Below are 57,671 nucleotides of genomic sequence, written 5' to 3'. Positions count from 1 at the left end.
TGTAAATCGCGTCGAGGCGTTCTTCCAGATATTGCAGGCGCGCCGGATCGGCATCGAAGTTGTCGAGGAAGCGATTGAGTTCGCCCACGGCTTCTTCGACCTGGATCTGCGCGCTGGTCAGCAGGCTGCTGGCTTCGCCCAGTGCGCCCACCGAGTTGTTCACGCTCGACAGACGGTTGAGGCTGGCGGTCAGTGCATTCAGTACGTTGCCGGAATCGCTTTCGCTGCATTGTTCGACCACTTGTCGGCAAATGCCGAGCAGGGTTTCGGCATTGGTCAGGTTTTTGTGTTCCTGCTCCAGCTGTTCCAGCTCGTGTTCGCCGAGGCCGAGGTTTTCCAGTTCTTCGAGCTGGTAGCTGAGCAGTTGGTGGCGCGCGCGTTGTTCGTCGCCGGAGTTGGAGAGACGCTCCAGCTCCTGGCGAGTCTGGCGCCAGCGCTGCGCAGCCAGTTGAACTTGGCGGGCCAGATCGGTGGCACCGGCGTATTCATCAAGCAGGCGGCGATGGGTATCGGTTTTCAGCAGGGACTGGTGTTCGTGCTGGCTGTGGATATCGATCAGCAGTTCGCCGAGAGCCTTGAGATCGCCGAGCGGGCAGGGCGTGCCATTGATATAGCCACGCGAACGGCCTTCGGCGGTGATCACCCGGCGCAGGATGCACGGGCCGTCGTTTTCCAGGTCGCGCTCGGCCAGCCAGGCATGGGCTTCGGGAATGTCGACCAGATCGAAGGTGGCCAGAATGTCGGCCTTGTCGGCGCCTGGGCGAACCACGCCGCTGTCGGCGCGATCGCCCAGGGTCAGGCCCAGGGCGTCGAGCATGATCGACTTGCCGGCGCCGGTTTCCCCTGTGATCACGCTCATCCCGCGATCGAGTTCGAGATCGAGATGTTCAACGATGGCGTAGTTGTGTACGGACAGGTGCACCAGCATAAAGGCCGCTCCCAGGCTTTAGGTCTGGTTATTTATACAGTGTTTTGTTTCAGGCTGACAATGCCCTTGCTTAGCTCGATTTGCTTGATCCGATCAGATGCTTAGTCCGAGCGGGAATGACAATGCAGCACTTTTTTGTAGGGTTAATCATTGCAGGCCCTTGAAGCCTGATTTTGCGGCCCCATATATCGGGGCAGAAGCGCGAGTACAGCTCGCGGACGTAATTGAAAGGAGAATTCTATGGCTGACGAACAGACAGTAGATACGCAAAATCCAGAAGCCAATCAGGCGCCCGAAACTTCGGGTGACGACCTGGCGACCCGTGTACAAGTGCTCGAAGAGCAGTTGGCCGCCGCGCAGGATCAGTCGCTGCGCGTAGCTGCCGATCTGCAGAACGTCCGCCGTCGTGCCGAGCAGGATGTCGAGAAGGCGCACAAGTTTGCGCTGGAAAAATTCGCCGGTGACCTGCTGCCGATCGTCGACAGCCTGGAGCGCGGCCTCGAGCTGTCGAGCCCGGACGACGAAAGCATCCGTCCGATGCGCGAAGGCATCGAGCTGACCCTGAAAATGTTCCACGACACCCTCAAGCGTTATCAGCTTGAAGCGATCGATCCGCATGGCGAACCGTTCAACGCTGTTCACCATCAGGCGATGGCCATGCAGGAAAGCGCCGACGTAGAACCGAACAGCGTTCTGAAGGTGTTCCAGAAGGGCTACCAGCTCAATGGTCGCCTGTTGCGTCCGGCCATGGTTGTGGTCAGCAAGGCGCCGGCGCCAATTTCGCCTTCGATTGACGAGAAGGCTTGAAATTAGCTGCAAGGCCCCCATTTAGAAGTCAAGCGTTTAAGTATTACCGCAGTTAGCCACCACTGCTGCGGCAACAAAATCCAAAGTTTCGGGAGAGTGAACATGGGCAAAATTATCGGTATCGACCTGGGGACTACCAACTCCTGCGTCTCCGTGCTGGAAAACGGCGTAGCCAAAGTTATCGAAAACGCCGAAGGCGCGCGTACCACGCCGTCGATCATCGCTTACGCCAACGATGGTGAAATCCTCGTTGGTCAGTCGGCCAAGCGTCAGGCAGTGACCAACCCGCACAACACCCTGTACGCGGTGAAGCGTCTGATCGGTCGCAAGTTCGACGAAGAAGTCGTACAGAAAGACATCAAGATGGTCCCGTACAAAATCGCCAAGGCTGACAACGGCGATGCCTGGGTTGAAGTGAACGGCCAGAAAATGGCGCCGCCACAAATCTCGGCTGAAATCCTGAAGAAGATGAAGAAGACCGCCGAAGACTACCTCGGCGAGCCAGTGACCGAAGCGGTGATCACCGTTCCGGCCTACTTCAACGACAGCCAGCGTCAGGCGACCAAAGACGCCGGCCGCATCGCCGGTCTGGACGTTAAACGTATCATCAACGAACCAACCGCAGCTGCTCTGGCTTACGGTATGGACAAGGCCAAGGGCGATCACACCGTGATCGTTTACGACCTGGGTGGCGGTACTTTCGACGTGTCCGTGATCGAGATCGCTGAAGTTGACGGCGAGCACCAGTTCGAAGTGTTGGCCACCAACGGTGACACCTTCCTCGGCGGTGAGGACTTCGACATTCGTCTGATCGACTACCTCGTTGACGAATTCAAGAAAGAAAGCGGCATGAACCTCAAAGGTGACCCGCTGGCCATGCAGCGCCTGAAAGAAGCCGCTGAGAAAGCCAAGATCGAGCTGTCGTCCGCTCAGTCGACCGACGTCAACCTGCCGTACATCACTGCAGACGCCACCGGTCCTAAGCACCTGAACGTGAAGATTTCGCGTGCCAAGCTCGAAGCACTGGTTGAAGACCTGGTTCAGCGCACCATCGAGCCTTGCCGTATCGCCATGAAAGACGCCGGTATCGATGTTGGCGCGATCAACGACGTGATTCTGGTCGGCGGTCAGACCCGTATGCCGCTGGTACAGAAGCTGGTGACCGATTTCTTCGGTAAAGAAGCACGTAAAGACGTGAACCCAGACGAAGCGGTTGCCATGGGTGCTGCGATTCAGGGCGCCGTTCTGGCCGGTGACGTGAAAGACGTTCTGCTGCTCGACGTCAGCCCGCTGACCCTGGGTATCGAAACCATGGGTGGCGTGATGACCGCGCTGATCGAGAAAAACACCACGATTCCTACCAAGAAATCGCAAGTGTTCTCGACTGCCGACGACAACCAGGGCGCCGTGACCATTCACGTCCTGCAAGGTGAGCGTAAGCAAGCTGCACAGAACAAATCGCTGGGCAAGTTCGACCTGGCCGACATTCCACCAGCTCCACGTGGCGTGCCGCAGATCGAAGTGACCTTCGACATCGACGCTAACGGCATCCTGCACGTTGGCGCGAAAGACAAGGCGACCGGCAAAGAGCAGAAGATCACCATCAAGGCCAACTCCGGTCTGTCGGATGAAGAAATTCAGAAGATGGTTCGCGATGCCGAGCTGAACGCCGAGGAAGACCGCAAGTTCGCTGAGCTGGCTGAATCCCGTAACAAGGGTGACGCACTGGTTCACTCGACTCGCAAAATGGTTACCGAAGCGGGCGACAAGGTCAGCGCTGAAGAGAAGACCGCGATCGAAGCCGCTGTGGTTGCACTGGAAGCCGCTGTGAAAGGCGACGACAAGGCTGCCATCGAAGCGAAGATCGAAGAGCTGTCGAAAGTCTCGGCTCCGGTTGCTCAGAAGATGTACGCCGAACAGGCTCAGCCTGCTGAAGGCGCGGCGCCGCACGACGAGAAAGCTGAAAAGGCTGACGATGTCGTTGATGCCGAGTTCGAAGAAGTCAAAGACCACAAGTAAGTTGTTGGTCGCCCGGTTGACTGCCTTGCGGCGGTGACTGGTAGGATGTCGCCGCGCGGGAGCTTGCTCCCGCGTTGGCGTATCTGGAATACACGAATTTTTACAGCATGCGACAAGGTTCGCTTGCTGCTGGTATGGCCGGGAATGCTCCTGCTTTTCGCGCTGCAAGTACCAAACGAAGCAAAGACCAGGATCGTTGAATTGACGTGAGTTGGGTCCGGGCCTGTATTGGGGCTCAACGAGTTTGGCCATCCTCAGGAGGGGTTTGCCGGACGTCCTCAAGAGTGCAAAAGAATTATGGCAAAGCGTGACTATTACGAAGTATTGGGTGTCGAGCGTGGTTCAAGCGATGCAGACCTGAAGAAGGCCTATCGTCGTCTGGCGATGAAGCATCACCCGGACCGTAATCCCGATGACAAAGCGTCGGAAGAACTGTTCAAAGAGGCCAACGAGGCCTACGAAGTATTGTCCGATTCGAGCAAGCGCGCGGCGTACGACCAGTACGGTCATGCCGGTGTCGACCCAAGCATGGGTGGCGGTGGCGCCGGCTTCGGTGGGCAGAACTTCTCGGACATCTTTGGCGATGTCTTCAGTGACTTCTTCGGTGGCGGTCGTGGCGGTTCCCGTGGCGGCGCCCAGCGTGGCAGCGATCTGCGCTACACCCTGGAGCTGAACCTGGAAGAAGCGGTGCGCGGCACTACCGTGAATATCCGCGTTCCGACACTGGTCAATTGCAAGCCATGCGATGGTTCCGGCGCGAAGAAAGGCTCGTCGCCATCGACCTGCCCGACCTGCGGCGGCATCGGTCAGGTGCGCATGCAGCAGGGCTTCTTCTCGGTGCAGCAGACCTGCCCGCGTTGCCATGGCCAGGGCAAGATCATTTCCGATCCGTGCGATTCCTGCCACGGCGATGGTCGCGTCGAAGAGTACAAGACCCTGTCGGTGAAAGTGCCGGCTGGCGTCGATACCGGCGACCGCATTCGTCTGTCCGGCGAAGGCGAAGCGGGTACTCAAGGTGGCCCGACTGGCGACTTGTACGTGGTGATCAACGTACGCGAGCACGACATCTTCCAGCGCGATGGCAAACACCTGTTCTGCGAAGTGCCGATCAGCTTCGTTGATGCGGCGCTCGGTGGTGAACTGGAAATCCCGACCCTCGACGGTCGCGTCAAACTGAAAATCCCTGAAGGTACCCAGACCGGCAAGCAGTTCCGCGTACGCGGCAAAGGCGTGGCGCCAGTGCGTGGCGGTGGTGCGGGCGATCTGATGTGCCGTGTAGCGGTCGAGACGCCAGTCAATCTGAATCGTCGTCAGCGCGAATTGCTCGAAGAGTTCCGCAGCTCGCTGGCGGACGACAACAGTCACTCGCCGAAAACCACCGGTTGGTTCGATGGTGTGAAGCGCTTCTTCGGCGATCTGTAAGGAGTTGGCATGCGACGTATAGCTGTGATGGGCGCCGCCGGGCGCATGGGCAAGATTCTGGTCGAGGCCGTGCAACAGCGCGCGCCACTGACCGGCCTGACCGCGGCGATCGTTCGTCCCGGCAGTACGCTGATCGGAGTGGACGCCGGTGAGCTGGCTTCGCTGGGTCGCATCGGTGTGCCGTTGTCCGGCAATCTCGAATCGGTGGCTGAAGAGTTCGATGTGCTGATCGACTTTACCTTGCCGGAAGTCATGCTGAAAAACCTCGCGTTCTGTCGCAAGGCTGGCAAGGCCATGGTCATCGGCACCACTGGGCTCGACGCTGCGCAGAAGCAATTGCTGGCCGAGGCGGGCAAGGATATTCCGATCGTGTTCGCGGCCAACTTCAGTGTCGGGGTCAACCTGTCGCTGAAGCTGCTCGAAATGACCGCTCGGGTGCTGGGCGATGATGCGGACATCGAGATCATCGAGGCGCATCACCGGCACAAGATCGATGCGCCTTCGGGCACTGCCCTGCGCATGGGTGAGGTGATTGCCGATGCGCTGGATCGTGATCTGCACAAGGTCGCGGTCTATGGTCGTGAAGGCCATACCGGTGCACGCGAGCGGGAAACCATCGGTTTCGCTACCGTGCGTGGTGGTGATGTGGTCGGCGATCACACCGTGCTGTTCGCTTGCGAAGGCGAGCGCCTGGAGATCACGCACAAGGCTTCCAGTCGCATGACATTCGCCAAGGGTGCGGTGCGTGCGGCGTTGTGGCTGGATGGTCGCGAGCCGGGTCTGTACGACATGCAGGACGTGCTCGACCTGCATTGATTGACTGCTTTACCCAGCGCAAACGCCCGGTTTGCGCTGGTTTTTCTACACCGCGCGACGGCCTGTCGCATTCTCCGGCCTTTTAGGCTCTTTAGCGGTGGACCAAAAAAGCCTTTTTCTGTAAGCTACAGCTTTAGTGTGTCCACTAAAAGCGCGCAGAATAATTCAGTGAAGAAGCGGGGTGACGTGTCCATACGTCACTCCGCTTTTTTACAACCTGCGATTGCCCTTTCATGCGTTATTTACGGGAGGTCTTCTTGACTAAGCCAGCCATACTCGCCCTTGCTGATGGCAGCATTTTTCGCGGCGAAGCCATTGGAGCCGACGGTCAAACCGTTGGTGAGGTGGTGTTCAACACCGCAATGACCGGCTATCAGGAAATCCTTACCGATCCTTCCTACGCCCAGCAGATCGTTACCCTGACTTACCCGCACATCGGCAACACCGGCACCACGCCGGAAGACGCCGAGTCTGACCGCGTATGGTCCGCTGGCCTGGTGATCCGTGACCTGCCGCTGGTAGCGAGCAACTGGCGTAACACGATGTCCCTGTCCGACTACCTGAAAGCCAACAACGTTGTGGCAATCGCTGGTATCGATACTCGTCGCCTGACCCGCATCCTGCGTGAAAAAGGCGCACAGAACGGCTGCATCATGGCCGGCGACAACATCTCCGAAGAAGCTGCAATTGCCGCCGCGCAAGGCTTCCCGGGCCTGAAGGGCATGGATCTGGCGAAAGTCGTCAGCACCAAGGAAAAGTACGAATGGCGCTCCACTGTCTGGGACTTGAAGACCGACAGCCACGCGACCATCGAAGCCTCCGAGCTGCCATACCACGTGGTTGCCTACGACTACGGCGTCAAACTGAACATCCTGCGCATGCTGGTCGAGCGCGGTTGCCGCGTGACCGTGGTGCCGGCGCAAACCCCGGCGGCCGACGTACTGGCACTCAAGCCGGACGGCGTGTTCCTGTCCAACGGCCCTGGTGACCCGGAGCCTTGCGACTACGCGATCAAGGCGATCAAGGAAGTGCTGGAAACCGAAATTCCGGTCTTCGGCATCTGCCTTGGTCACCAGTTGCTGGCTCTGGCCTCCGGCGCCAAGACCCTGAAAATGGGCCATGGCCACCACGGTGCCAACCACCCGGTGCAGGATCTGGACACTGGCGTCGTGATGATCACCAGCCAGAACCACGGTTTCGCGGTTGACGAAGCGACCCTGCCGGCCAACGTGCGTGCGATCCACAAATCGCTGTTCGACGGCACCCTGCAAGGTATCGAGCGCACCGACAAGAGCGCGTTCAGCTTCCAGGGCCACCCTGAAGCGAGCCCGGGCCCGAACGATGTGGCACCCCTGTTCGACCGCTTCATCAACGAGATGGCCAAGCGACGCTAAGCGTTCGCCTTGAGACTGTAGCGAGAAGCCCTCGAGGGCGGCCCCGACACCGGTGGCGCCCCTCAGGGCTTCAGAAAACGATCAAGACGGCTTGCCGACTGACCTGCGGATTTGAGTGACAAACCCATGCCAAAACGTACAGACATTAAAAGCATCCTGATTCTCGGCGCTGGCCCGATCGTTATCGGCCAGGCCTGCGAATTCGACTACTCCGGCGCCCAGGCCTGCAAGGCCCTGCGCGAGGAGGGTTACCGCGTCATCCTGGTGAACTCCAACCCGGCCACCATCATGACCGACCCGGACATGGCTGACGCCACGTACATCGAGCCGATCAAGTGGCAGACCGTGGCCAAGATCATCGAAAAAGAGCGTCCGGATGCGGTGCTGCCAACCATGGGCGGCCAGACTGCACTGAACTGCGCCCTGGATCTGGAGCGCGAAGGCGTTCTGGAGAAATTCGGCGTGGAGATGATCGGCGCCAACGCCGACACCATCGACAAGGCTGAAGACCGTTCGCGTTTCGACAAGGCCATGAAGTCGATCGGCCTGGAATGCCCGCGTTCCGGTATCGCCCACAGCATGGAAGAGGCCAACGCCGTCCTCGAGCGTCTGGGGTTCCCGTGCATCATCCGTCCGTCCTTCACCATGGGCGGCACCGGTGGCGGTATCGCGTACAACCGTGAAGAGTTCGAAGAAATCTGCGCCCGCGGTCTGGACCTGTCGCCGACCAAAGAGTTGCTGATCGACGAATCGCTGATCGGCTGGAAAGAATACGAAATGGAAGTTGTCCGCGACAAAAAGGACAACTGCATCATCGTCTGCTCGATCGAAAACTTCGATCCGATGGGCGTGCACACCGGTGACTCGATCACCGTGGCTCCGGCACAGACCCTGACCGACAAGGAATACCAGATCCTGCGTAACGCCTCGCTGGCGGTACTGCGTGAGATCGGCGTCGAGACCGGCGGTTCCAACGTGCAGTTCGGCATCTGCCCGGACACCGGCCGCATGGTCGTGATCGAGATGAACCCGCGTGTATCGCGTTCCTCGGCACTGGCTTCGAAAGCCACCGGTTTCCCGATCGCCAAAGTCGCGGCCAAACTGGCGGTGGGCTACACCCTCGACGAACTGTCGAACGACATCACCGGCGGCAAGACCCCGGCGTCCTTCGAGCCGTCGATCGACTACGTCGTGACCAAGCTGCCACGTTTCGCTTTCGAGAAATTCGCCAACGCTGACGCACGCCTGACCACTCAAATGAAGTCGGTCGGTGAAGTCATGGCCATCGGCCGTACCTTCCAGGAATCCCTGCAGAAAGCCCTGCGCGGTCTGGAAGTCGGTGTCTGCGGTCTGGACGAGAAGCTCGACCTGAGCAATCCGGAAAGCATGAGCATCCTCAAGCGCGAGCTGACCGTGCCGGGCGCCGAGCGTATCTGGTACGTGGCGGACGCCTTCCGCGCCGGCATGACCGTCGAAGACATCTTCGGCATGAACATGATCGACCCGTGGTTCCTGGTGCAGATCGAAGATCTGATCAAGGACGAAGAGAAGGTCAAGACCCTCGGTCTGTCCGCCATCGACCGCGACCTGATGTTCAAACTCAAGCGCAAAGGCTTCTCCGATCAGCGTCTGGCAAAACTGCTGGGTGTGACCGAGAAGAATCTGCGTACTCACCGTCAAAAACTGGAAGTGTTCCCGGTCTACAAGCGCGTTGACACCTGCGCCGCCGAGTTCGCCACCGACACCGCTTACCTCTACTCGACTTACGAGGAAGAGTGCGAAGCCGCGCCGTCCGGTCGCGACAAGATCATGATTCTGGGTGGCGGTCCGAACCGTATCGGCCAGGGCATCGAGTTCGACTACTGCTGCGTACACGCGGCCCTCGCACTGCGCGAAGACGGCTACGAAACCATCATGGTCAACTGCAACCCGGAAACCGTTTCCACCGACTACGACACTTCCGACCGTCTGTATTTCGAGCCGGTAACCCTGGAAGACGTGCTGGAAATCTGCCGCGTCGAGAAGCCGAAAGGCGTGATCGTCCAGTACGGCGGCCAGACGCCGCTGAAACTGGCGCGTGCTCTGGAGGCCGCTGGCGTGCCGATCATCGGCACCAGCCCTGACGCCATCGACCGTGCCGAAGACCGTGAGCGCTTCCAGCAAATGGTCGAGCGCCTGAACCTGCGTCAGCCGCCAAACGCCACCGTGCGCAGCGAAGACGAAGCTGTTCGTGCTGCCGCGAAAATCGGTTATCCGCTGGTGGTGCGCCCGTCCTACGTACTGGGCGGCCGCGCGATGGAAATCGTTTACAAGGAAGACGAACTCAAGCGCTACCTGCGTGATGCGGTGCAAGTCTCCAACGACAGCCCGGTGCTGCTCGACCACTTCCTCAACTGCGCCATCGAGATGGACGTGGATGCGGTCTGCGACGGCAAAGACGTGGTGATCGGCGCGATCATGCAGCACATCGAACAGGCGGGCGTTCACTCCGGTGACTCCGCGTGCTCGCTGCCGCCTTACTCGCTGCCGGCGCACATTCAGGACGAGATGCGCGAACAGGTCAAGAAAATGGCCCTGGAACTGGGCGTTGTCGGCCTGATGAACGTGCAACTGGCGCTGCAGGGCGAAGACATCTACGTCATCGAAGTCAACCCGCGCGCTTCGCGTACCGTACCGTTCGTGTCCAAGTGCATCGGTGTTTCCCTGGCAATGATCGCTGCTCGCGTCATGGCCGGTAAGACCCTGAAGGAAATCGGCTTCACCAAGGAAATCATCCCGAACTTCTACAGCGTGAAAGAGGCGGTGTTCCCGTTCGCCAAATTCCCTGGCGTTGACCCGATCCTCGGCCCAGAGATGAAGTCCACTGGTGAAGTGATGGGCGTCGGCGACACCTTCGGTGAAGCATTCGCCAAGGCCCAGATGGGCGCGAGCGAAGTGCTGCCGACCGGCGGTACCGCGTTCATCAGCGTGCGTGACGATGACAAGCCGCTGGTTGCAGGCGTGGCCCGTGATCTGATCAACTTGGGCTTCGAAGTGGTCGCCACTGCCGGTACTGCCAAGCTGATCGAAGCCGCAGGCCTGAAAGTGCGCCGTGTGAACAAGGTGACCGAGGGTCGTCCGCACGTGGTCGACATGATCAAGAATGACGAAGTCACCCTGATCATCAACACCACCGAAGGCCGTCAGTCGATCGCTGATTCCTACTCCATTCGTCGTAATGCCCTGCAGCACAAGATCTACTGCACCACCACCATTGCTGCGGGCGAGGCTATCTGTGAAGCGCTGAAGTTCGGTCCCGAGAAGACCGTGCGCCGCTTGCAGGATTTACACGCAGGATTGAAGGCATGATCAAATACCCAATGACCGTCCAGGGCGCGAAAGCCCTGGAAGAAGAACACGCTCATCTGACCAAGGTCGTTCGTCCGAAACTCAGCCAGGACATCGGTACGGCTCGCGAGTTGGGTGACCTGAAGGAAAACGCTGAATACCATGCCGCCCGCGAACAGCAAGGCATGGTCGAGGCGCGGATCCGTGACATTGAAGGCCGGATCCAGAATCAGGTCATCATCGATGTCACGACCATTCCGCACACCGGCAAAGTGATCTTCGGTACTACCGTCGAGATCGCCAACGTCGAGACGGATGAGAGCGTCACTTACCACATCGTCGGTGAGGATGAGGCTGACTTCAAACTCGGCAAGATTTCGGTAGGCTCGCCTCTGGCCCGCGCCTTGATCGGCAAGGAAGAGGGCGATGTGGTCGCAGTGAAAACGCCAAGCGGCGTTATCGAGTACGAGATTGTCGAAGTCCGTCACATCTGAAGGCAGGCGCCCGCTACGTGCGGGCGCCATGCTTTGGCAGCTGACCCAGATGTTGTGGGTCGGCGGCTTCTGGCTGATTCATCTCGGTTTGCGAGCGGTGTTGGGCAAGATTGGCCTGGCACCATTGCTGATCGATGAGATTGCCGATGCGTTCGAAGTGCCGGTGGTGAGTTTTGCCGCCGCATGCGTGATCTTTCAGGCTTTGGTGCTGGTACAGGCCGAGGGCCTTGCCAGTCTATGGCGGGACTTTCGTGGACAGGTGTTGCTGATGGCGTTGTATGCGTGTGCGATGTTTGTCGCCGTGCGTGTCGGCTGGCCGCAAGCGCAGCGCTGGCAGGAGTTCAGTTTTCTGGTGTTGGGCTTTTCCGGTCTGGTGCTGGTGTTGCAACCGGTTCCGGGATGGAGTGGGAGGGTGCGCGAAGCACACCCTTGACCCTTGTCATCACTTGAAGCGATGAACGTTCGACAGCTGCTTGTTGACGCTGAAGTTCTTGCGATAAACCAGTGCCATCTTGCCGATGACCTGAACCAGGTCCGCTTTGCCGACCTTGCACAGTTCTGCAATGTGCGCCAGGCGCGACTCGCGGTCGAGGATGTTGAGCTTGATCTTGATCAGCTCATGATCCGCCAATGCGCGTTCGAGTTCGGCTAACACACCTTCAGTCAAACCGTTGTCAGCCACAGTCAAAACTGGTTTCAGATGGTGGCCAATGGATTTGTACTGTTTCTTCTGCTCTGGAGTGAGCGGCATAATCTGACCCTTTCGTCTGGATTCTGTAAAATGGCGGCCATTTTACCCGAGGGTTCGTGGATCCGCCCAATTAATCACGACCCTTATTATCGAGGTGCCCAATGGCGCGTTCCAAGACAAGCCTTGGTTGGCTGAAACGACATGTCAACGATCCTTATGTGAAGCAGGCGCAGAAGGATGGCTACCGCTCGCGTGCGAGTTACAAGCTTCTGGAGATCCAGGAGAAATACAAGCTGATCCGTTCCGGCATGAGCGTTGTCGACCTGGGCGCGGCGCCCGGCGGCTGGTCGCAGGTCACCAGCCGGTTGATCGGCGGTCAGGGCCGTCTGATCGCGTCGGACATCCTGGAAATGGACAGCATCCCGGACGTGACTTTCATCCAGGGTGACTTCACCGAGGACGAAGTGCTCGCGCGGATCCTTGAAGCCGTGGGTAATTCGCAGGTGGACCTTGTGATTTCCGATATGGCCCCCAATATGAGTGGTACGCCTGAAGTAGACATGCCGAAAGCCATGTTCCTTTGTGAGCTGGCGCTTGATCTGGCGGAGCGGATACTCAAGCCGGGCGGTAATTTCGTGATCAAGATTTTTCAGGGCGAAGGTTTCGATGTTTACCTGAAGGATGCTCGCAAGAAATTCGACAAGATCCAGATGATCAAGCCGGATTCGTCCCGTGGCAGCTCCCGCGAGCAATATATGCTGGCTTGGGGCTACCGCGGCGGCAACGAGTAAAACGAGTTTTTTGGCCGGGGTGATAGGTTTTTCGTATTTTGCCCCGCGTGCATAAGCGAATATTGTGTAGAAAGTGTTTCACAAAGGGTTACAGACGGCGCCTGCCAGAGTTGTAGGTAATGTAGTAAGTTAGGCCGGTGAATATCATGCGAAGCGCGCGCCAGTAGCGGAGCTTGCTTCAGAGGGTAGTTAATTGAACGATATGGCAAAGAATCTGATCCTGTGGTTGATCATCGCGGCAGTCCTCGTGACGGTGATGAACAACTTCTCCAGCCCTAACGAGCCGCAGACCCTCAACTATTCCGACTTCATCCAGCAGGTCAAGGATGGCAAGGTCGAGCGCGTAGCCGTTGACGGCTATGTGATTACCGGCAAACGCAACGATGGTGACAGCTTCAAGACCATTCGTCCGGCGATCCAGGACAATGGCCTGATCGGCGATCTGGTCGACAATCACGTTGTGGTTGAAGGCAAGCAGCCTGAACAGCAAAGCATCTGGACTCAACTCCTGGTGGCCAGCTTCCCGATCCTGGTGATCATTGCGGTGTTCATGTTCTTCATGCGCCAGATGCAGGGTGGCGCCGGGGGCAAGGGTGGACCGATGAGCTTCGGCAAGAGCAAGGCGCGCCTGCTCTCCGAAGATCAGGTGAAAACCACCCTGGCTGACGTTGCGGGTTGCGACGAAGCCAAGGAAGAAGTCGGCGAGCTGGTTGAGTTCCTGCGTGATCCGGGCAAGTTCCAGCGCCTGGGCGGTCGTATCCCTCGCGGTGTGCTGATGGTCGGTCCTCCGGGTACCGGTAAGACCTTGCTGGCCAAGGCGATTGCCGGCGAAGCGAAGGTACCGTTCTTCACTATTTCCGGTTCCGACTTCGTTGAAATGTTCGTGGGTGTCGGCGCAAGCCGCGTTCGTGACATGTTCGAGCAGGCCAAGAAGCACGCACCGTGCATCATCTTCATCGACGAAATCGACGCCGTCGGTCGCCACCGTGGCGCCGGCATGGGCGGTGGTCACGACGAGCGCGAGCAGACTCTCAACCAGTTGCTGGTGGAGATGGATGGCTTCGAAATGAATGACGGCATCATCGTGATTGCGGCGACCAACCGTCCTGACGTACTCGACCCTGCGCTGCTGCGTCCGGGCCGTTTCGACCGTCAGGTGGTTGTAGGTTTGCCGGACATCCGTGGTCGCGAGCAGATCCTCAAGGTTCACATGCGCAAAGTGCCAATGGGCGACGACGTTGCTCCGGCCGTTATCGCACGCGGTACCCCGGGCTTCTCCGGTGCGGACCTGGCCAACCTGGTCAACGAGGCTTCGCTGTTCGCTGCACGCAGCGGCAAGCGCATCGTTGAAATGAAAGAATTCGAACTGGCCAAAGACAAGATCATGATGGGCGCCGAGCGCAAGTCGATGGTCATGTCCGAGAAAGAAAAACAGAACACCGCTTATCACGAAGCTGGCCACGCCATTGTTGGTCGCGTCGTGCCTGAGCATGATCCGGTCTACAAGGTCTCGATCATTCCGCGTGGTCGTGCGCTGGGTGTGACCATGTTCCTGCCGGAAGAAGATCGCTACAGTCTGTCCAAGCGTGCGCTGATCAGTCAGATCTGCTCGCTGTACGGCGGCCGTATCGCCGAAGAAATGACTCTAGGTTTCGACGGTGTGACCACCGGCGCTTCCAACGACATCATGCGTGCCAGTCAGATTGCGCGGAACATGGTGACCAAGTGGGGCCTGTCGGAAAAACTCGGTCCGCTGATGTACGCCGAAGAAGAGGGCGAAGTGTTCCTCGGTCGCGGTGGTGGCGGTCAGAATGCCAGCTTCTCCGGTGAGACCGCCAAGCTGATCGACTCCGAAGTGCGTAGCATCATCGATCAGTGCTACGGCACGGCCAAGCAGATCCTCACGGACAACCGTGACAAGCTGGATGCCATGGCCGATGCGCTGATGAAGTACGAAACCATCGATGCCGAGCAGATCGACGACATCATGGCGGGTCGTACGCCTCGCGAACCGCGTGACTGGACAGGTGGCACCGGTACGCCTCCGCCTCCAGTGATCCAGGATGAGCGTCCGGAAACACCGATCGGCGGTCCGGCTGCTGACGTTTAAGGTTTGAAATGACTTCTGCACAGTCCCTGACCCGGTTGCCTTGCGGCAACCGGGTTCTTGATTTGGCCCGGACGCATGTCATGGGCATTCTCAATGTCACTCCCGATTCCTTTTCCGATGGCGGCCGCTACAGTCAGCTCGACGTGGCCTTGCGTCACGCCGAAGCCATGGTGGCTGCTGGCGCGACGCTGATTGATGTCGGCGGTGAGTCGACCAGGCCCGGCGCTCGAGCGGTTTCGCCGCTGGAAGAGCTGGAGCGCGTAGCTCCGATCGTGGAGCTGATCAATCGCGAGCTGGATGTGGTGATCTCGGTTGATACTTCGACACCTGCAGTGATGCGCGAAACTGCGCGGCTCGGTGCCGGGTTGATCAATGACGTGCGCTCGCTGCGCCGTGATGGTGCGCTGGATGCCGCTGCGGCGACCGGGTTGCCGGTATGTCTGATGCACATGCTCGGTGAGCCAGGTGACATGCAGGACAGTCCGCACTATCAGGACGTTACCCGGGAAGTGGGTGAGTTTCTGGCCGAGCGCATGGCTCAATGTGCGGCGGCGGGTATTCCTGCCGAGCGGATCATTCTTGATCCCGGTTTCGGTTTCGCCAAAACCCTGCAGCACAATCTAAGCTTGTTCAAGCATATGGAAGCCCTGCATGCGCTGGGGCGTCCGCTATTGGTCGGTGTCTCACGCAAAAGCATGATTGGCCAGGCGCTGAATCGTCCGGTGGGCGAGCGTCTGCATGGTGGTCTGGCACTCGCGGCACTGGCGTCGGTGAAAGGAGCGCGTATATTGCGCGTCCATGATGTGGCGGAAACGGTAGACGTGGTGCGTATGCTCGCGGCCGTGGAATCAGCCGAATAAGAATGATGGAGCACTTATGAGCAAGAAATACTTTGGTACTGACGGTATTCGTGGTCGTGTCGGTGAATATCCGATCACTCCGGACTTCATGCTCAAGCTCGGCTGGGCGGCTGGCATGGCTTTTCGCAAGATGGGCGCCTGCAAGGTACTGGTCGGCAAGGACACGCGAATTTCCGGCTACATGTTCGAGTCGGCGCTTGAAGCGGGCCTGACTTCGGCAGGTGCCGATGTGATGCTGCTGGGGCCGATGCCGACGCCGGCTATCGCCTACCTGTCGCGTACTTTCCAGGCCGAAGCCGGGATCGTGATCAGCGCTTCGCACAACCCGCATGACGATAACGGTATCAAGTTCTTCTCCGGCAAGGGCACCAAGTTGCCTGATGAGCTGGAGTTGATGATTGAAGAGTTGCTCGATACCCCGATGGCTGTGGTTGAGTCGAGCAAGATCGGCAAGGTGTCGCGCATTAACGACGCGTCGGGTCGTTACATCGAGTTCTGCAAAAGCAGTGTGCCCACCGGCACCAGTTTTTCCGGCCTGAAAATCGTGATCGACTGCGCAAACGGTGCGACCTACAAGGTTGCTCCAAGCGTCTTTCGAGAGCTGGGTGCGGAAGTTGTAGTGCTTTCAGCTCAGCCCAATGGCCTGAACATCAATGACAATTGCGGTTCGACCCATATGGGGTCGTTGCAGGCTGCTGTATTGGCTGAGCACGCTGATCTGGGTATCGCCTTCGATGGCGACGGTGATCGGGTGTTGATGGTCGATCACACTGGCGCCATCGTCGATGGTGACGAGCTGCTGTTCATCATTGCGCGCGATCTGCACGAGCGTGGCAAGTTGCAGGGTGGCGTGGTCGGTACTCTGATGAGCAACCTGGGTCTTGAGCTCGCGTTGGCGGATCTCTCGATTCCGTTCATTCGAGCGAATGTCGGTGATCGCTATGTGATCGCCGAGCTGCTGGAGCGCAACTGGCTGGTAGGTGGTGAGAATTCGGGCCACATCGTCTGCTTCAATCACACCACAACAGGTGATGCGATCATTGCTGCGTTGCAGGTGTTGATGGCATTGAAAGCCCGCAATGAAGGTCTTGCGCAAACGCGTCAGGTCTTGCGCAAGTGCCCTCAGGTGCTGATCAATGTGCGTTTCGGTGGTGGCGAGAGCCCGCTTGAGCATCCGGCTGTCAAGGAAGCCAGTGCGCGGGTAACCCAGGCGATGGCGGGTCGAGGTCGTGTGCTTCTGCGCAAGTCCGGCACAGAGCCGCTGGTGCGTGTGATGGTCGAAGGCGAGGATGAAACTCAGGTTCGCAGCTATGCCGAAGAACTGGCAAAACTGGTAAGTGAAGTTTCTGCCTGATTCGGCTTGCCAGCCATGATTGTGTTGGGTAACATCTGCGCCCACTTTGACCGACGAGGTACAGCATGCGTCGCCCTATGGTAGCTGGTAACTGGAAGATGCACGGTACCCGCGCCAGCGTCGCTGAGCTGATCAACGGCCTTCGTCATCTGGCCTTGCCAAGCGGTGTTGATGTCGCGGTATTCCCGCCTTGCTTGCATATCAATCAAGTGATTGATGGCTTGAAAGGTAAATCGATTTCGGTCGGTGCGCAGAATTCTGCGGTGGAATCCATGCAAGGTGCATTGACCGGTGAAATTGCACCGAGTCAGTTGGTGGATGCAGGTTGTTCCCTGGTGCTTGTCGGGCACTCCGAACGCCGCCAGATAATGGGCGAGCGAGACGGGATGCTGAATCGCAAGTTCGCAGCGGCACAGGCATGTGGCTTGATTCCGGTGTTGTGTGTAGGGGAGACCCTCGAGCAGCGCGAAGCCGGAAAAACTCTTGAGGTTGTCGGGCGTCAGCTGGGCAGCATCATCGAGGAGCTGGGTGTAGGTGCCTTTGCCAATGCAGTTATTGCTTACGAGCCTGTCTGGGCCATTGGTACCGGACTGACTGCAACGCCGCAACAGGCTCAGGATGTGCACAAAGCCATTCGCGAGCAGTTGGCGGCAGAGAATTCTGAAGTCGCACGAGGTGTGCGGCTTCTATACGGCGGCAGCGTGAAGGCGGCCAATGCGGTCGAACTGTTCGGCATGCCGGATATCGATGGGGGGCTCATTGGTGGAGCTTCCCTGAATGCAGATGAGTTCGGTGCGATTTGTCGCGCCGCGGGAAACTGAAAAAATGCTGGAAACAGTCGTAGTCGTTTTTCATCTGCTGGGTGCATTGGGCGTAGTTGCTCTGGTTTTGCTGCAGCAGGGTAAGGGTGCGGACGCTGGCGCGTCTTTCGGAGCAGGTGCTTCAAATACTGTGTTCGGAAGCCAAGGTTCCTCTACCTTTCTTAGTAAGTTTACTGCTATACTTGCCGCCGGTTTCTTCATAACCAGCCTGGGGTTAGGTTACTTTGCTAAAGAGAAAGCTCATCAGCTGACTCAAGCAGGTTTGCCAGATCCAGCAGTGTTGGAAGTACCTAAGCAACAAAAACCGGCTTCTGATGATGTCCCGGTGCTTCAAGAGCAAAAGTCGGCTACTCCAGCGACTGACGTACCTCCAGCTCAAGAGCAGAAGTAAGAAGGGTTTCAAACGTAGTTTTGCCGAGGTGGTGGAATTGGTAGACACGCAACCTTGAGGTGGTTGTGCCCATAGGGTGTAGGGGTTCGAGTCCCCTTCTCGGTACCAATTAGTCAGGAGAGCCCGCTGTTGCGGGCTTTCTTGCAGGTGGAAGGTTACATTGACCCTATAAGGGATCGGTCGTATACTTCCGCCCCAGCTTTGTCGCGGGGTGGAGCAGTCTGGTAGCTCGTCGGGCTCATAACCCGAAGGTCGTCGGTTCAAATCCGGCCCCCGCAACCAGTTTAAGGAGCCCCTTTTCAGGGGCTTTTTGTTAGCTGGATACTTTCTGCGCCGCTGTTCGACGGCGTTTCAAGGATGGGCGTTTCGCCCATTTTTTTATTTTGCAGCGCATGCATTTACATGCACGAGGGGGTTCAGGTGTCGAGCAAGCTAGAAGAGTTGCAGGCCTTGTTGGCCCCGGTGGTCGTGGCCCTAGGCTATGAATGCTGGGGTATCGAGTTTTCGGCTCAAGGTCGTCACTCGATGTTGCGTGTTTATATCGATAAAGAGGGTGGCGTGCTGGTGGACGATTGCGCCATTGTCAGCCGTCAGATCAGCGGTGTCCTGGATGTTGAAGATCCGATCTCCGTTGAATACACCCTCGAAGTTTCCTCGCCTGGCATGGAACGCCCACTGTTCACTCTTGAGCAGTTTGCAAAATTTGCCGGTGAACAAGTGAAGATCAAGCTGCGCTCGCCTTTCGAAGGTCGACGCAACTTTCAGGGCCTTCTGCGCGGTGTAGAAGAACAGGACGTCGTGGTGCAGGTAGAAGACCATGAGTTCCTGTTGCCGATCGATATGATCGACAAGGCCAACATTATTCCCAGTTTTGACTGAGACGCGGATCCCGCGGATCCAATGGCTTGCGAAAGGCGAGGCGTACGATGAGCAAAGAAGTACTGCTGGTTGTTGAGTCGGTATCCAATGAAAAGGGCGTACCGGCAAGCGTGATTTTTGAAGCGCTGGAGCTGGCTCTGGCCACTGCTACCAAAAAGCGTTTTGAAGACGAAGTTGACCTGCGTGTGGAGATCAATCGCCACACCGGTTCCTATGAGACTTTCCGTCGCTGGACAGTCGTCGAAGAGAATGACCTCGACGATCCTGCGATCGAAACCTGGCCAAGCAAGGTTGCCGAAACGCATCCGGGTGCCAAGGTCGGCGACGTCGTCGAAGAAAAGATCGAATCCATCGAGTTCGGCCGCATTGCTGCACAGACTGCCAAGCAAGTCATTGTGCAGAAAGTGCGTGAAGCCGAGCGCGCTCAAGTGGTCGACGCCTATCGCGAGCGCCTGGGAGAAATCATCTCCGGCACCGTGAAGAAAGTCACCCGCGACAACGTGATCGTCGATCTGGGCAACAACGCCGAAGCGTTGCTGGCCCGTGAAGACATCATTTCTCGCGAAACCTTCCGTGTCGGTGTGCGTCTGCGTGCACTGCTCAAGGAAATCCGCACCGAGAACCGCGGCCCGCAGCTGATCCTGTCGCGCACCGCGCCGGAAATGCTGATCGAGTTGTTCCGCATCGAAGTGCCGGAAATCGCTGAAGGCCTGATCGAAGTAATGGCAGCGTCCCGTGATCCGGGTTCGCGTGCCAAGATCGCTGTCCGTTCCAAGGACAAGCGCATCGACCCGCAGGGCGCGTGCATCGGTATGCGCGGTTCGCGCGTCCAGGCCGTGTCGGGCGAGTTGGGTGGCGAGCGTGTCGATATCGTCCTGTGGGACGATAACCCGGCGCAGTTCGTGATCAATGCTATGTCGCCGGCAGAAGTGGCGGCCATTATCGTTGACGAAGATGCCCATGCAATGGACATCGCCGTTGGCGCAGACAATCTGGCTCAGGCCATCGGTCGGGGTGGTCAGAACGTGCGTCTGGCGAGCCAGTTGACTGGCTGGACCCTGAACGTGATGACCGAATCGGACATCCAGGCTAAGCAGCAAGCAGAAACCGGCGACATCCTGCGCAACTTCATCGACGAGCTGGAAGTCGACGAAGAACTGGCTCAGGTGCTGGTAGATGAAGGCTTCACCAGCCTGGAAGAGATTGCCTACGTACCGTTGGAAGAAATGCTCAACATCGACGGCTTTGACGAAGATATCGTCAACGAGCTTCGCGCTCGTGCCAAGGATCGTTTGTTGACCAAAGCCATCGCTACTGAGGAAAAGCTGGCAGACGCCCATCCGGCCGAAGACCTGCTCTCGCTTGAGGGTATGGACAAGGATTTGGCGATGGAACTGGCGGTGCGCGGCGTAATTACCCGCGAAGACCTGGCCGAGCAGTCTATTGACGACCTGCTCGACATCGACGGCATTGACGATGATCGTGCCGGCAAGTTGATCATGGCCGCCCGAGCCCACTGGTTCGAGTAATTAGGCGCGGCCTGAGGAGAGAAGTGCATGACGCAAGTCACGGTGAAACAACTGGCCGATGAGGTCAAAACACCGGTAGAGCGCCTGTTGCAGCAGATGCGTGAGGCAGGTCTGCCGCACACCGCCGCCGAAGAACATGTGACTGACAGTGAGAAGCAATCCCTGCTGACTCACTTGAAGAGCAGTCACAAGGCGAAAGTGGAAGAACCACGCAAGATCACGCTGCAGCGTAAAACCACCAGCACCCTGCGTGTGGCTGGTAGCAAGAGCATCAGCGTAGAAGTTCGCAAGAAGAAAGTTTTCGTACAGCGTAGCCCGGAAGAAATCGAAGCCGAGCGCAAGCGTGAACTGGATGAGCGTCGCGCAGTAGAAAATGCTGCACGTCAGAAGGCTGAAGAAGAAGCCAAGCAGCGCGCTGAAGAAGAAGCGCGTCGCCAGCCTGCTGCTGCGCCGTCCGCGTCTGCCGAAGCTGTTGCTGCACCTGCGCCAGTAGCCGAACCCGTGCGCGAAGCCGCGCCGGTTGCTGCTGCGCCAACTGCCGACACTCGCAAGCGTGACGAACAGCGTCGTCCGGACAAGCCACGTGCCGACGATAACAATCGTCGCGGCGGTGGTGGTGATGGCGAGCGCAAAAACGCTCCGCATCGCGCATCGGTCAAAGAAAAGGCGCCGGCTCCACGTGTGGCGCCACGCACTACCGACGAAGAAAGCGATGGCTTCCGTCGTGGTGGTCGCGGCAAGGCCAAGCTGAAGAAACGCAACGCTCACGGTTTCCAGAACCCTACCGGTCCTGTCGTGCGTGAAGTGAAGATCGGCGAGACCATCACTGTTGGCGATCTCGCCCAGCAGATGTCGGTCAAGGCTGCTGAAATCATCAAGTTCATGTTCAAACTGGGCACTCCAGCGACCATCAACCAGGTACTCGATCAGGAAACTGCTCAACTGGTTGCTGAAGAGCTGGGCCACAAAGTGACCCTGGTCAGCGACACCGCCCTGGAAGATTCCCTGGCCGAGTCCCTGAAGTTTGAAGGTGAGGCAGTTTCCCGTGCGCCAGTCGTGACCGTAATGGGCCACGTTGACCACGGTAAGACTTCCCTGCTCGACTACATCCGTCGTGCCAAGGTTGCAGCGGGCGAAGCCGGCGGCATTACCCAGCACATCGGTGCATACCACGTTGAAACTGACCGTGGCATGGTGACGTTCCTCGACACCCCGGGTCACGCTGCGTTTACCGCAATGCGTGCCCGTGGTGCCAAGGCGACCGACATCGTGATCCTGGTGGTGGCGGCGGACGACGGCGTGATGCCGCAAACCATCGAGGCTGTTCAGCACGCTCAGGCGGCTGGCGTTCCTCTGGTGGTTGCGGTGAACAAGATCGACAAGCCGGGTGCCGACCTCGATCGCATCCGCAGCGAACTGTCGGTTCACGGCGTGACTTCCGAAGAGTGGGGCGGCGACACTCCATTCGTACCGGTTTCGGCGAAAATGGGTACCGGCGTTGACGAACTGCTCGAAGCCGTTCTGCTGCAGGCCGAAGTTCTCGAACTGACCGCCACTCCATCGGCTCCTGGCCGTGGTGTTGTCGTTGAATCGCGTCTGGACAAGGGCCGTGGCCCGGTGGCCACCGTGCTGGTTCAGGACGGTACGCTGCGTCAAGGCGACATGGTGCTGGTCGGCTCGAACTATGGCCGCGTGCGCGCCATGCTCGACGAGAACGGCAAGCCGATCAAGGAAGCAGGTCCGGCCATTCCGGTCGAGATCCTGGGTCTTGACGGTACACCAGACGCTGGCGACGAGATGAGCGTGGTTGCCGACGAGAAGAAAGCCCGTGAAGTGGCTCTGTTCCGTCAAGGCAAGTTCCGCGAAGTCAAACTGGCTCGCGCTCACGCCGGCAAGCTGGAAAACATCTTCGAAAACATGGGTCAGGAAGAGAAGAAGACGCTCAACATCGTCCTCAAATCCGACGTCCGTGGTTCGCTGGAAGCTTTGCAGGGCGCTCTGAACGGCCTGGGCAACGACGAAGTGCAAGTGCGCGTAGTCGGTGGCGGTGTCGGTGGTATCACCGAATCCGACGCCAACCTGGCACTGGCTTCCAACGCTGTACTGTTCGGCTTCAACGTGCGTGCCGATGCTGGCGCACGGAAGATCGTCGAGCAGGAAGGTCTGGACATGCGTTACTACAACGTGATCTACGACATCATCGAAGACGTCAAGAAAGCCCTGACCGGCATGCTCGGCAGCGATGTTCGCGAGAACATCCTGGGCGTGGCCGAAGTGCGCGACGTATTCCGTTCGCCGAAGTTTGGCGCGATCGCCGGTTGCATGGTGATCGAAGGTGTTGTGCACCGTAACCGTCCGATCCGTGTACTGCGTGAAGACATCGTTATCTTCGAAGGCGAGCTGGAATCCCTGCGCCGCTTCAAGGATGACGCTTCCGAAGTACGTGCCGGCATGGAATGCGGTATCGGCGTGAAGAGCTACAACGACGTCAAAGTCGGTGACAAGATCGAAGTCTTCGAGAAGGTTCAGGTTGCTCGCAGCCTCTGACTCGCGCACTTCAAGGGCCACGCCGAGCCGCCGCATGCAGATGCGCGCCGCGGCGTCAGGACTCTAAACGCAACGCCCGGTCTGGCTTTTGTCAGGCCGGGCGTTTGCCGCTTTCAGACCTTGCGGGTTTCACCGCGGGGCAGTAACAGGTAACAAAATCATGGCAAAAGAATACAGCCGTACCCAACGTATCGGCGATCAGATGCAGCGTGAGCTGGCCCAACTGATCCGTCGTGAAGTCAAAGACCCGCGCGTCGGCCTGGTCACCATTACCGCTGTGGAAGTCAGCCGTGACGTCGGTCACGCGAAGATCTTCATCACCGTGATGGGGCAGGACAACGCCGAAGACATCGCGCAAAGCATCAAGGTGCTCAACGCTGCCGCAGGTTTCCTGCGCATGCAGCTGGCCCGTGAAATGAAGCTGCGCAGTGTGCCGCAATTGCACTTCCACTACGACGAAAGCGTCGTGCGTGGCGCGCATCTGTCGGCCCTGATCGAGCGCGCCGTGGCTGAGGACAATCAGCACCTGGCCGCTGCACCTGAAGACACCAAGGAGTAATTCGGTGGCTCAGGTCAAACGTATCCGTCGTAACGTCAGCGGTATCATCCTGCTCGACAAGCCGCTGGGGTTCACCTCCAACGCCGCGTTGCAGAAGGTTCGCTGGTTGCTCAACGCCGAGAAGGCCGGTCACACCGGCAGTCTCGACCCGCTGGCCACCGGTGTCTTGCCGCTGTGCTTTGGCGAGGCAACGAAGTTTTCGCAATACCTGCTCGATTCCGACAAGGGTTACGAGACCCTGGCGCAACTGGGCAAGACCACCACCACGGCGGACGCCGAGGGTGAGGTTTTGCAGGAGCGTCCGGTGACCGTTGGTCGCGCCGATGTCGAAGCGGTTCTGCCGAAATTTCGTGGGCAAATCAGTCAGATACCGCCGATGTACTCGGCACTCAAGCGTGACGGTCAGCCGCTGTACAAGCTGGCCCGTGCAGGCGAAGTAGTGGAGCGCGAACCGCGTTCTGTTACTATTGCGCGCTTGGAATTGCTGGCCTTCGAAGGCGATACTGCGCGTCTTGCGGTGGATTGCAGCAAGGGCACCTATATCCGCACCCTGGTGGAGGATATCGGTGAGCAACTCGGTTGTGGTGCGTACGTCGCGGAACTGCGTCGTACCCAGGCCGGGCCTTTCACCCTGGCGCAGACCGTGACCCTCGAAGAGCTGGAAGCGGTACATGCCGAAGGCGGCAACGAAGCGGTCGACCGTTTCCTGATGCCATCGGACAGCGGCCTGCAGGATTGGCCGCTGCTGCACTTCTCCGAAGCGAGTGCGTTCTACTGGCTCAACGGCCAGCCGGTACGCGCCCCGGATGCTCCGAAGTTCGGCATGGTACGGGTACAGGATCACAATGGTCGCTTCATCGGTATCGGTGAAGTGAGCGAAGACGGGCGCATCGCGCCGCGTCGACTGATTCGGTCAGAATGACCGAACGAGTGTGGCTGTTAACAGGCACGGTCACTACTCATTTATAGATACAGGGATTTGTCCCTGGCCTGTTGAAACTGTTTTTGAAACAGTTTCCTGATAAAAGGATTGCCTCATGGCTCTCGACGTTCAAGAAAAAGCTCAAATCGTTGCCGACTACCAGCAAGCTGTTGGTGATACTGGTTCGCCAGAAGTGCAAGTTGCACTGCTGACCGCCAACATCAACAAACTGCAAGGTCACTTCAAGGCCAACGGTAAAGACCACCACTCCCGTCGTGGTCTGATCCGCATGGTAAACCAGCGTCGCAAGCTGCTGGACTACCTGAAAGGCAAAGATCTGAGCCGTTACAGCGCTCTGATCGGCCGCCTGGGTCTGCGTCGCTAATCAGCGATTGCGCTATGAGGTTGGTTGTCTGTCAGGCATCAGCGGTTTTCCGCTGGTGGCTGGCAGGCTCCCAGCCTCAAGTTTTATCTGCACTACCGTTTTACCCGGACAGTCAGCGGGCCGATTCCCGACATTGCCCAAGAATTTCGCAAGAAACCAGTTCCCCCAAGAGCCACAAAGAAGGTAGGACACCGTGAACCCGGTAATCAAAAAATTCCAGTTCGGTCAGTCGACCGTTACCCTCGAGACTGGCCGTATCGCCCGTCAGGCCTCCGGCGCAGTATTGGTCACCGTTGACGACGACGTCAGCGTATTGGTGACCGTCGTCGGTGCCAAGCAAGCCGATCCAGGCAAGGGCTTCTTCCCTCTGTCCGTTCACTACCAGGAAAAAACTTACGCTGCCGGTAAGATCCCTGGCGGGTTCTTCAAGCGTGAAGGCCGTCCTTCCGAGAAAGAAACCCTGACTTCCCGACTGATCGACCGTCCGATCCGTCCGCTGTTCCCAGAAGGCTTCATGAACGAAGTGCAGGTTGTCTGCACCGTCGTTTCCACCAGCAAGAAGACCGATCCGGACATCGCTGCGATGATCGGTACCTCGGCTGCCCTGGCCATCTCGGGCATTCCGTTCGACGGCCCGATCGGCGCCGCTCGCGTAGCTTTCCACGAAAGCACCGGCTACCTGCTGAACCCGACCTACGAGCAGCAAGCTGCTTCGAGCCTGGACATGGTCGTTGCCGGTACTGCGGACGCCGTGCTGATGGTTGAATCGGAAGCCAAAGAGCTGACCGAAGACCAGATGCTGGGCGCGGTACTGTTCGCTCACGACGAGTTCCAGGTGGTGATCAACGCCGTCAAAGAACTGGCCGCTGAAGCTGCCAAGCCAACCTGGACCTGGGCTCCGGCGCCAGAAGCCACCGAACTGCTGGGCGCGATCCGTGTCGAGTTCGGCGAAGCGATCTCCCAGGCTTACACCATCACCGTCAAGGCTGACCGCTACGCACGTCTGGGCGAGCTGAAAGACCAGGTCGTTGCCAAGCTGTCCGGCGAAGAAGGCCAGCCTTCGGCTGCTGACGTCAAAGCGGCTTTCGGCGAAATCGAATACCGCACCGTTCGCGAAAACATCGTTAACGGCAAGCCACGTATCGACGGTCGCGACACCCGCACCGTACGTCCGCTGAACATCGAAGTCGGCGTTCTGCCGAAGACTCACGGTTCGGCGCTGTTCACCCGTGGCGAAACCCAGGCTCTGGTAGTCGCGACGCTGGGTACTGCCCGTGACGCGCAGCTGCTGGACACCCTGGAAGGCGAGAAAAAAGACCCGTTCATGCTGCACTACAACTTCCCGCCGTTCTCGGTGGGCGAGTGTGGTCGCATGGGTGGCGCTGGTCGTCGTGAAATCGGTCACGGCCGTCTGGCCCGTCGTTCGGTTTCGGCCATGCTGCCAGCCGCTGACGTGTTCCCGTACACCATCCGTGTGGTTTCGGAAATCACCGAATCCAACGGTTCGAGCTCGATGGCTTCCGTTTGCGGCGCTTCCCTGGCCCTGATGGACGCTGGTGTTCCAATGAAGGCGCCGGTTGCCGGTATCGCCATGGGTCTGGTTAAAGAAGGCGAGAAGTTCGCCGTCCTGACCGACATCCTGGGTGACGAAGACCACCTGGGCGACATGGACTTCAAAGTAGCCGGTACCGCCAAAGGCGTTACTGCGCTGCAGATGGACATCAAGATCAAGGGCATCACCGAAGAGATCATGGAAATCGCTCTGGGCCAAGCCCTGGAAGCGCGCCTGAACATCCTCGGCCAGATGAACCAGATCATTGGCCAGTCGCGTACCGAACTGTCGGCCAACGCTCCGACCATGATCGCGATGAAGATCGACACCGACAAGATCCGTGACGTTATCGGTAAAGGTGGCGCGACCATCCGTGCGATCTGCGAAGAAACCAAGGCTTCGATCGACATCGAAGACGACGGTTCGATCAAGATCTTCGGCGAAACCAAGGATGCCGCAGAAGCTGCTCGTCAGCGCGTTCTGAGCATCACTGCAGAAGCTGAAATCGGCAAGATCTACGTCGGCAAGGTTGAGCGCATCGTCGACTTCGGCGCATTCGTCAACATCCTGCCGGGCAAGGACGGTCTGGTGCACATCTCGATGCTGAGCGACGCTCGCGTAGAGAAAGTCACCGACATCCTGAAAGAAGGCCAGGAAGTGGAAGTGCTGGTACTGGACGTGGACAACCGCGGTCGTATCAAGCTGTCCATCAAAGACGTGGCAGCAGCCAAGGCTTCGGGCGTTTAATCGCCCCACAGCCTTAGCGCAATAAAAATGCCCCGCCGTGAAAACGGCGGGGCATTTTTTTGTCTGCCACAAATGATATCAGTAGAGACAACGCCAAATTTGCCGCAACCCGAGACCGGTGCTAGGTTTAGCCCACCGCCCGTGTAGCTCAGCCGGTAGAGCAGCGCACTCGTAACGCGAAGGTCGCAGGTTCGATTCCTGTCTCGGGCACCATCCCCTCAGTCCCCCGGTTTATGTCTTCCAAGTCAAAGTTTTTGTGGGAGAGATGTAAAGAGCCGTGTAATTCGTCATGCAAACGTCCTATATTCGATGCCTGCATGAGCATCGCCCAGCAGTTTTCAGATGATCCCGAATGGTTCCGAAGGCCGGACAATCCGCGTCAGAGAGATCCTTGATGATCCAGATCCATCCTCCATTCTTACGATCAGCGAGAACGCCATGACCGAATTAACTCAAGAGCAACGTCACGAACAAGCGCTGGAAAAATACATTCTGGACGTGCCGGATCTGAAAGAAGAGATCAAGGACCTGAGTCCTGATGATCAGAAAGACCAGATCCAGTGGGCATTCGAAGACGAAGCCGAAGCTCAGGGTCTGCAGCCGTGGGAGTTGACGCTCAAGTACACCAGCACCCCTGAAGAGTTCGAGGCCAAGCGTCTGGAGCTGCACAAGGAGGCGGCCGAAGTGTTGGGCGTCGAGTGGGACGAGTACTGCGAGATGAACAATCTGGTGGTCTGAAACAAAAACGCCAGCCTCAACCAGGCTGGCGTTTTTTATTGCGCGACGGCCTCAGAGGCTCAGACGCATCGACAGGTCCACTGCCTTCACGTCCTTGGTCATCGCCCCGATCGAGATGTAATCCACGCCGGTTTCGGCGATCGGCAGCAGCGTGCTTTCGTTGATGCCGCCGCTGGCTTCCAGTTTGGCCTTGCCGCCGTTCAGGCGTACGGCTTCGCGCATGTCGTCCAGGCTCAACTCGTCGAGCATGATGATATCGGCGCCGGCTGCCAGCGCTTCCTTCAGTTCCTCAAGGCTCTCCACTTCGACCTCCACCGGTTTGCCCGGCGCGATCTTGTGCGCGGCGGCAATGGCCTGCGCGATGCCGCCGCTGGCGGCGATGTGGTTTTCCTTGATCAGGAACGCGTCGTAGAGGCCGATGCGGTGGTTGTGGCAACCGCCGCAGGTCACGGCGTATTTCTGCGCCAGACGCAGGCCTGGCAGGGTCTTGCGGGTATCCAGCAGCTTGACTTGGGTCTGCGCCACGAAGTCCGCCAGGTACTGCGCACGCGTGGCCACGCCGGACAGCAGTTGCAGGAAGTTCAGCGCACTGCGCTCACCCGTCAGCAACGAACGGGCCGGGCCTTCCAGATGAAACAGCGGCTGATTGGGTTTGACCCGTTCGCCGTCCCGCACCTGCCAGTGCACCGCGACCCGCGGATCGAGCTGGCGAAACACCGTGTCGACCCACGCCGTACCGCAGATAACTGCTTCGTCGCGAGTGATGATGGTGGCTTTGGCCAGACGTTCGGCCGGGATCAGTTGCGCGGTGATGTCGCCGCTGCCGACATCTTCGAGCAACGCACGGCGCACGTTGGCTTCGATTTCGGCGGTCAAATCGGCGAGACGTAGATTCGGCATAACGGGCTCCACAGACTAAGTGCGCCGATTATAGGGGCATGGCGAGAGCCAACCCAAGGCGAGAACTCGCGTGCCTGACTGCATCTGGTCGATTTTCTTTGAGCAAAGCCCGATTTTCGTGGTCACTGAAAGGTGTTGCAGGCATAGGGGAAACCCTGACGGCTATAGCGCCGGGGACAAGTTTTGCAAGATAATCCGCCTTGCATTTGACGTCATAGCTTTGACGTGCAACTCGCTCCCACCGGACATTGTGTTTTGACTGACCAGTGGAATCACCGTTTCAGGAGGCTTGGATGCGCAACGACGGGAATGTAGTGCCTTTGCACAAGGCTGCTACCGATCAGGCGAATCATTCGCCGCTCGCCCGCCTGCCTGTGATTCTGCTTCAGGTCCGCGACAAGGCGGCCCAGCAGCTGCGCCATGGTTTGCAGGAGTTGTTCGACAACGCCGACGACACCCTGTTCGAGATGGCCGACCGGGCGCGCAACGATGTCGAACAGAACATCTTTTTCGAAGCCATGCGCGACCTGCGCCTCAAGCGCAAAAACATCGAGCGCGGTTTTCTCGAGCAATTCTTCGAAGCCTTTGTCGCGCTGATTCAATACGACGCCGCACCACCCACATTGCCCGGTACGCTGATGTTCGAGGATTCGGCACCGCGTACCGATGACATGGAGCGCAGTGTGGCGGTCGAGACCATGGTCGGCCGCGTGCTCAAGCGTGACGGCTTTGCCCTCGATCAACTGACCGCGCGGCTTAACGCGTTGCTGGGCAAGGATTTCGACAACCAGCACAACCCGCTCGGCCCGGCGATGCTCTGCGAGTTTTTCCTGCAGGCCGGACGTAACCTGGGCGTGGAGATCAAGGTCAAACTGATCCTGCTCAAACTTTTCGAGCGCTACGTGCTGGCCGATACCGAGCAACTGTACGCTGAAGCCAATCAATTGCTGATTGCCACCGGCGTCTTGCCTGAGTTGAAGCCAGCACCGGCGCGGCGCGCAATCGAGCGCGCGACGGCCAGTATCAACAATGAAGAAGGTGCCGAACCCGAGCCCGCCGACGAAGGCGTGCAGGAAGTCTTTGCGGCGTTGCAGGAGTTACTTTTACATGTGCGCGGCAGCGTCGCGCCGACCCTGGAGCCGAGTGCAGCTGCGCAACCGATTACCACCCGCGATCTGCTGCGCCTGCTTTCGCACTTGCAGCAATACGTCCCGGCGCTGGCGGCGCAAGACGATTTCGATCTGCGCAATCAGCTTGAACAGTTGCTGACGCGGGTCAGCGTCAGGAGCGGTAAATCGCGCATCGTCGACGGCGCCGATGAAGATGTGATCAACCTGATCGCCATGGTCTTCGACTGCATCCTTGAAGACCGTAACCTGCCGGATTCGCTCAAGGCGCTGATCGCGCGTTTGCAGATCCCGATGCTCAAGGTGGCGGTACTCGACAAAAGCTTCTTCAGCCGCAGCAGTCATCCGGCGCGGCGGTTGCTCAACGAAATCGCCGATGCCGCCATGGGGTGGGGCGACTGCAATGGCGAGGCCCGCGACAGCCTGTATCTGCGCATCGAACAAGTGGTGCAGCGCCTGCTGAGTGACTTCGTCGACGATCCGGCGATTTTCTCCGAGTTGCTCGCCGACTTCCTCGCCTTCACCAGTGATGAGCGGCGGCGCAGCGAGTTGCTGGAGCAGCGTTTGCGCGATGCCGAAGAGGGCCGGGCGAAAACCGAACTGGCGCGGCAACGGGTCGAGCAGGCGTTGAATATGGCGCTGCTGGGTAAAGTCCTGCCACCGTCGGTGGTGACGTTCGTGCGCGATGCCTGGAGCAAGGTGCTGCTGCTGACCTGTCTCAAGCATGGCGATCACTCGGCTGAGTGGCAGGCCGATGTGCAAACCATGGAGCAATTGATCTGGAGCGTGCAGCGTCACGACGAAGCTGATGCCGGTCTGCAATTGTTGGCGCTGGTGCCTGGTTTGCTCAAATCACTGCGTGACGGCCTGAGCAGCTCGGCGTTTGATCCGTTTGCCACCAGCGAATTTTTCAGCGAACTGGAAGTGCTGCATGTGCGGGTGCTTGAACCTGCAACCGAGCAGCCGCCGGCGGATGCGCCGGCGTTGGTGGAGGTGTCGCAGCACATTACCCTGCGCAGCGCCGATGAGGGCGCGGTCGGCCTGAACGCCAGCGGCCTTGCGCATGACGACCCCGGGCTGCGTCAGGTGGAGCAACTGCGCCTGGGCAACTGGGTCGCGTTCCAGGAAGACGACGAGCACAGCCTGCGCTGCAAGCTGGCAGCGATCATCGAAGCCACCGGCAAATACGTGTTTGTCGATCGTACCGGGATGAAAGTGCTGGAGCGCAGTCGCGTCGACCTGGCCCTTGAGTTTCGCCGTGGCGCGGTGCGGGCGCTGGATGACACCTTGCTGTTCGATCGGGCGCTGGAGTCGGTGCTCGGCAATCTGCGGCGACTCAATCGCGGCAAGTGATCGCGCGCCGGGGGCCGATCACGGCATACTGGGCGCCAACACAGTCGGCGTTGAAGGAATCGGTATGCAGTTGGATCCCGCTAGCGGGTGGTGTCACGGGGTGCAGGTCTGCCCATCGCCCAACTTCAATGAACGCCCTGCGGGCGAAATTTCTCTGTTGGTCATTCACAACATCAGCCTGCCGCCAGCGCAGTTCGCCACCGGCAAGGTGCAGGAATTTTTCCAGAATCGTCTGGATGTCACCGAGCATCCCTATTTTGCAGGGATTGCTGACCTGCGCGTCTCGGCGCATTTTCTGATTGAACGTGACGGCACCGTCACCCAGTTTGTCTCCTGTCTTGAACGGGCGTGGCATGCTGGTGTGTCGATGTTCGAAGGCCGTGAAACCTGTAACGATTTTTCCGTGGGCATCGAACTCGAAGGCACTGATGATCTGCCCTTTACCGACGCGCAGTATCAGGCGTTGATCACGCTGACGCGTCAGCTGCAAAGAGCATTTCCGGCTATCACCGGCGCCCGTATCTGCGGGCACAGCGACATCGCACCCGGGCGCAAGACCGATCCTGGCCCGGCATTCGACTGGGCGCGTTACCGCGCAGCCCTGGCACAAGAGGAAGGACAATGAGTTTTCTGGTGTTACTGCTGGCGGTCTGGATCGAGAAATTCTCGGCCCTGCGCCATCGGGTTCAACGCGATGGCGGATGGATCCGCGAACTGCACAAACTCGAAGCCAGTGAGCGCCTGGCCAAGCGGCCATGGCTGGTGCTGACAATTCTGGTGTTGCTGCCGGTGGCGCTGCTCGCCTTGTTGCTGGTGGTACTGGAACCCGTCGCTTACGGCTTGCTGGCGCTGCCGGTGCATTTGCTGGTGGTGATTTACGCGCTGGGGCGCGGTGATCTGCTCGGCGGTCTCGGGCCGTTTCGTGACGCCTGGCGTCGCGAAGACCTGCAAGCCGCCGCGCATGTGGCCAAGCGGGATCTGGATATTTGTGCCGACAGCGGTGAGCAATTGCTGGATCAGGTACAGGGCCATCTGTTGTGGCAGGCGTATCAAAGTTTCTTCGCGGTGATCTTCTGGTATTTCGTGCTAGGTCCGGTGGCGGCGCTGGCTTATCGCTTGCTCGCGTTGGCTGAAGAAAACAGCCAGAACCCGGCCCTCGCCGAACGCGCCGGCCAGTTACGTCATGCCTTCGACTGGGTGCCGGTGCGCTTGCTCGCCGCCAGTTTTGCCCTGGTCGGCAACTTTGTTGCGGTCAGCCGGGTGATGTTGCACGAACTGCTGAACTGGAACATCAGCGCCGCGCAACTGATCAACAAGGTCGGGCTGGCAGCCGGCGAGATCCCGCCGCCGGTGGTCGGGCCGGAAGGCATCAACACCCTCGATTGCCTGTGGGAACTGCTGCTGCGCGCGGCGGTGTTGTGGTATGCCGGGTTTGCCTTGTGGACAGTGTTGATTCACTGAGCCCTCGGTAAAGTTAATTGTGGTGAGGGAGCTTGCTCCCGCTGGGTGGCGAAGCCGCCCTGGCTGTTCATCATAAACAACGCGTCCAAGCGATTTGCGTCTGCTGCGCAGCCGAGCGGGAGCAAGCTCCCTCGCCACAGGGTGAGCGATCTGCCCCAGATAGTCGTTAACCTTAAGTTACAAAACCTCCCCTCGATTTGAGCTATACAGAGACAGCGCCCGATAGTGGCTATCTGCTGTCGCCCCGCGCCTGCCAATAAAAACAAGAAAAGCCAAGGGAGACTTCCAGTGAAGAGCTTGCTCTATCCCGCCGTCTCGTTGATGAACCGTCTGAGCTTCGGCATGAAGTTCAGCCTGATCAGCGTGCTGTTCCTGGTGCCGATGCTGGTGACCAATTTCTATCTGGTGCGCGATTCCTTTCGCGAATTCCAGGGCACCCGGGTCGAATTGCAGAGCCTCGACCTGCTGGGCAGCAGCCTGACCCTGCGCCGGGATCTGGAAACCCTGAACAATCTGGTGCAGATCAACGTCACCCTCGGTCAGTCCGGCAAGGCCGACAATCTTGAGTCGCAGATCGGCAGCCTGGAGCAAACCGTGCTGGCGCGCCTGCAAGGTCTGCAGGCGATGACTGACGATCCTGAGCAGATCAAGGTGTTCGACGGCAAACGCGATGAAATGATCAGCGCGTTCAAGGCTCAACAGGCGGAAAGCTCACTGCAAAGCAAAAGCGCAATGATCGGCAAGCTGCTCGGCAACGCGCAGATTTTCAGCCAGATCATCGCCAGTCAGGCCGGTCTGAGCCGCGACAACCAGAGCGACATCCGCCAGCTCAGCGAACTGCTCACCAACATCACCCCGGCCGTGACCCAGACGCTTGGCGAAGGCCGGGCCATCGGTTCGTATTCGTTGGGGCAGGGCTTTCTCAACAGTTCGTCGAGCGCCCGTTTCGACGAGTTGCTGGCGCAGATCGAAAAGCTCCAGGCCGAATACGCGCTGAAACTGGCCGATGCCCTCGACTCCAGCAAAGCCGCGCGCGCCAGCCTCAGCGCACCGGCCGACAGCAGCAAAACCTCGCTCAAGCAGGCCAGCGAGCTGTTTGAAGCGAAAGTCGTGGTGGCCGAGACCCTTGATACGCCGTGGCAAACGTTTTATGACCAAGTCACCGGGCTGATGGACCAGACCTACCAGCTCAACGAAGCGACCCTGAAATTCCTCGATACGCAATTGCAGCAACGCCTGGCGCAAAATCGCACGCACATGGTGTTGCAGGCGGTGGCGCTGTCGGTGGTGTTCGTGCTGATTTTCTATCTCTATGGCGGGTTCTACGCCTCGACCCGCACCACGCTCAAGCGCCTGGGCGCGATGATGGACAAGGTCGCGGCCGGCGACATGACGGTCAATTTCAAGGCCAACAGCCGTGATGAACTGGGCGAGTTGGGTGAGGTGTTCAACGGCACCGTGAGGAAGATCCATGACCTGATCGAGCGGGTCGGGCACACCGTGGCAGAGGTCGAGCGTCAGGCCGGACAGGTGGAAAACGTGTCTGCGCAAAGCAATCAGGCGGTGGCCGGGCAGCGCACGCAGATCGAGCAAGTGGCGACCGCAATGAACCAGATGTCAGCGACCTCGCTGGAAGTTGCACGCAGCGCGGCGGCAGCGGTGAGCAGCGCGCACAGCGTCAACGACGAAACCGTCAGCGGTCGCACACTGGTAGCGTCGCAGCAGGGCAGCATTGCCGCGCTGGCCAGCGAGATCGATCAATCGGTGCTGGTGATCAACCAGCTAGCCAGCGACAGCCAGTCGATCAGTCGCGTCCTGGAAGTGATCAAGAGCATTGCCGAACAGACCAACCTGCTGGCACTCAACGCCGCCATCGAAGCGGCCCGCGCCGGAGAGCAGGGTCGTGGCTTCGCGGTGGTTGCGGACGAAGTGCGAACGTTGGCCAAACGCACCCAGCAATCGACCGAAGAAATCGAGCAGATGATCAGCAAGCTGCATGGCGGCGTGGGCGCTGCGGTGAAGGCCATGGGCGTTAGCCATCAGATGGCCAATGGCACGGTCGGGCAGTCGGAAAAGGTCCAGCAGGCGCTGGAAAACATCCTCGGCGCGGTAGGCATGATCGTCGATCAGAACCAGCAGATCGCCGCCGCCGTGGAGCAACAGACTGCGGTGGCCCATGACATCGATCAGAACATCGTCGAGATCAATCGCGCCGGTGAGCGCACGGCCCAGGGGGCGCACCAGACCGAGGACGCCAGCCGAGCGTTGTCAGCGCAGGTGGTGGAACTGAAACAGCTGATCAGCGCGTTCCGCGTCTGATCGAGCGCGAATGCCTACGAGGGCGGTAATGTCAGAACATTTTGTAATGCTTTGATGCTTACGCTTGTAAGCCAATTCCTGTTTTCTTCCGGCGGCTGGCTTTTCGTCATTATTGAGCCAGTATCCCTGATCAGTTAGTTGCGCTGAGGAGGCCGCGAATGTCCGTTGTAACCCTGGGAGTTCAGGGCCGTTGTGCTCATTGCCAGACCACGCAGGTGCTTAAACCCTGGCAACTCAATGCCATCGCAATCAATGAACCGTTTACCTGCAATCACTGCCAGAAAACCCTGGAGTTGCGCTGTCCGGTGCAGATCAAACGCTTCAAATCTCTCGACTCTCTCGGATTGCTGCGCTTCAGCGCGTCAGTCACGGTGTGCACCGCGCTGCTGGTGGCGTTGGTCATGGAATGGATCGGCCTGCTCAACGTGACGGAACAGTTGAATGCATCGCTGATCGTGCTTTTTGTGTACTTCGCGCTGCTGCGTTTTGTTCATCATCGCCAGCACATGACCCTGATCCTCGAGGCGGCCAAGGCCCACGGCGACTGATTACCAACCGAACACTTCGCAACTGTTGGCGGTGCTGGCGGCAGCCAGTCGTTCTGAACTGATATTCATCAACTCGGCGAGCGCCGCACAGATCGCCGGCAAGTGCGCAGGGGTATTGCGTACTCCGGGAAACATCGCCGGCGCCATGTCCGGGGAGTCGGTTTCCAGCACGATCGACTCCAGCGGCAGATCCGCCAGGACCCGATGCATACGCAACGCCTGCGGCCAGGTCGGCGCGCCGCCCAGACCCAGTTTGAAACCGAGTTTGATGTATTCCCGAGCTTCTTCACGGCTGCCGGCGAAGGCGTGGATGATCCCGGCGCGTTTGAGCTTGAAGCGTTTGAGCGTGGCGATTACGGCTGCGTGGCTGCGGCGCACGTGGATCAGCGCCGGCAGTTCGAAGTCCGCTGCCAGTTGCAGTTGCGCCTCGAACAGCGCCTGCTGACGTTCACGGTCGAGGGTTTCGATGAAGTAATCCAGACCGATCTCGCCCACCGCACACAGTTGTCGATGGCCGCGCAGCCGCGTCAGCCAGTCACCGAGCGTGCGTAAATCTTCGGGTTGATGCTGATCGAGGTACACCGGGTGCAGACCGAATGCCGCGTACAGGTCGGCATCGCGCTGCACCAGATCCCACACCCGCTGCCAGTTACCCTGATAAACCCCCAGCACCACCATCCGCCGCACCCCGAGGGCGCGGCTTTCGGCGAGCAACGCCGAGCGATCGGCGTCGAAGTCGGGGAAGTCGAGGTGGGTGTGGCTGTCGATCAGCTGCACGGCTCAGTCCCGGTGAATACGCTGCTTGAAGGTACGGGCGATGGCCTGCACGCCAGGCTTGTATTGCGATTGCTCGACGGCGGCCAGCGCCAGTTCCAGCGCCTTGTCGGCGATCAACTGGTGCTGCTGGGCCATGGCGTTGACCGGCAGCGGCAGGAAGTCCAGCAACTGCGTATCACCGAAGGTGCCCAGACGTAGCGGGCGGGATTTGAGCGGGAAGTCATGCAGCGCATCGAACACGCCCTGCAACAGCACGTAGGACGTGGTCACCAGCGCATCCGGCAAATGCCCCAGACGTTGCAGGAGTTCTTCCATCAATTGCTTGCCGCATTCACGGCTGAAGGACTCGGCGTGCTCGATCAGCACTCCGCCTTTGAAGTCGACCAGTGCCTGCTTGAAGCCGGCCGCACGTTCCTGGCTGATGCTCAGCTCCGGACGCGCACCGAGCAGCACGATCTGTTTTGGTTGCGGATCGAGCAGGCTCTGGGTCAAGTGCAGGCTGGCTTCGCGGTCGTCACTGATCACCGAGCAGAAGTGCTCGGGTTCCATGACCCGGTCGATGGCGATGATCGGCAAGCCCTTGGCCTGCAACTGGCGGTAGCTGTCGTCACCGGCCGGCAGGCAACTGGCGACGATCAGCGCATCGCACCGGCGGGCGCGGAACAGTTGCAGCAACTGGCGCTCGCTGTCCGGCGCATCGTCGGAGCTGGCGATCAGCAACTGATAGCCACGCGCCCGCGCACCTTGCTCCAGCAGTTTGGCGATCCGCGCGTAACTGGGGTTTTCCAGATCCGGCAGAATAAAGCCCAACGTGCGCGTGTGCCGACTGCGCAGCCCGGCCGCTTGTGGGTTGGGGGTGAAGCCGTGCTCTTCGACGACCGCACGCACGCGCTCGACCGTGGCGCTGCTGATGCGTTGCTGTTCGGCCTTGCCGTTGATGACGTAGCTGGCGGTGGTCACGGACACTCCGGCCAACCGCGCGATATCACTGAGTTTCAACCCGGGATTTCCTTGTTTTTTCGAGCTTGCCGCAACATTTTCGCCAATCCTACCCGATTCGGGCAGACGACTATTGTCGCAGCGCATCCGACAAGTTGGACTTCAAGGATGGGACATTATCGAGTAACGTGCCGATCAATCTAGATTAAACGTTTCAGCAGGCGTATTTTCTACGTTTTAGACGCTTTTGGCCGGTTCTGCCGTGAAACCGCCAAAACTGCCGCTGAAAAGCAGGCTGACCAGCGCCTAAGCTGTGACCATTCAAAACAATATCCTGGCGCATCCATGTGCCAAAAAGGAGATCGCATGCTCGAGCTCACTATAGAGCAGATATCCATGGGCCAATCGGCTGTGGATAAACCCGCCGCCCTGCAATTGCTTGCCCATCATCTGGTGGCCGATGGCCTGGTCGCCGATGGCTACCTCGCTGGATTGCAGGCCCGGGAAGCCCAGGGCTCGACCTTTCTCGGCCAGGGTATCGCCATCCCCCATGGCACCCCGGAAACCCGCGATCAGGTATTCGCCACCGGCGTGCGGCTGATGCAGTTTCCCGAGGGCGTGGATTGGGGCGATGGCCAGATCGTTTATCTGGCGATCGGCATCGCCGCCAAATCCGACGAACACCTGCGCCTGCTGCAACTGCTGACCCGCGCCCTCGGCGAGACCGATCTGGGTCAGGCCCTGCGTCGCGCCAGCTCGCCGGAAGCGCTGCTGAAACTGCTGCAAGGTGCGCCGCAGGAACTGGCGCTGGATGCGCAGATGATCGGCCTCGGCGTGTCGGCTGACGATTTCGAAGAACTGGTCTGGCGTGGCGCGCGTCTGCTGCGTCAGGCCGATTGTGTGAGCAACGGTTTTGCCGGCGTGTTGCAGCAAGTCGAAGCGCTGCCGCTGGGTGACGGCCTGTGGTGGCTGCACAGCGAACAAACCGTGAAGCGCCCGGGCCTGGCCTTCGTCACCCCGGACAAACCGATGCGTTACCTCGGGCAGCCGCTCAGCGGTCTGTTCTGTCTGGCCAGTCTGGGCGAGGCGCATCAGGCGCTGCTCGAACGTCTGTGTGCGCTGCTCATCGAAGGGCGCGGTCATGAATTGGGCCGCGCCACCAGCAGCCGCAAAGTCCTCGAAGTGCTCGGCGGCGAACTGCCCGCCGATTGGCCGAGCGCACGTATTGCCCTGGCCAACGCCCACGGTTTGCATGCACGTCCGGCGAAGATTCTTGCGCAACTGGCGAAGAGTTTCGACGGTGAAATCCGCGTGCGCATCGTCGACAGCGCGGACAGCGCCGTGTCGGTAAAAAGCCTGAGCAAGCTGCTGAGTCTCGGCGCCCGTCGTGGACAGGTGCTGGAGTTGATCGCCGAACCGAGCATCGCCGCCGATGCCTTGCCGGCGCTGCTGGCCGCTATCGAAGAAGGCCTCGGTGAAGAAGTCGAACCGCTGCCGGCCGTGAGTCAGCAACGCGAAGTCATCGCTGATATCGCCGAAGTGCTGATCGCCCCGGCGTCCGGCGCGCAGTTGCAGGCGATCCCTGCCGCGCCGGGTATCGCCATCGGCCCGGCGCACATTCAGGTGCAGCAGGCTATCGATTACCCGTTGCGTGGTGAGTCCGCGGCCATTGAGCGCGAGCGTCTCAAGCAAGCGCTGAGCGATGTGCGCCGTGACATCCAGGGCCTGATCGAACGCAGCAAAGCCAAGGCCATCCGCGAGATCTTTATCACCCACCAGGAAATGCTCGACGACCCGGAACTGACCGACGAAGTCGACACCCGCCTCAAACAAGGCGAAAGCGCCGAAGCGGCGTGGATGGCGGTGATTGAAGCAGCGGCCAAACAACAGGAATCGCTGCAGGACGCGTTGCTCGCCGAGCGGGCGGCGGACCTGCGTGACATCGGGCGCCGGGTACTGGCGCAACTCTGCGGTGTGCAGACGCCGAACGAGCCGGAGCAGCCGTACATTCTGGTGATGGACGAAGTCGGCCCATCCGACGTGGCGCGGCTCGATCCGGCCCGAGTTGCAGGGATTCTCACCGCGCGCGGCGGCGCCACCGCGCACAGTGCAATCGTCGCCCGTGCTCTCGGGATTCCTGCGCTGGTCGGAGCTGGCGCTGCGGTGCTGCTGCTGGCACCGGGCACGCCGTTGCTGCTCGACGGCCAGCGCGGTCGCCTGCATGTCGACGCCGATGCCGCGACCCTGCAACGCGCCGCCGAAGAACGTGATACCCGCGAACAACGTCTCAAGGCTGCCGCCGAACAACGCCATCAACCGGCACACACCACTGACGGCCACGCCGTGGAAGTGTTCGCCAACATCGGTGAAAGCGCCGGTGTCAGCGCTGCGGTCGAGCAGGGCGCCGAAGGCATCGGTCTGCTGCGCACCGAACTGATTTTCATGGCTCACCCGCAAGCGCCAGACGAAGCCACTCAAGAGGCCGAATACCGTCGCGTTCTCGACGGCCTCGCCGGGCGGCCGCTGGTGGTGCGCACCCTTGATGTTGGCGGCGACAAACCGCTGCCGTATTGGCCGATCGCCAAGGAAGAAAACCCGTTCCTCGGCGTGCGCGGCATTCGCCTCACGTTGCAGCGTCCGCAGATCATGGAAGCGCAATTGCGCGCCTTGCTGCGTTCGGCGGATAACCGTCCGCTGCGGATCATGTTCCCGATGGTCGGCAGCGTCGAAGAGTGGCGTCAGGCCCGCGACATGACCGAGCGTCTGCGCCTGGAAATCCCGGTCGCCGATCTGCAACTGGGGATCATGATTGAAGTACCGTCCGCCGCATTGCTGGCGCCGGTGCTGGCCAAGGAAGTCGACTTCTTCAGTGTCGGCACCAACGACCTGACGCAATACACCCTGGCCATCGACCGGGGTCACCCGACGCTTTCAGCTCAGGCCGATGGATTGCACCCAGCGGTGCTGCAGTTGATCGACATCACCGTGCGCGCCGCGCATGCCCATGGCAAATGGGTCGGCGTGTGCGGCGAGCTGGCGGCAGATCCGCTGGCGGTGCCGGTGCTGGTCGGCCTCGGCGTCGATGAGCTGAGCGTGTCCGGCCGCAGCATCGCCGAGGTCAAGGCGCGCATCCGCGAACTCAGCCTGACCCAAGCGCAAACCCTTGCTCAACAAGCCCTCACCGTGGGCAGCGCGAACGAAGTGCGTGCATTAGTGGAGGCCCTGTAATGGCCAAGATTCTCACCCTGACCCTTAACCCGGCGCTGGACCTCACGGTCGAGCTGCCACGCCTGGAGGCCGGTCAGGTCAACCGCAGCGACGAGATGCACACCCACGCCGCCGGCAAAGGCGTGAACGTCGCTCAGGTCCTCGCAGACCTCGGGCATCAACTGACGGTCAGCGGCTTTCTCGGAGAAGACAATCTGCAAGCCTTCGAGACTTTGTTCGCCAAGCGCGGCTTTGTCGACGCGTTCATCCGCGTGCCGGGGGAGACGCGCAGCAACATCAAGGTCGCCGAGCATGACGGGCGTATCACCGACATCAACGGCCCGGGGCCGGTGGTCGACGCGGCGGCGCAGCAGGCGTTGCTCGAGCGTCTGCTGCAGATCGCCCCGGGGCATGACGCGGTGGTGGTCGCCGGCAGTCTGCCGCGTGGCGTCAGCGCGCAGTGGTTGCGCGAACTGATCGAACGTCTGAACGGTCTCGGTCTGAAAGTCGCCCTCGACAGCAGCGGTGAAGCCTTGCGTGCGGCGATTGAAGCGCGCCCGTGGCTGATCAAGCCGAACACCGAAGAACTCGCCGATGCGCTCGATTGCGATGTGGTCTCGCACGCCGCCGAAGCTCAGGCGGCGGCGTGCCTGCACGCCAAAGGTATCGAGCACGTGGTGATTTCCCACGGTGCCGACGGGGTGAACTGGTTCAGCGTCGGTGCGGCGCTGCATGCCACGCCGCCGAAGGTCACGGTCGCCAGTACGGTGGGTGCCGGTGACTCGTTGCTGGCCGGCATGCTCCACGGTCTGCTCAGTGCCGATACTCCTGAGCAGACCCTGCGCACGGCCACGGCGATTGCCGCGATGGCGGTGACGCAGATCGGTTTCGGCATCAACGATGCGGCGCAACTGGCGCAGCTCGAACAGGGCGTGCGCGTGCGTCCCCTGACAGAACAATAAGAGGGTTTGTCATGAAACTAGCCATTGTCACGGCCTGCCCGAACGGCATGGTCACCAGTGTGCTGTGCGCCCGCCTGCTCGATGCAGCGGCCCAGCGTCAGGGCTGGAGCACCAGCGTTGAAGTGGTCGATGCGGCGCACCCCGAGCGCGAATTGTCGGCCGCCACCATTGAAGCGGCGGAGTGGGTGTTGCTGGTGGTCACCGGTGACATCGACATGCGCCGTTTCGGCGGCAAGCGCGTGTTCCGCATCGCCCCGGCGCAAGCTCTGCAAGATGTCGAAGCGGTGCTGCGCCGTGGTGCGCAAGAGGCCGAAGTTTACCTCGCCAGCGATGCCGCACCGGTTGCCGCTGCGCCACGTGCGCCGCGCATCGTCGCCATCACCGCGTGCCCGACCGGCGTCGCCCACACCTTCATGGCGGCCGAAGCGTTGCAGCAAACGGCCAAGCGTCTGGGCTATGAATTGCACGTCGAAACCCAAGGCTCGGTCGGCGCGAAAACCCCGCTCAGCGCGACGGCGATTGCCGAGGCTGACGTGGTGTTGCTGGCGGCCGACATCGAAGTCGCCACCGAGCGTTTTGCCGGCAAGAAAATCTACCGCTGCGGCACCGGGATTGCTTTGAAGCAGTCCGAAGCGACCCTGAAAAAAGCCCTCGCCGAAGCGCAGGTGGAGAGCACTGCGAGCGACAGCAAGGCGCCGGCCAAGCAAGAGAAAACCGGGGTCTACAAACACCTGCTGACGGGCGTGTCGTTCATGCTGCCGATGGTGGTGGCCGGTGGTCTGATGATCGCCTTGTCGTTCGTCTTCGGCATCACCGCGTTCAAGGAAGAGGGCACGCTGGCGGCGGCGCTGATGCAGATCGGCGGCGAGACCGCGTTCAAGCTGATGGTGCCACTGCTCGCGGGGTACATCGCCTACTCGATCGCCGACCGCCCGGGCCTGGCGCCGGGGATGATCGGTGGCTTGCTTGCCAGTACGCTGGGTGCCGGCTTCATCGGCGGGATCGTCGCCGGTTTCATCGCCGGTTATGCGGCCAAGGCCATCAGTCGCTATGTCGCGTTGCCGCAAAGTCTTGAAGCGCTGAAACCGATTCTGATCATTCCGTTGTTCGCCAGCCTGTTCACCGGGCTGGTGATGATCTACGTTGTCGGTAAACCGGTTGCCGGCATGCTTGCGGCGCTGACGCATTTCCTCGACAGCATGGGCACCACCAACGCGATTTTGCTCGGGGTGTTGCTCGGCGGCATGATGTGCGTCGACCTCGGCGGACCGATCAACAAAGCCGCGTATGCGTTCTCGGTGGGGCTGCTGGCTTCGCAGAGTTATGCGCCGATGGCCGCGACCATGGCCGCCGGCATGGTGCCGCCAATCGGGCTGGGCATCGCCACCTTCATCGCCCGCCGCAAGTTCGCCCAGACCGAGCGCGAGGCCGGTAAAGCGGCGCTGGTGCTGGGGCTGTGCTTCATCTCCGAAGGGGCGATTCCGTTTGCCGCGAAAGACCCGCTGCGAGTGATTCCGGCAAGCATCGCCGGTGGTGCGTTGACTGGCGCGTTGTCGATGTACTTCGGCTGCAAACTGATGGCGCCGCACGGTGGCTTGTTTGTGCTGGCGATCCCGAATGCGATCAATCATGCGTTGCTGTATCTGCTGGCGATTGTCGCGGGGAGTCTGTTGACGGCGGTGGTTTACGCAACGGTCAAGCGTCCGGAAGCCGCGGAACTGGCGGTCGAGCCCGTCAACGCCTGACACTGCAACACCCCTGTGGGAGCGGGCTTGCTCGCGAAGGCGTCGTGTCAGTCGATATTTCTTTAACTGACACACCGCTTTCGCGAGCAGGCTCGCTCCCACAATGGTTAGTGTTGTCATGCCGGATTCATCATCGCGTGCTTAAGTTTTCCTTTTTTCAGGGAGAACAGCATGAGCGATTTCAACCTCGGGCGCCGTCGGGTCATGCAAGTGGTCGGCGCCGGGCTGCTGATGCCCGGGCTGGCGCCGGCAGTGATCGCGTCGGTCAAGGATCGGCCGCAACTCACCGACGGCGTGCAGTCCGGCGACCTGCAAGGCGACCGCGCGATGATCTGGAGCCGCAGCGACCGCCCGGCGCGGATGGTGGTCGAGTGGGACACTCGCAGCCAGTTTCGCCACCCGCGCCGTGTAGTCTCGGCACTGGCCGATGCGCGCACCGACTTCACCGCCCGTGTCGAACTCACCGGGCTGCCTGCCGATCAGGCGATTTTCTATCGGGTGTATTTCAAGGACGCACAAACTGGCGTCGCCAGCGAGCCGTGGCTCGGCCACCTGCGCAGCGCACCGACGGCGCGGCGCAATATTCGTTTTGTGTGGAGCGGTGACACCGTCGGCCAAGGCTTCGGCATCAACCCGGACATCGGCGGCATGCGCATCTACGAATCCATGCGTCTGCGCTTGCCGGACTTCTTTATCCACAGCGGCGACACCATCTACGCCGACGGCCCGGTGCCGGCGCAACTGACCACCGAAGGCGGGCGGATCTGGCGCAACCTCACCACCGAAGCCAAGAGCAAAGTCGCGCAGACCCTCGACGATTATCGCGGCAACTACCGCTACAACCTGATGGACGAAAACATCCGCCGCTTCAACGCCGAAGTCCCGCAGATCTGGCAGTGGGACGACCACGAAGTGGTCAATAATTGGTCGCCGGGCAAGCAGCTCGACGAGCGTTACCAAGAGAAAGATATCCACACCCTGGTCGGCCGCGCGCGCAAGGCCTGGCTGGAATATTCGCCGATGCGTTTGCAGGCGGCCGATGGCGGCGGACGGATCTATCGCAAGCTCAGCTACGGGCCGATGCTCGACGTGTTCGTGCTCGACATGCGCAGTTATCGCGGGGCCAACGACGACAACCTCGGCGCGGCCAAGCCGTTCCTCGGGCGCGAACAACTGGACTGGCTCAAGCGCGGCTTGAAGCACTCCAAGGCGCAGTGGAAGGTGATTGCCGCCGACATGCCGATCGGCCTCGGTGTGCCCGACGGTGAAGTCAGCCCGGGCGTGGCGCGCTGGGAGGCCGTGGCCAACGGTGATCCCGGCCCGGCTCAGGGGCGGGAGCTGGAAGTCGCTGAGTTGCTGGGTTTCCTGCGCGCGCAACAGGTACGCAATTTCGTGTTTCTGACCGCGGACGTGCATTACTGCGCGGCGCATCACTACCACCCTGACCGTGCGGCGTTTCAGGATTTCGAGCCGTTCTGGGAGTTTGTCGCCGGGCCGCTGAATGCCGGGAGCTTCGGGCCTAATCCGCTGGACAAGACCTTCGGCCCGGAAGTGGTATTCCAGAAGGCACCGCCGACGCAGAACGCTTCACCATTTGCCGGGTTTCAGTTCTTTGGCGAGGTGAATATCGAAGGGCAGAGCGGGGAGATGAGTGTGGTGTTGCGGGATTTGAATGGGGTGGCGGTGTTTGAGCAGAAATTGCAGCCAGTTTGAAGATCAAAAACAACCCTCACCCCGGCCCTCCCGAAATGTCGGACCGCTTGGAGGGTGAGGGTGTTTTTCGATTCGCGGCAATTCTTGTGATTTGCTCCAGTACATCATCCATCTGCTGCATTACTTCGAGATTACTGAATCGCACAACTTCAATGCCCTGACGTTCCAGGAAAAGCGTCCGACGTTGATCGTGGATCAAGCCCGCTATTTCATAGTGTTGACCCCCATCCAGCTCAATCGCCAGTTTCAGCTCTACGCAGTAAAAATCCAGGACATAGGGCGGACATGGAAACTGCCTGCGGAATTTCAGATTGGCGACTTGGCGTGAACGAAGTTTTTGCCAGAGTAATTGTTCGCAATCGGTTTGGCTGCTGCGTAACTGGCGGGCGAACTGAGCGAGAGTGAGGCGATTTTGCATGCTTCACGATCCTTGTGAAGTGGCTGGAAATCTCACTGTAGACGAGGACCCTCACCCCAGCCCTCTCCCGGAGGGAGAGGGAGCCTACGGAGTTGTATCGAGTTGTACATCGACCTGAAAGACCGAGTCGATTATGGATTCGGTGAATCACCTTCATAGCGGCGTAATTCGGCATCCCCAATCAGCCCCCCTCTTTTTCGGGGAGAGGGAGCCTACGGAGTTGTATCGAGTTGTACATCGACCTGAAAGACCGAGTCGATTATGGATTCGGTACATCACCTTCAGGTCGGCGTATTTATCCGGCATCCCCCAATCAGTTCCCTCTCCCTCCGGGAGAGGGTTAGGGTGAGGGGCTCTTTGGCTGAGTCAGTACACGTCGCGGCGGTAACGGCCCTGTTCGATCAGGCGTTCGACTTCGGCTGCCCCTAACACGTCGTTGAGCACTTGATCGACGCCGGAGGCCATACCCTGCAGGCTGCCGCAGATGTAGATCACCGCACCGTCAGCCAGCCACTTTTTCAGCTCGTCAGCGGATTCGCGCAGGCGATCCTGGACGTAAATCTTTTGCGCCTGATCCCGTGAAAACGCCAGGTCCAGGCGCGCCAGATCGCCATTGATCAGCCACTCTTCCAGCTCCGCCCGGCAGAGGAAATCATGCTCGCGATTGCGCTCGCCAAACAGCAGCCAGTGACGCTGCTGACCGTCGGCGATGCGTGCCTTGAGCAGGCTGCGCAACCCGGCGAGGCCGGTGCCGTTGCCCAGCAGAATCATCGGCACCGGTTCATTCGGCAGATGGAACCCGCTGTTGCGCCGCACGCGCAGGCTGATGGCGCCGCCTACCGGGGCGTGTTCGGTCAGCCAGCCGGAAGCGATGCCCAGGCTGCCATCGGCGTGTTGTTCCTGACGCACGATCAGTTCCAGCACACCGTCGGCGGCAATCGAGGCGATCGAGTATTCGCGCATCGCCAGCGGCACCATCGCATCCACCAGCGCCTGCGCATGCAGGCCGACCAGATGCGCACGATGTTCCGGCAACTGGCGGCTGGCGAGGGCGACTTCCAGCGGCTCTTCGAGGCCGTTGATCTTCACGGGTGTTTCGCCACGAATGCCGAGGCCGTCGAGGAAATGCTCGATCGCCCACGCACAGTTGCGCGGCAACACTTCCACCAGATCGCCGGCCAGCCAACTGCTGGTGCTCGGCGCCTTCAGGCCCAACAGGTACACCGGCGAGCCGCTGCTGTCCGGGTTCATCAGTTCGCGGCGCAGCAGTGTCCAGTTGTCGTAGCTCGGCGCTTGCCAGGTGTCGACCGGCGCTTGTCCGGTGATCAGGCCGAGTTGAGTCTGCCAGTGACGCAGGGCGTACGGATCGCCGTTGTCGACTTCGACCGGGGCGAACAGGGTCTTGCCGCCGTGCTCTCCCAACCACTGATGCAGGCGTCGGGCGAAGCCGCAGAAGTGCGCGTACTGACGGTCGCCGAGTCCCAGCACCGCGTAGTTGAGGCCGTCGAAGCTGGCGGCGTTGCGCAGCACTTTGCGCTCGAAACCGCGCGCGCTGTCCGGTGCTTCGCCGTCGCCGAAGGTGCTGACCACGAACAGCGCGTGGTTCGACTCGCGCAGATCCTCTGCGCTGACATTCGCCAGCGGCTGCACCTTCACCGGCAACCCGGCGGCTTGCAGTTGCCCGGCGGTCTGCCAGGCCAGTTGTTCGGCAAAACCACTTTGGCTGGCAAAACCGATCAGCCATCCAGGGGCATTGCCGGTCGGTTGTTCAAGACCTTTGCGCGCGTCCTGAATCTGCTTTTTCTTGCGTCGGCGATCCAGATACAGCAGCCAGCCAGTGATGAAAAACAACGGCATGCACACGGCGGCGAGGGTTACGATGATTCGTCCGACGAGGCCGAAATAGCTGCCGACGTGCAGCGCGTAAATGCTGGTCAACAGCTGCGCCTTGAAGCTCTTGTCGGCATAGCGATCGACGCGTTTGACCACGCCGGTGGCCGGGTCGAGGGTGATCTGGTTCAGCGCGCGATCATGCGGCGAGCTGTCGAGCAGATAGAACACGGTCGCCGGTTGCCCGGCCACTGGCGGCATGCGGATGTTGTAGGCCGACAAACCCGGGCCGGCGGCGCTGTAGATGCTGCTCCACATCGCCGCGTAATCGGCAGTCGGTGCCGGACCTTCCGGCGCCGGGCCGCGACCACCGCGCACGCGCTCGTTTTGCGGCGCATCGGAAAGCAGTTTGGTCAGGCCTTTGTTGTACCACTCGTAGGACCACGACAACCCGGTCAAGGCCAGCAGCAGATACACCAGCAAACACCAGGTGCCCGCGACCGAGTGCAGGTCCCAGTTGAAGCTGCGGCCCTTTTTCTTCCAGTCGAGGGTCAGCCACACGCGCCAGCTGTTCCACTGTCGCGGCCAGCGCAGATACAGCCCGGACAGGCAGAAGAACAACAGGATCAGGGTGCAGGCGCCGGTGATGTTGCGTCCAGTATCGCCCATGGCGAGGAAACGGTGCAGTTGCAGCATCAGGCCGAAGAAGTCCTGGCCAACCGCGTCGCCCATGAACTCGCCGGTGTAGGGATCGAAGTAGCGCATCTCGCCACGACGTTCGCCTTTGGGCGGAGTGAAGTAGACGCGCGCGGCGTTGCCGCTGTCGGTCTCGACCCAGAGCATCGAGACTTTCTTGCCGGAAGTCGCTTCGATGTGTTCCACCAGGTCGACTGGAGGCAGGACACCGGCGACTTGTTTTTCCACCTGCAACACCGACGGGTTCAGCGCCCGCAGGATTTCGTCCTGGAACGAATAGGCGGCACCGGTAATGCCCATCAGGGCCAGCACCAGCCCGGCAGTGATGCCGAAAAACCAGTGCAACTGGAACAGGGTTTTCTTCAACACGTCGCTCGCCTTGTCCGTTCGAAAAGTTGTCATCACGGCGCGCATTATGCCGTGGGTTGTCGAGAAGCGTTCTTCTTTACGCACAAAGGCCCCGTTCAATGGAATGAACGGGGCCATGATCTTGCGGCGCATACCTTTGCAGGAGTGAGCCTGCTCGCGATAGCGGTGGATCAGTCAATCCATTCGCTGGCAGACACGACCTCATCGCGAGCAGGCTCACTCCTACAGGTTCTCCCACATTTACAGCGTTGGTCAGAAGTGGAAGTTGGTGCTCAACAGTGCCGTACGGCCCGCCGCCTGATTGGCGAAGTGGGTCGAGAACGCTTTGTCGTAGTAGACCTCGTTGGTCAGGTTCTGCACGTTGAGTTGCAGGTCGACGTTCTTGCTCAGCTTGTAGGCAGCCATCGCGTCGTAACGTACGTAGGAATCGACCATCGTGGTGTTGGCCACGCTGCCGTACACGTCGTCGACGTAGAACGCGCCGCCACCGAGGGTCAGCTTCGGCGTGACCTGGTAAGTGGTCCACAGGCTGGCGCTGTTTTTCGGCGTGTTCGGCAACTCGTTACCATCGTTGGCCTTGCCCATCGGGCCGCCGTCGAGTTGTTCGCTGTCCATGAACGCGTAGCCGGCGAACACTTGCCACTTGTCTGTGATCTTGCCGCTGGCCGACAGCTCGATACCTTGCACACGGGTCTTGCCGGCGTTTTCGTACGAGGTGGTGTCGACTTGCACACGAGCGTTTTCTTTCTCGGTGCGGAAGATGTCAGCCGTCAGCGACAGGCGATCGTTCAACAGATCCCACTTGGTGCCGATTTCGTAGTTCTTGGTGGTTTCCGGCTCCATGTCGCTCTTGAGCAGGTTGCCATTGCGATCCGGGGTGCCGCCCAGCGGGTTGCCTTCCATACCCTCGCCCAACGTGTTGCCAGGTGGCGTCGCAGACGTGGCATAGGACGCGTAGATGCTACCGTTCGGAGCTGGCTTGTAGACCACGCCGAACTGACCGGTCACGAACTCGCTGGTGTCATCACCCTTGGAGGTGGTGGTGCCGGCGTTGGTGTAGGTTTTGTAGTCGGTGTAGAAGTGGTCGTAACGCAGTCCCATGTTCACCAGCCACTGTTCGGACAACTCCAGAGTGTCAAACGCGTACAGCGCATAGGTGTTGGCCTTGGTGTCGGTGCCGGCGTAGTTGCGCGAGATCGCGCCGTTCCACGGATCGCCCGGATTCGGGTTCGACAGCGAGGTGCAGTTGTAACCGCTCGAGGCGCCGATCATCGACGGGGTGCAGTTGGTGCTGGCGTTGCCCGGGCTGCGCGGTGTGGTGTCGGTGTTGACGTTGTACGAGGACTTCTGGGCTTCTTCGTAGGTGTACTCGACACCGGTGGAGAAGCTGTTCTTGAAACCGGCGATGTAGAAATTGCCGAACAGATCAGTCTGGTTGGTGGTGGTTTCGGTATTGCTGACGCGCGTGTTGGCACGGCGCCACACGGTGCCGTTGTTGACGTTGCCCTTGCTGTCGTCCGGCTGGGTCAGGATGTAATCCTGCATGCTGGTGCCGTGGCGCAGGGTGTTCTTGATGGTCAGCGAATCGCTCAGATCATGTTCGATGGCGAAGGTCGCGGTGTCGGTACGGCCCTTGCGGAAGTCGCGATCGTCCAGGCCATAGAAATTGCTGTGATCGCCACCGGCGTACGGTTTGTCCGGATTGGACTTGGTACGCGCCGCCGAGCCTGCAGCCGGAATGGTGTACGGAATGCCCGAATCCGGGGTGTCGTTGCTTTCGAGATGGTAGTAGTCGAGGTTGACGCGGGTGTCGGTGCCCAGGCCGAACGCCAGGGACGGGGCGATACCCCAGCGATCGTAATCGACGCTGTCGCGACCGGCGACGTTGCTCTCGTGGCTCATCAGGTTCAGACGGCCGGCAGCGGTGTCGCTGAACTGGTAGTTGCCATCCAGGGTGTAGCGCTGGGTCTGGTCGGAACCCCAGGTGAAGCCGCCGTCGAAGGAGTTGCCCAGGTGCGCTTTCTTGCTCACCAGGTTGATGCTGCCGCCAGCCGCGCCGCGACCGCCGATGGCGGAGTTCGGGCCCTTGCTGACTTCGATGTTTTCCACGGCGAAGATTTCGCGGCTCTGTGAACCGGTGTCGCGCACGCCGTCGAGATAGGTGTCGCCCTGAGCGTCGAAACCGCGAATGAACGGACGGTCGCCTTGCGGGTTGCCACCTTCACCGGCACCAAAGGTGATGCCCGGTACGGTGCGCAGCGCGTCCTGCATGTTCAGCGCGCCGGTGTCCTTCAGCACTTGTTGCGGGATCACAGTGACCGAGCGCGGGGTGTCGACCAGCGGTGCGGTGTACTTGGGCGAGGAGGCTTTTTCGACCTGGTAGGACGTCGGGTCCTGCGCTTCACCGGTGATGGCGGTAGCGTCCAGAGCGATGGCATTGCCGGAGGCTTTGCTGTCGGTCTTTTCGGCGGCAAATACCATGTGCCCAGCGGAGCCGGCAGTAATGGCGACACCAATTGCCGAAGCGAGCAGACGTGGTGAACTGACCGGCAATTGTGCGTGTTGACGTGACATTTTTATTCCCCTCCCCAAGGATTTGAGGCGGCGGAATATAGGGTAAACAGGTATTCGTATCAATTGCGAAATATTGTTATTCGCGACGAATTTACATTCTTTACAATTTGGCCTTACGGTTTTTGCCGATTCATTCGTCACACGGGTTTTACACGGTCAATAAGAATCAATACCATTGGCGCCCCTTTGCCATCAGGTACGTTCGTCATGTTGCTGCACATTCCCGGCCTGTTCGCCAAAGACGAAGTGCAGCGCATCCGCGAGGCGCTGGAGCAGGCTGACTGGGCCGATGGCAAGATCACCGCCGGTTATCAGTCGGCCAAGGCCAAGCACAATCTGCAACTGCCTGAAGGTCATCCACTGGCCAAGGAAGTCGGTGCGGCGATGCTCGAACGGCTGTGGAAAAACCCACTGTTCATGTCTGCCGCGCTGCCGCACAAAGTATTCCCGCCGTTACTCAACTGCTACACGGCGGGCGGCAGTTTCGATTTTCACATCGACAACGCTGTACGCCAGCCCAAGGGCAGCATCGAACGGGTGCGCACCGATCTGTCGGCCACACTGTTTTTCAGCGAGCCCGAGGACTACGACGGTGGCGAGCTGGAGATCCAGGACACCTTCGGCACCCAGCGGGTGAAACTGCCCGCCGGCGACATGGTGCTGTACCCCGGCACCAGCCTGCACAAGGTCAATGCCGTCACGCGCGGCACGCGTTATGCGTCGTTCTTCTGGACGCAAAGTCTGGTACGCGAAGACAGCCAGCGCGCCTTGCTGTTCGAGATGGACGGGGCGATCCAGCAGCTGACTCAAGACATGCCCGATCACCCGTCGCTGATCCGCCTCACCGGCACCTATCACAATCTGCTGCGGCGCTGGGTCGAGGTATGAGTTTTCAACTGCGGCGCGAGGAAGTGCTCGACGGTGCACAGCTCAGCGCCATGCTCGAAGAAAGTCCGGCCCGTGCCGCGCAGGCGATTCTGCTCGCGGCCGGTCAGGGCATTGTCGAAGCGCAGGCATTGCTCGGGCAGATCCTGCTCGACGGCCGTGGCATCGCTCAGGATCAACCGTTGGCGCTGCGCTGGTTTGCTATCGCTGCCGGCCAGGGGCATTTAATGGCGCGCAACATGCTCGGTCGCTGCCATGAACATGGCTGGGGCTGTGTGGCGGATGCTGCGGTTGCCGCGCAGCATTATCGAATGGCCGCGGATGCCGGCCTGGACTGGGCGATGTACAACCTGGCCAATCTGCTCGCGACCGGGCGTGGTGTGGCGGTGGATCATGCTCAGGCGCTGGCGCTGTATCAGCGCGCCGCCGAAGCCGGCCACGCCAAATCGATGAACCTGCTGGGACGTTATCTGGAAGAGGGCCAGGCCTGCCAGGCCGATCCGGCAGCAGCGCACGACTGGTATCGACGTTCGGCCGAGGCCGGGGATTTTCGTGGGCAGTTCAGTCATGCCGCGATCCTGGCGGAAGCAGGGCGCCTCGATGACGCATTGCAATGGCTTGAGAAAGCCCTGGTGATCGGCAACGTGAAATTCTTACAGGTCAGCAGCGAGTCGCTGCTGACCTCCGCGCATCCGCAGATGCGCGCCATGGGCGAGGCGTACCGTCAGCGTCTGTCGGTCCTCGCTGGCGGAGCGGCTGCCCTTCATCAGGCGTGAAAGGCAGGCGCGATCAATCAGCCACGCAACCAGCGTCCCTGCAGCGGATACAGATAATTGCGCAGGGCCTGACTGTGCTCGAGCACTCGCTCGCCGCGCAGCAGGATATTGTCGTTGGGCGAAGCAGTGACAGCACTGAGAAACGCTGACAGCGCTTCGGTCAATTTGCCGGTTTCGCTGACATAGGTTTGCCGGTGGGGCAGAACCTTCTGAGTGTCAGTCAGCTGACGGCTCTTGTCATCGTTGTCCCGCAGCTGTTTGGCCAGCGAGGCCACACGCTCCTCGCGCTGGTCGAGGCGCGTCTGCAGGATCTGTCGCGCTCTGAGCAGGTCCTTGTATTTGATCAACTCGTTGCCTTCGTCGAGAAACTTGGTGGCGACGAGCAGTCCAGCTTCCAACGCCAGGGCTTCGGGGCTTTTGGGCTTGCCGCTGAACATCGCCTTGAGTTGCTCGAACAGCGGTTTGATTCGGTCGATGACTGTCAGTTTTTCAAACTCCGCAATGGCCAGATTGAGAACCGCCTCATCGTCTTTCAATTGAGCCAGCGGGATTTTCTCGGCGGTGTATTCACGGTCCAGATCGACTTTGGCGGTGGCCAGTTCCTCGAGTCGGAAACGGTTGTTGCTGATGGCGATGCTCTGCACACCGAATACACCGTTGTGCAGTGACAAGTGCAGCGTGGTCATTTGATCGATACACAGCCTGATCAGTCCTGTAACAGCCTGCGAATAAAGCTTGCGTGCGTTTGCAGCCTGAGGGGTGGATTCAGCCTCGCCGAGGCTGGCCAGGGCCTGCAGGTTCTCGCTCAGTTCGTCTGTCTCCAGTGCAGAGATTGCCGTGGTGATGGCGTTGGCAGCCACGAGATCCAGATCGCTGACGGCGGTATTCAAGCTGAGCAATTCATCGCTCAGGGCTTTGATGTACAGATTGGCGGAGCCGATGATCGCCTGGTAACGAATCGCCTCGCGGCTTTCGTTAAGGCGGCCAAGATCGGGCAGGGCGTAAGCAATGGTTGTCATGGGGAATTATTCTCGCTTGGATGGATGGCGTTAGTCGAAGGCGCTGATAAGCAGGTTCGAGTTGTTCTGAACGGTTTTCCAGTTCTTGAGAACAACCTTGAAACTCGCGACAAAAGTTCTGAGGGTCAGGAATTCATGCATGCCCATTACTGTGTTTTGCGAGGCGTTGATGTACTGAGTAATTTCGCTCCACAGCTGCTCAAGTTGTGAGGTGCTATTGACGGCGCCCTCGACATAGATCGACATACTGCTCAAGCTCGACTGAAACTCCATGAGCGTGCCGGCAAGAATGTTTTTTTGCTTGACCTGCTCGGCCAGCAAATCTCGTTGCTCGATCAGCGGACGCAAGTGGATTGCCTGCTGCAGATTGACGTGCCGATACCAGGCGGGTCCGCCACCGGTGTAAACCACGATGGTGCCGAAGATGTAGTCGAAAAAATCAGCATTGGACTCTCTGGTCTTCTCGGCAATACGCTGCTCGGCAAGATCAATGGCGGCATTCAACTCGGTAAGCTGTCGGTTGATTTGCGCATCGCCGGCCAGTTTCAGTTTTTCGCCAATTCTGACGGCGACCTTGTCGTTGAGCTCCGCCTTGAAGTATTTCAGGCGCTCATTGACGTCCCGGCTGCTGAGCTTTTTGTCCTCGATCGACCGTGCAATGAACGCCAGTGATTCCTGGATGGAACCGAATCGGTTCTTTTCTTCCCGACCGATTTCCAGCGGCGGCAGACTGTTTATCTCTTCTTCACTCAGCGAGTTGATAGTGCCAATGAAGTTGATGTAGCCCGGCATGGTCACGATCGCGTCGATAATGTCCTGACCGAAACTTTCCAGGTCTTCCGAGAAGGTAGCGAGGCTACCGGCCACGCGCCGCATCGAATATTCGATATCTGTCCAGGAATTGGCATTGTTAATCATCGTGTGATTGAGTTCGACAATGTCGGTTAACTCCAGACCGATGATGCCGGTGCGTTTTGTTTTCAATTGCCTTTCGACATCTTCGATATCGCGCGGCAATGCCTTGGCGGCGGAAATGTAGTTTTTTATTTTTCGAATGTCATCTTTGGTGATGAGCGGTTTTGAGATGGGTTGCACTTTCAATTCCTTTGAAGTGTTGTTTGAGTCCTTAGGTTAAATCTGGATTCGCTGTTGAGTACATGTATTGATTGTGACTTGTTGTTGGTTATGATTTGTCGTTTTTTGTAATTTTTTGCATGGGTGGCTGGTTGTCTGTCGCAAGACGATGTTTGTGTATTTAATTTTAATATTTGATTGGTTGCATGCGCTGGTTTTGTCGATCTAAGTTGAGGGGTGGCGTTGATTTGATTGCGCTCCGGATGAGCGCGCCAACGCTGTAAGTGAATAATCAATATTAATATCCGAAGAAGACAAGGAGTCTCCGATGGAACAGAATTTAAATGACAAGATGGTTGAGGCCGCCGCAAAAGCCCCATTGCTTTTTGTGAACGCTTCGTTGGGTGAGGGCGAAGAATACAACCGGGACACCGGTCTTCATGTGACCAAGGAGCAAATAAACAATTTGAGGAGGTATGAGGCGCTAGGTTTGTCCCTGCCGATTCAATTGGACGACGTCATTGCCTATCTTAACTATGGCTCCGGTGATGACGGTGGTGTGGGACGCACTGCTCGGGATTTTTTGCGAACTTTTACCACGACCTATCAGCATGCGCGACGCTGGTCGCCTCTGCGCGAGAAAATAATGCTGACGGGAAATGATCTGAAGATATTTGCTGGCAGCATCATCGGAACGGGTGATGCCATTGTTGAAGTGTATAACGATCTGAGGGCTTCTAAATATCTGGAAGAGCATGATATTACTACTGTTGAACAATATCTGAAGCTTCAACGGCAAATGCCAGGGCTACCAGATCTCGATCTTGCCCCTGGTGATATCGCCGATATTCGAAGTTATCTGAATAGCTTGCTGTCGACAATCAAACTTTGTCATCAAAAAGCCGAAGAGGTACGCGGGGAACTGGACCGTTTCGGCACCGATATGCGGGCGTCTGTTCTGCCGGAAATCAAGCTGCGACTGGAGTTCGTTTCCAGGAATACGTACGCGTCCGATATCAAAGAGTTGCAAGGTCAAATGGATCAACGTTCCGCTGAGATTGATGAGCTGAACAAACAATATGAAAAGTTGGTTCAAGATGCGATCAGAGATGCGGCGGGTCTTAACATTGGTGGACTGGTCATGGCTATCTATCAGGGTGTCAAAGCTGAAAAAATACGCCGTGAACGTAATGCGTTGAAGCAACTGCAGCAGGCCGATAATCAAAAAATGGCTAGCAAGAACCAGACGCTGAGTTCGCTGAATAAAGTTCGTGATGATCTGCAAAACCTTAGTTACGTTGCGATCGAGGCCGATGTAGCAACGCAAAACCTCATGCTGGTTTGGAACGCGCTCGGTGATTATGTCATTGCCTCAATTAATAAAGTCAATGAAATCGACGAGTCCGTGACGTTGCGCGCTTTCAAGAATCAGATAGTTCAAATCATCGCTCCGTGGGAGCAAATACAATCCAAGGCCGATCAGTTGTTGGAGGTGTTTGCGGAAGCCGATAAAGAATACCAAAACAATAATGTCGCGATTCGGAGTAGGGCTGCAATGCAAAATTTTTCGATCAATGCTGTAGAACCAGCGTTCAATATGCAAAAACTGCGCGAACACAATGCGTCCGTGCAGCAACTGAACACTACTGCGCAAATGCTCTTTGAGCAATTCGATTACATGCCCGGCACTGTCGGGGCCATGAACGGTGTGGCACTGGCGTTGAACAAGGCAACTTTTGAATTGCGCGACAAGGCGCAGAGACTAAGCATCAGTCTGGTGCTGTCCGAGAGGAATTTAAAATCCTATCAGGAAGAATTGAGTTCACCCGAGGATGCGGAAGAGGTGCGCGAGGACATGGAGGTGGAACTGAAAGATATTTTCGCTAAAGTCTCTGCGCAAACTCGAGATTTGAAAAGTATCCACAAGAGTATTGGCGCAGTCTATGACCGCAAGGCGTCGGCGGAGTGGATCGTCAAGCTGGAAGAAGAGCGTGTCAGTAACGAGGAACTCAAGACCCAATCCGAAGAGAAGATTGCAGCCTTCACTGCTGAGATAAAGTCTATTTCCGATGCGATTGATCTGATCACCAAGGCGGGTATCGAAAAAATTGGCCAGGAAGCCCAGTTATCGCTTGAAAATCTGAAGGCGTTGGGTCTGGCGCCTCCGCAAGTTCAAATCGCCATGTTAGCTATTGATACCCTGAAAAAATTGATTTCTGGTATTGGTGAGGCGATTTCTTATCTCAACATGCTGGCTGCGTACCGTCGACTCAGCGACAAAGCAGCTGAAATGCGCGCTCAGTTGCGCAGGCACCTCAACGATGGCACTCGGATTGTTGGGCGTATCGAACTGGTCACTACGCTGGACGAGCAGGACGACGAACGTTCGAAGTACGCCAATGAGTTTGCCAGCCTGATCAACTACTTTGATCTGCTCTCTACTGAGTTTACCCAGGACACTTCGGTGCCGGTGGACGGCCGGGCAGACTCTGCAATTGCCCGGATTGCCGAAGCCGTTAACGTTCTGAAATCCATTTCCCAATAACAAGGAGGTGAGGAAGTGGGCGATCGCTCGCCCACTTCCTGCACAGGAAATATGAATTCAGTGAGTTATGAGTTTTCGGCGCCGCAGCGCGAGGTGCTGAATCGCTATATCCGTTGGCTGGGTCTGTTGATACCGACCTACGACAGCACGCCAGTTGTATTTGAGGCGCGACGAAAAAGTGGCCATCAACGCGCAGAACTGTCCTGGGATACGCGCCTGAACCGCGTTAACTTTTATGAACAATATCTACAAGAGAGCTGGGAGCGAATTAGAGACTTGCGGAGTTTGACCAGTCGGTATTTGAGTGACCTGGATACGTTTGGACGTGAATCTTTGGAAATAACACAGAGA

General features: G+C 59.2%; 45 protein-coding genes, 3 tRNA genes and 1 pseudogene (2 of these 49 cut by a window edge). 39 read left to right on the top strand and 10 right to left on the bottom strand.

What is annotated here, in order from left to right; genetic code table 11:
- Positions 1-928: the 5' portion of a DNA repair protein RecN gene (gene recN, locus NTD85_RS27210; RefSeq protein WP_262143705.1), read on the bottom strand. The gene continues 746 nt to the left of window position 1, outside the view; only the first 928 of its 1,674 coding nucleotides appear in the window; it begins with the start codon at positions 926-928; its stop codon lies beyond the left edge, outside the window.
- Positions 929-1,168: 240 nt separating this feature from the next.
- Here recN and grpE point away from each other — a divergent pair, with 240 nt between their 5' ends.
- The 8 genes from grpE to NTD85_RS27170 all read left to right on the top strand — a co-directional run bounded on the left by grpE (position 1,169) and on the right by NTD85_RS27170 (position 11,640).
- Positions 1,169-1,735, top strand: a complete 567-nt coding sequence (gene grpE / locus NTD85_RS27205; protein WP_007961425.1) for a nucleotide exchange factor GrpE — start codon at positions 1,169-1,171, stop codon at positions 1,733-1,735.
- A 102-nt stretch (positions 1,736-1,837) separates the two neighbouring features.
- The gene (dnaK, locus tag NTD85_RS27200) at positions 1,838-3,754 is read left to right on the top strand and encodes a molecular chaperone DnaK (RefSeq protein WP_003221521.1); all 1,917 of its coding nucleotides are present in this window, start codon (positions 1,838-1,840) and stop codon (positions 3,752-3,754) included.
- Positions 3,755-4,051: 297 nt separating this feature from the next.
- Positions 4,052-5,176 (top strand): molecular chaperone DnaJ, encoded by a 1,125-nt coding sequence (gene dnaJ / locus NTD85_RS27195; RefSeq protein WP_003221522.1) that lies wholly within the window; start codon positions 4,052-4,054, stop codon positions 5,174-5,176.
- 9 nt (positions 5,177-5,185) lie between these two features.
- Positions 5,186-5,992, top strand: a complete 807-nt coding sequence (dapB, locus tag NTD85_RS27190) for a 4-hydroxy-tetrahydrodipicolinate reductase (RefSeq protein ID WP_262143704.1) — start codon at positions 5,186-5,188, stop codon at positions 5,990-5,992.
- Between the two features lie 257 nt (positions 5,993-6,249).
- A complete protein-coding gene (gene carA / locus NTD85_RS27185) occupies positions 6,250-7,386 on the top strand; it encodes a glutamine-hydrolyzing carbamoyl-phosphate synthase small subunit (RefSeq protein WP_027610776.1) in 1,137 nt (378 codons plus the stop codon).
- A 126-nt stretch (positions 7,387-7,512) separates the two neighbouring features.
- Entirely contained in the window at positions 7,513-10,734 is a 3,222-nt protein-coding gene (carB, locus tag NTD85_RS27180) for a carbamoyl-phosphate synthase large subunit (protein ID WP_007961429.1), read from the top strand.
- On the top strand, positions 10,731-11,207 hold the full coding sequence (gene greA / locus NTD85_RS27175) for a transcription elongation factor GreA (RefSeq protein WP_003221530.1): 477 nt from the start codon (positions 10,731-10,733) through the stop codon (positions 11,205-11,207). Before carB ends, greA begins: the two co-directional genes overlap by 4 nt.
- Positions 11,208-11,235: 28 nt before the next feature.
- Positions 11,236-11,640, top strand: a complete 405-nt coding sequence (locus NTD85_RS27170) for a hypothetical protein (RefSeq protein WP_003221532.1) — start codon at positions 11,236-11,238, stop codon at positions 11,638-11,640.
- 9 nt (positions 11,641-11,649) lie between these two features.
- On the opposite strand, the gene NTD85_RS27165 is transcribed toward NTD85_RS27170, so the two are convergent.
- Entirely contained in the window at positions 11,650-11,958 is a 309-nt protein-coding gene (locus tag NTD85_RS27165) for a YhbY family RNA-binding protein (protein ID WP_003221534.1), read from the bottom strand.
- Positions 11,959-12,059: 101 nt separating this feature from the next.
- Between NTD85_RS27165 and rlmE the strand changes: the two genes are divergently transcribed.
- The 17 genes from rlmE to NTD85_RS27080 all read left to right on the top strand — a co-directional run bounded on the left by rlmE (position 12,060) and on the right by NTD85_RS27080 (position 28,083).
- Complete coding sequence (rlmE, locus tag NTD85_RS27160; RefSeq protein ID WP_003221536.1) at positions 12,060-12,689, top strand: 23S rRNA (uridine(2552)-2'-O)-methyltransferase RlmE; 630 nt, start codon at positions 12,060-12,062, stop codon at positions 12,687-12,689.
- A gap of 202 nt (positions 12,690-12,891) precedes the next feature.
- On the top strand, positions 12,892-14,799 hold the full coding sequence (gene ftsH / locus NTD85_RS27155) for an ATP-dependent zinc metalloprotease FtsH (protein ID WP_027610779.1): 1,908 nt from the start codon (positions 12,892-12,894) through the stop codon (positions 14,797-14,799).
- 8 nt (positions 14,800-14,807) lie between these two features.
- On the top strand, positions 14,808-15,659 hold the full coding sequence (gene folP, locus NTD85_RS27150; protein ID WP_262143703.1) for a dihydropteroate synthase: 852 nt from the start codon (positions 14,808-14,810) through the stop codon (positions 15,657-15,659).
- 16 nt (positions 15,660-15,675) lie between these two features.
- On the top strand, positions 15,676-17,013 hold the full coding sequence (glmM, locus tag NTD85_RS27145) for a phosphoglucosamine mutase (protein ID WP_103519787.1): 1,338 nt from the start codon (positions 15,676-15,678) through the stop codon (positions 17,011-17,013).
- A 65-nt stretch (positions 17,014-17,078) separates the two neighbouring features.
- Positions 17,079-17,834, top strand: coding sequence for a triose-phosphate isomerase (gene tpiA / locus NTD85_RS27140; RefSeq protein ID WP_003221542.1), 756 nt, complete (start codon positions 17,079-17,081; stop codon positions 17,832-17,834).
- A gap of 4 nt (positions 17,835-17,838) precedes the next feature.
- Positions 17,839-18,225, top strand: a complete 387-nt coding sequence (secG, locus tag NTD85_RS27135) for a preprotein translocase subunit SecG (RefSeq protein ID WP_045122288.1) — start codon at positions 17,839-17,841, stop codon at positions 18,223-18,225.
- A 22-nt stretch (positions 18,226-18,247) separates the two neighbouring features.
- Positions 18,248-18,333, top strand: a tRNA-Leu gene (locus NTD85_RS27130).
- A gap of 97 nt (positions 18,334-18,430) precedes the next feature.
- Positions 18,431-18,507, top strand: a tRNA-Met gene (locus NTD85_RS27125).
- Positions 18,508-18,645: 138 nt separating this feature from the next.
- Positions 18,646-19,104 (top strand): ribosome maturation factor RimP, encoded by a 459-nt coding sequence (gene rimP / locus NTD85_RS27120; RefSeq protein WP_007973115.1) that lies wholly within the window; start codon positions 18,646-18,648, stop codon positions 19,102-19,104.
- A 47-nt stretch (positions 19,105-19,151) separates the two neighbouring features.
- Complete coding sequence (nusA, locus tag NTD85_RS27115) at positions 19,152-20,633, top strand: transcription termination factor NusA (RefSeq protein ID WP_003221546.1); 1,482 nt, start codon at positions 19,152-19,154, stop codon at positions 20,631-20,633.
- Between the two features lie 27 nt (positions 20,634-20,660).
- Complete coding sequence (gene infB, locus NTD85_RS27110) at positions 20,661-23,180, top strand: translation initiation factor IF-2 (RefSeq protein WP_262143702.1); 2,520 nt, start codon at positions 20,661-20,663, stop codon at positions 23,178-23,180.
- Positions 23,181-23,340: 160 nt separating this feature from the next.
- On the top strand, positions 23,341-23,739 hold the full coding sequence (gene rbfA / locus NTD85_RS27105) for a 30S ribosome-binding factor RbfA (RefSeq protein ID WP_003221549.1): 399 nt from the start codon (positions 23,341-23,343) through the stop codon (positions 23,737-23,739).
- Between the two features lie 4 nt (positions 23,740-23,743).
- On the top strand, positions 23,744-24,661 hold the full coding sequence (gene truB / locus NTD85_RS27100) for a tRNA pseudouridine(55) synthase TruB (protein ID WP_024011571.1): 918 nt from the start codon (positions 23,744-23,746) through the stop codon (positions 24,659-24,661).
- Between the two features lie 115 nt (positions 24,662-24,776).
- The gene (rpsO, locus tag NTD85_RS27095; RefSeq protein ID WP_003221553.1) at positions 24,777-25,046 is read left to right on the top strand and encodes a 30S ribosomal protein S15; all 270 of its coding nucleotides are present in this window, start codon (positions 24,777-24,779) and stop codon (positions 25,044-25,046) included.
- A gap of 193 nt (positions 25,047-25,239) precedes the next feature.
- Positions 25,240-27,345 carry a polyribonucleotide nucleotidyltransferase gene (pnp, locus tag NTD85_RS27090; protein WP_262143701.1) on the top strand — a complete coding sequence of 702 codons (2,106 nt, stop codon included), beginning with the start codon at positions 25,240-25,242 and terminating at the stop codon, positions 27,343-27,345.
- Between the two features lie 137 nt (positions 27,346-27,482).
- A tRNA-Thr gene (locus NTD85_RS27085) sits at positions 27,483-27,558 on the top strand.
- A 225-nt stretch (positions 27,559-27,783) separates the two neighbouring features.
- Positions 27,784-28,083, top strand: coding sequence for a DUF6388 family protein (locus NTD85_RS27080; RefSeq protein ID WP_003221556.1), 300 nt, complete (start codon positions 27,784-27,786; stop codon positions 28,081-28,083).
- Between the two features lie 51 nt (positions 28,084-28,134).
- Here the strand turns inward: NTD85_RS27080 and nadC are convergent, their stop codons facing one another.
- Positions 28,135-28,983, bottom strand: coding sequence for a carboxylating nicotinate-nucleotide diphosphorylase (gene nadC, locus NTD85_RS27075; protein WP_003221558.1), 849 nt, complete (start codon positions 28,981-28,983; stop codon positions 28,135-28,137).
- A gap of 293 nt (positions 28,984-29,276) precedes the next feature.
- Here nadC and NTD85_RS27070 point away from each other — a divergent pair, with 293 nt between their 5' ends.
- The 6 genes and pseudogenes from NTD85_RS27070 (at position 29,277) to NTD85_RS27050 (ending at position 35,791) form a co-directional block, all read left to right on the top strand.
- On the top strand, positions 29,277-31,463 hold the full coding sequence (locus tag NTD85_RS27070) for a DUF1631 domain-containing protein (protein ID WP_262143700.1): 2,187 nt from the start codon (positions 29,277-29,279) through the stop codon (positions 31,461-31,463).
- Between the two features lie 64 nt (positions 31,464-31,527).
- Entirely contained in the window at positions 31,528-32,088 is a 561-nt protein-coding gene (ampD, locus tag NTD85_RS27065) for a 1,6-anhydro-N-acetylmuramyl-L-alanine amidase AmpD (protein ID WP_262143699.1), read from the top strand.
- The gene (ampE, locus tag NTD85_RS27060; RefSeq protein ID WP_103486509.1) at positions 32,085-32,924 is read left to right on the top strand and encodes a regulatory signaling modulator protein AmpE; all 840 of its coding nucleotides are present in this window, start codon (positions 32,085-32,087) and stop codon (positions 32,922-32,924) included. The genes ampD and ampE overlap by 4 nt, the downstream gene beginning before the upstream one ends.
- Before the next feature lie 321 nt (positions 32,925-33,245).
- Positions 33,246-34,337 (top strand): annotated as a pseudogene (locus NTD85_RS27890) (methyl-accepting chemotaxis protein); the annotation flags it as partial.
- Positions 34,314-35,243 carry a methyl-accepting chemotaxis protein gene (locus tag NTD85_RS27885; protein WP_400498363.1) on the top strand — a complete coding sequence of 310 codons (930 nt, stop codon included), beginning with the start codon at positions 34,314-34,316 and terminating at the stop codon, positions 35,241-35,243. The pseudogene NTD85_RS27890 and the gene NTD85_RS27885, both read left to right, overlap by 24 nt.
- Before the next feature lie 158 nt (positions 35,244-35,401).
- The gene (locus NTD85_RS27050; protein ID WP_135294939.1) at positions 35,402-35,791 is read left to right on the top strand and encodes a hypothetical protein; all 390 of its coding nucleotides are present in this window, start codon (positions 35,402-35,404) and stop codon (positions 35,789-35,791) included.
- Here the strand turns inward: NTD85_RS27050 and NTD85_RS27045 are convergent, their stop codons facing one another.
- The gene (locus tag NTD85_RS27045) at positions 35,792-36,568 is read right to left on the bottom strand and encodes a TatD family hydrolase (RefSeq protein ID WP_262143697.1); all 777 of its coding nucleotides are present in this window, start codon (positions 36,566-36,568) and stop codon (positions 35,792-35,794) included. It abuts the gene before it with no gap.
- 3 nt (positions 36,569-36,571) lie between these two features.
- Positions 36,572-37,567 (bottom strand): catabolite repressor/activator, encoded by a 996-nt coding sequence (cra, locus tag NTD85_RS27040; protein WP_262143696.1) that lies wholly within the window; start codon positions 37,565-37,567, stop codon positions 36,572-36,574.
- Positions 37,568-37,873: 306 nt separating this feature from the next.
- Here cra and ptsP point away from each other — a divergent pair, with 306 nt between their 5' ends.
- The 4 genes from ptsP to NTD85_RS27020 all read left to right on the top strand — a co-directional run bounded on the left by ptsP (position 37,874) and on the right by NTD85_RS27020 (position 45,134).
- Entirely contained in the window at positions 37,874-40,735 is a 2,862-nt protein-coding gene (gene ptsP, locus NTD85_RS27035) for a phosphoenolpyruvate--protein phosphotransferase (RefSeq protein ID WP_262143695.1), read from the top strand.
- Positions 40,735-41,676, top strand: a complete 942-nt coding sequence (pfkB, locus tag NTD85_RS27030) for a 1-phosphofructokinase (protein WP_262143694.1) — start codon at positions 40,735-40,737, stop codon at positions 41,674-41,676. Before ptsP ends, pfkB begins: the two co-directional genes overlap by 1 nt.
- 11 nt (positions 41,677-41,687) lie before the next feature.
- On the top strand, positions 41,688-43,421 hold the full coding sequence (locus NTD85_RS27025) for a PTS fructose-like transporter subunit IIB (protein WP_262143693.1): 1,734 nt from the start codon (positions 41,688-41,690) through the stop codon (positions 43,419-43,421).
- A 171-nt stretch (positions 43,422-43,592) separates the two neighbouring features.
- Positions 43,593-45,134: an alkaline phosphatase D family protein gene (locus NTD85_RS27020; protein WP_262143692.1), complete on the top strand. Its 1,542-nt coding sequence runs from the start codon at positions 43,593-43,595 to the stop codon at positions 45,132-45,134.
- A gap of 16 nt (positions 45,135-45,150) precedes the next feature.
- On the opposite strand, the gene NTD85_RS27015 is transcribed toward NTD85_RS27020, so the two are convergent.
- From NTD85_RS27015 to NTD85_RS27005, 3 genes are all read right to left on the bottom strand, one after another.
- Positions 45,151-45,552 carry an endonuclease domain-containing protein gene (locus NTD85_RS27015; protein WP_003221578.1) on the bottom strand — a complete coding sequence of 134 codons (402 nt, stop codon included), beginning with the start codon at positions 45,550-45,552 and terminating at the stop codon, positions 45,151-45,153.
- Between the two features lie 366 nt (positions 45,553-45,918).
- A complete protein-coding gene (locus tag NTD85_RS27010; protein WP_262143728.1) occupies positions 45,919-48,447 on the bottom strand; it encodes a sulfite reductase flavoprotein subunit alpha in 2,529 nt (842 codons plus the stop codon).
- A gap of 252 nt (positions 48,448-48,699) precedes the next feature.
- Positions 48,700-51,021: a TonB-dependent receptor gene (locus NTD85_RS27005; protein WP_262143691.1), complete on the bottom strand. Its 2,322-nt coding sequence runs from the start codon at positions 51,019-51,021 to the stop codon at positions 48,700-48,702.
- A gap of 207 nt (positions 51,022-51,228) precedes the next feature.
- On the opposite strand from NTD85_RS27005, the gene NTD85_RS27000 reads away from it, so the two are divergent.
- Both NTD85_RS27000 and NTD85_RS26995 read left to right on the top strand, forming a co-directional pair.
- The gene (locus NTD85_RS27000) at positions 51,229-51,909 is read left to right on the top strand and encodes a Fe2+-dependent dioxygenase (RefSeq protein WP_103486518.1); all 681 of its coding nucleotides are present in this window, start codon (positions 51,229-51,231) and stop codon (positions 51,907-51,909) included.
- Positions 51,906-52,682, top strand: coding sequence for a tetratricopeptide repeat protein (locus NTD85_RS26995; protein ID WP_262143690.1), 777 nt, complete (start codon positions 51,906-51,908; stop codon positions 52,680-52,682). Before NTD85_RS27000 ends, NTD85_RS26995 begins: the two co-directional genes overlap by 4 nt.
- A 17-nt stretch (positions 52,683-52,699) precedes the next feature.
- Here NTD85_RS26995 and NTD85_RS26990 read toward each other — a convergent pair whose 3' ends face one another.
- A complete protein-coding gene (locus NTD85_RS26990; RefSeq protein ID WP_262143689.1) occupies positions 52,700-53,701 on the bottom strand; it encodes an alpha-xenorhabdolysin family binary toxin subunit B in 1,002 nt (333 codons plus the stop codon).
- 30 nt (positions 53,702-53,731) lie between these two features.
- A complete protein-coding gene (locus tag NTD85_RS26985) occupies positions 53,732-54,796 on the bottom strand; it encodes an alpha-xenorhabdolysin family binary toxin subunit A (RefSeq protein WP_262143688.1) in 1,065 nt (354 codons plus the stop codon).
- Between the two features lie 307 nt (positions 54,797-55,103).
- Between NTD85_RS26985 and NTD85_RS26980 the strand changes: the two genes are divergently transcribed.
- Together NTD85_RS26980 and NTD85_RS26975 are read left to right on the top strand one after the other, a co-directional pair.
- Positions 55,104-57,320: an alpha-xenorhabdolysin family binary toxin subunit A gene (locus tag NTD85_RS26980; protein WP_262143687.1), complete on the top strand. Its 2,217-nt coding sequence runs from the start codon at positions 55,104-55,106 to the stop codon at positions 57,318-57,320.
- Between the two features lie 15 nt (positions 57,321-57,335).
- Positions 57,336-57,671: the start of a hypothetical protein gene (locus NTD85_RS26975; RefSeq protein WP_262143686.1), read on the top strand. Its footprint extends 579 nt past the window's final position; only the first 336 of its 915 coding nucleotides appear in the window; the start codon lies at positions 57,336-57,338; its stop codon lies beyond the right edge, outside the window.

Source organism: Pseudomonas sp. 13B_3.2_Bac1, assembly GCF_025466205.1.
GTDB lineage: Bacteria > Pseudomonadota > Gammaproteobacteria > Pseudomonadales > Pseudomonadaceae > Aquipseudomonas > Aquipseudomonas fluorescens_H.
This window is presented reverse-complemented; position numbering and strand designations above follow the sequence as displayed.

What these genes read in the sequence shown, in the direction of transcription:
- rpsO (WP_003221553.1), top strand. Translation starts at nt 24,777, where the DNA reads ATGGCTCTCGACGTTCAAGAAAAAGCTCAAATCGTTGCCGACTACCAG.
- tpiA (WP_003221542.1), top strand. Translation starts at nt 17,079, where the DNA reads ATGCGTCGCCCTATGGTAGCTGGTAACTGGAAGATGCACGGTACCCGC.
- pfkB (WP_262143694.1), top strand. Translation starts at nt 40,735, where the DNA reads ATGGCCAAGATTCTCACCCTGACCCTTAACCCGGCGCTGGACCTCACG.
- grpE (WP_007961425.1), top strand. Translation starts at nt 1,169, where the DNA reads ATGGCTGACGAACAGACAGTAGATACGCAAAATCCAGAAGCCAATCAG.
- NTD85_RS26995 (WP_262143690.1), top strand. Translation starts at nt 51,906, where the DNA reads ATGAGTTTTCAACTGCGGCGCGAGGAAGTGCTCGACGGTGCACAGCTC.
- rlmE (WP_003221536.1), top strand. Translation starts at nt 12,060, where the DNA reads ATGGCGCGTTCCAAGACAAGCCTTGGTTGGCTGAAACGACATGTCAAC.
- greA (WP_003221530.1), top strand. Translation starts at nt 10,731, where the DNA reads ATGATCAAATACCCAATGACCGTCCAGGGCGCGAAAGCCCTGGAAGAA.
- NTD85_RS27015 (WP_003221578.1), bottom strand. Translation starts at nt 45,552, where the DNA reads ATGCAAAATCGCCTCACTCTCGCTCAGTTCGCCCGCCAGTTACGCAGC.
- ftsH (WP_027610779.1), top strand. Translation starts at nt 12,892, where the DNA reads ATGGCAAAGAATCTGATCCTGTGGTTGATCATCGCGGCAGTCCTCGTG.
- ampD (WP_262143699.1), top strand. Translation starts at nt 31,528, where the DNA reads ATGCAGTTGGATCCCGCTAGCGGGTGGTGTCACGGGGTGCAGGTCTGC.
- NTD85_RS27025 (WP_262143693.1), top strand. Translation starts at nt 41,688, where the DNA reads ATGAAACTAGCCATTGTCACGGCCTGCCCGAACGGCATGGTCACCAGT.
- NTD85_RS27070 (WP_262143700.1), top strand. Translation starts at nt 29,277, where the DNA reads ATGCGCAACGACGGGAATGTAGTGCCTTTGCACAAGGCTGCTACCGAT.
- NTD85_RS26980 (WP_262143687.1), top strand. Translation starts at nt 55,104, where the DNA reads ATGGAACAGAATTTAAATGACAAGATGGTTGAGGCCGCCGCAAAAGCC.
- NTD85_RS27165 (WP_003221534.1), bottom strand. Translation starts at nt 11,958, where the DNA reads ATGCCGCTCACTCCAGAGCAGAAGAAACAGTACAAATCCATTGGCCAC.
- NTD85_RS27020 (WP_262143692.1), top strand. Translation starts at nt 43,593, where the DNA reads ATGAGCGATTTCAACCTCGGGCGCCGTCGGGTCATGCAAGTGGTCGGC.
- NTD85_RS27080 (WP_003221556.1), top strand. Translation starts at nt 27,784, where the DNA reads ATGACCGAATTAACTCAAGAGCAACGTCACGAACAAGCGCTGGAAAAA.
- NTD85_RS27005 (WP_262143691.1), bottom strand. Translation starts at nt 51,021, where the DNA reads ATGTCACGTCAACACGCACAATTGCCGGTCAGTTCACCACGTCTGCTC.
- dapB (WP_262143704.1), top strand. Translation starts at nt 5,186, where the DNA reads ATGCGACGTATAGCTGTGATGGGCGCCGCCGGGCGCATGGGCAAGATT.
- dnaK (WP_003221521.1), top strand. Translation starts at nt 1,838, where the DNA reads ATGGGCAAAATTATCGGTATCGACCTGGGGACTACCAACTCCTGCGTC.
- ampE (WP_103486509.1), top strand. Translation starts at nt 32,085, where the DNA reads ATGAGTTTTCTGGTGTTACTGCTGGCGGTCTGGATCGAGAAATTCTCG.
- ptsP (WP_262143695.1), top strand. Translation starts at nt 37,874, where the DNA reads ATGCTCGAGCTCACTATAGAGCAGATATCCATGGGCCAATCGGCTGTG.
- rbfA (WP_003221549.1), top strand. Translation starts at nt 23,341, where the DNA reads ATGGCAAAAGAATACAGCCGTACCCAACGTATCGGCGATCAGATGCAG.
- NTD85_RS27000 (WP_103486518.1), top strand. Translation starts at nt 51,229, where the DNA reads ATGTTGCTGCACATTCCCGGCCTGTTCGCCAAAGACGAAGTGCAGCGC.
- nadC (WP_003221558.1), bottom strand. Translation starts at nt 28,983, where the DNA reads ATGCCGAATCTACGTCTCGCCGATTTGACCGCCGAAATCGAAGCCAAC.
- NTD85_RS27170 (WP_003221532.1), top strand. Translation starts at nt 11,236, where the DNA reads ATGCTTTGGCAGCTGACCCAGATGTTGTGGGTCGGCGGCTTCTGGCTG.
- nusA (WP_003221546.1), top strand. Translation starts at nt 19,152, where the DNA reads ATGAGCAAAGAAGTACTGCTGGTTGTTGAGTCGGTATCCAATGAAAAG.
- secG (WP_045122288.1), top strand. Translation starts at nt 17,839, where the DNA reads ATGCTGGAAACAGTCGTAGTCGTTTTTCATCTGCTGGGTGCATTGGGC.
- carB (WP_007961429.1), top strand. Translation starts at nt 7,513, where the DNA reads ATGCCAAAACGTACAGACATTAAAAGCATCCTGATTCTCGGCGCTGGC.
- NTD85_RS27050 (WP_135294939.1), top strand. Translation starts at nt 35,402, where the DNA reads ATGTCCGTTGTAACCCTGGGAGTTCAGGGCCGTTGTGCTCATTGCCAG.
- dnaJ (WP_003221522.1), top strand. Translation starts at nt 4,052, where the DNA reads ATGGCAAAGCGTGACTATTACGAAGTATTGGGTGTCGAGCGTGGTTCA.
- NTD85_RS27885 (WP_400498363.1), top strand. Translation starts at nt 34,314, where the DNA reads ATGACGGTCAATTTCAAGGCCAACAGCCGTGATGAACTGGGCGAGTTG.
- NTD85_RS26990 (WP_262143689.1), bottom strand. Translation starts at nt 53,701, where the DNA reads ATGACAACCATTGCTTACGCCCTGCCCGATCTTGGCCGCCTTAACGAA.
- folP (WP_262143703.1), top strand. Translation starts at nt 14,808, where the DNA reads ATGACTTCTGCACAGTCCCTGACCCGGTTGCCTTGCGGCAACCGGGTT.
- infB (WP_262143702.1), top strand. Translation starts at nt 20,661, where the DNA reads ATGACGCAAGTCACGGTGAAACAACTGGCCGATGAGGTCAAAACACCG.
- glmM (WP_103519787.1), top strand. Translation starts at nt 15,676, where the DNA reads ATGAGCAAGAAATACTTTGGTACTGACGGTATTCGTGGTCGTGTCGGT.